Source organism: Ectopseudomonas khazarica (assembly GCF_004521985.1).
In the GTDB taxonomy this organism is placed as follows: Bacteria; Pseudomonadota; Gammaproteobacteria; order Pseudomonadales; family Pseudomonadaceae; genus Aquipseudomonas; species Aquipseudomonas khazarica.
In genome coordinates this window covers 168946-225328 of sequence record NZ_SBHZ01000007.1, presented here as the reverse complement: position 1 = coordinate 225328, position 56383 = coordinate 168946, and the positions used below count along the sequence as shown (strand labels likewise).

Genomic DNA, 56383 nt, shown 5'->3' with positions numbered 1-56383 from the left:
AGGCCGCCGACAAGGACGTCGAAGCCTTGCTGCTGGTCGGCCTCTACCAGTTGCTGCACAGCCGCATCCCGGAGCACGCCGCCATCAGCGAAACGGTCGGCTGCGCCGGCGCGCTGAAGAAGCCCTGGGCCAAGGGCCTGCTCAACGCCGTGCTGCGTCGTGCGCAGCGCGAGCACGAGGCGCTGCTCGCCGAGCTGGATCGCGACCCGGTGCTGCACACCGCTCATCCGCGCTGGCTGCAGAAATCGCTCAAGGCACACTGGCCCGAGCACTGGCAGGCCATCTGCGCCGCCAACAACGCCCACCCGCCGCTGATTCTGCGGGTCAACCGCCGCCATGGCAGCCGTGACGACTACCTCGTCGAACTGCGCGCCGCCGGCATCGAGGCCGCGCCCTGCGACTTCAGCCGCGATGGCGTGCGCCTGCTGCAGCCCTGCGACGTGACCAGCCTGCCCGGCTTCAGCGAAGGCCGCGTCAGCGTGCAGGACGAGGCCGCGCAGCTGGCCGCCGAGCTGCTCGAGCTGGCACCTGGTCAGCGCGTGCTCGATGCCTGCGCCGCACCGGGTGGCAAGACCTGTCACCTGCTCGAGGTCGAGCCGCGACTGGCCGAAGTGGTCGCCGTCGACCTGGAAGCCAAGCGCCTGGCCCGCGTGCGGGAAAACCTCGAACGCCTGCAGCTCGACGCCACGCTGATCGCCGCCGATGGCCGCGATACCGGCGCCTGGTGGGATGGCCAGGCGTTCCAGCGCATCCTGCTCGACGCGCCCTGCTCGGCCACCGGGGTGATCCGCCGTCACCCGGACATCAAGCTGACCCGCAAGGCCGAAGACATTCCCGCCCTGGCCACGCTGCAGGGCGAGCTGCTCGATGCCCTGTGGCCGACGCTGGCCCCGGGCGGCATCCTGCTCTACGCCACCTGTTCGGTGCTGCCGACGGAAAACAGCGACACCATCGCCGCCTTCCTCGCCCGCACGGCCGATGCGCAGGAGCTCGCCATCGCTGGTGAATTCGGCCTGCAGCCAGAACACGGCCGCCAGTTGTTGCCGCAGTTGGACGGCCATGACGGCTTCTACTATGCCAAGCTGATAAAGACTGCCGTGGCGACCCACGGCTAACGGAGCGATCAGTGAAAATCATCATTCTCGGCGCAGGTCAGGTCGGTGGCACCCTGGCCGAGCACCTCGCCAGCGAAGCCAACGACATCACCGTGGTGGACACCGACGGCGACCGCCTGCGCGACCTCGGCGACCGCCTGGACATCCGCACCGTGCAGGGCAAGGGCTCGTTCCCCACCGTGCTGCGCCAGGCCGGCGCCGATGACGCCGACATGCTGGTGGCCGTGACCAACAGCGACGAAGTCAACATGATCGCCTGCCAGGTCGCCTACACCCTGTTCCACACGCCGACCAAGATCGCCCGCGTGCGCGAGGCGGCGTACCTGACCCGCGAAGCACTGTTCGACAACGAGGCGATCCCGGTCGACGTGCTGATCAGCCCCGAGCAGGTAGTGACCAACTACATCAAGCGCCTGATCGAATACCCCGGCGCCCTGCAGGTCATCGACTTCGCCGAGGGCAAGGCCCAGCTGGTGGCGGTCAAGGCCTACTACGGCGGGCCGCTGGTAGGCCAGCAGCTGCGCCAGTTGCGCCAGCACATGCCCACGGTGGATACCCGCGTGGCCGCCATCTTCCGGCGCAACCGGCCGATCATGCCCAAGGGCGACACCGTCATCGAGGCCGATGACGAGGTGTTCTTCATCGCCGCCAAGGCCCACATCCGCGCGGTGATGAGCGAGATGCGTCGCCTCGAGGACAGCTACAAGCGCGTGGTCATCGCCGGCGGCGGCAACATCGGCGAGCGCCTGGCCGAGGCCATCGAGAGCCGCTACCAGGTGAAGATCATCGAGATGAGCCCGGCACGCTGCCGCTACCTCTCGGAGAACCTCGACAGCACCATCGTGCTGCAGGGCAGTGCTTCGGACCGCGACCTGCTGGTGGAAGAGAACATCAACGACGCCGACATCTTCCTCGCCCTGACCAACGACGACGAGGCCAACATCATGTCGTCGCTGCTGGCCAAGCGCCTCGGCGCGCGCAAGGTGATGACCATCATCAACAACCCGGCCTACGTCGACCTGGTGCAGGGCGGCGAGATCGACATCGCCATCAGCCCGCAGCTGGCCACCATCGGCACCCTGCTGACCCACGTGCGCCGTGGCGACATCGAGAGCGTGCACAGCCTGCGCCGGGGCGCAGCGGAAGCGCTGGAAGTGATCGCCCATGGCGATGCCAAGTCGAGCAAGGTCATCGGCCGTGCCATCGAGGACATCGCCCTGCCACCGAGCACCACCATCGGCGCCATCATCCGCGACGAGGAAGTGCTGATCGCCCACGACAACACGGTGATCGAGTCCGGCGACCACGTGATCCTGTTCCTGGTCGACAAGAAGTACATCCGCGACGTCGAGCGCCTGTTCCAGGCCGGCCTGACGTTCTTCTGAGCAGCAAGCTTCAAGCGGCACGTAAAGCGCTTGTGGCTTGCAGCTTGAGGCTTGTGGCTGGCCAACGAAGGAGGGCCGAATGAGTACCGAGGCACTGGAAAAGATGCTGGCCAAGGGCATGGACAACGCCCTGCTGCGCTTCGGCCTGGGCAAGGCCCACCTGGACGGCGGCGACGCCGTACAGGGCGCCGAACACCTGCAACGCTGCGTCGAGTTCGACCCGGGCTATTCGGCGGCGTGGAAGCTGCTGGGCAAGGCGCTGCTGGCCCAGGGCGAGCACGACGCCGCGCGCCAGGCCTGGCAACAGGGCATCGCCGCCGCCCAGGCCAAGGGCGACAAGCAGGCCGAGAAGGAAATGAGCGTGTTCCTGCGCAAGCTGGACAAGCCGCGCTGATCGACAACGCCGCCGCGAGCTATCGACGCACCAACGTAGCCCGGATGCAATCCGGGGACAGGCTCCAGGCGGTCGCGGCTGAAGCCCCTCCCACGCATGCCGTAGCGCGCTCTGCGCCAGGCACTTCGGCGACGCGCTCTTGACCTCGCCAACGGCACGGGCGCAGGGAGCATGCGGCTGAAGCGCACGCTCCTGCGCACTGCAGCGGCTCAGAGCACCTCGCTGGCCACCGCGTCCACCGCCGCCTTGGCGATACCCACCACCTCGTCCGCCTCGGCCTGGTTCAGCACCAGCGGCGGGGCGAAGCCGAGGATGTCGCCGTGCGGCATGGCGCGGGCGATCATGCCGCGCTCCAGGCACGCAGCGGAGACACGCGGGCCGACCTTGAGCGCGGCATCGAAGGGCGTACGCGCCTCGCGGTCGGCCATGAATTCCAGCGCGGCGAGCATGCCGACCCCACGGACTTCGCCCACCAGCGGGTGGCCTTCGAAGGTCTGGCGCAGTTGCTGGTTGAGGTAGGCACCGACATCGGCGGCGTTGGCGGCGATGTTTTCCTTCTCCAGGATATCCAGGTTGGCCAGCGCAGCGGCGGCGCAGATCGGGTGGCCGGAGTAGGTCCAGCCATGGCCCATGGCACCGTCGCGGCTGGAGGCCTCTTCGATCACGTTCCACACCTTCTCGCCGACGATCACCGCCGACAGCGGTGCATAGGCGCTGGTCAGGCCCTTGGCGGTGGTGATCAGGTCCGGCTGCATGCCGAACATCTGGCTGCCCATCGGCGTGCCCAGGCGGCCGAAGGCGCAGACCACTTCGTCGGCGATCAGCAGGATGTCATATTTCGCCAGCACCGCCTGGATCGCCTGCCAGTAACCCTTGGGCGGCACGATGATGCCGCCGGTGCCCATCACCGGCTCACCGATGAAGGCCGCCACGGTCTCCGGGCCCTCGGCCAGGATCAGGCGCTCCAGGTCCTCGGCGCAGTGCCGCACGAAGGCGGCTTCGTCCATGCCGGCCGGGGCCTTGTAGAAGTGCGGGCAGGCGGCGTGCTTGATATCGGCATGCGGCAGGTCGAAATGCTGGTGGAAGCTGGCCAGGCCGGTGAGGCTGCCGGTCATGATGCCCGAGCCGTGATAGCCGCGCTGGCGCGAGATGATCTTCTTCTTCGCCGGGCGCCCGAGCACGTTGTTGTAGTAACGCACCAGCTTGATCTGGGTCTCGTTGGCGTCCGAGCCGGACATGCCGTAGTAGACCTTCTTCATGCCCTGCGGCGCCCAGTCGATGATGCGCGCCGAGAGCTCGATGATGGCCTCGGTCGAGTGGCCGACGTAGGTGTGGTAGTAGGCCAGCTCCTTGGCCTGCTTGTAGATGGCCTCGGCCACCTCGGTGCGGCCATAGCCGATGTTCACGCAGTACAGACCGGCGAAGGCGTCGATCAGCTCGCGGCCCTCGTGGTCCTGGATGCGGATGCCCGAAGCGCCCTTGATGATGCGGCCCTTGAGCGCGCCGCTGGCATGATCGTGGGCGTGGGTGGACGGGTGCATGAAGTGGGCACGGTCCTGCTCGAACAGCTTCTGGTAGTCGGTCATGGCGGTCTCCATCTGACTCGCTGGGGTGGCGATAAAGGTCATTCACAGGTTTGTGGGAGGGGCTTGCAGCGCCTGCAAGGTCAGGCGCGGCTGAAGTCCCTCCCAGCGGCTCTCCGGGTGCATCAGGGGTAGCGCTGGCCCTGGTGATGAATGCAGAAGTACTTGGTTTCGACGAAGGGCTCGAAGCCCTCCGTAGCGCCTTCGCGGCCGAGGCCGGAGGCTTTCATGCCACCGAAGGGGATCGGGTGGCCGGTGAATTTGCTGCCGTTGACCGCGACCATGGCATGCTCGAGGCGGCGAATCAGCGGATGGACGACGTCCACCCGGTTGGAACAAATGTAGGCGGCCAGGCCGTACTCGGTGTCGTTGGCCATGGCCACGGCGTCGTCCAGGCTGTCGAAGGCGCGCACGCCGGCGATGGGCGCGAAGTTCTCCTCGCGGTAGATGCGCATGCCGCCTGTGACGTCGGCCAGCAGCGTCGGCTGCCAGAACCAGCCGCCCAGCGCATGGGGCTCGCCACCGACCAGCAGCCGCGCACCCTGCTCGATGGCATCGGCCACCCGTGCAGCCGTGCCGTCCAGCGCCGCCTGGTGCATCAGCGGGCCGATCTGGTTGCGTTCGTCATGCCCCGGTCCCACGCGCAGGTCGCGCACGGCCCTGGCGAAGCGTTGCAGGAATTGCTCGTAGACCGGGCGCTGCACCAGGATGCGGTTGGCCGCGCAGCAGTCCTGCCCGGAGGTCTGGAACTTGGCGTCCAGCGCCACCTGCACGGCGTGATCGAGGTCGGCATCGGCGCAGATGATCAGCGGCGCGTTGCCGCCCAGCTCCAGGACCACCTTCTTCACGTCATCGGCGGCAGCCTGCAGCACCAGCTTGCCGACGCGGGTCGAGCCGGTGAAGCTCACCGAACGCACCCGCGCATCCTTGACCAGGGTCTCCATGGCCATCTGCGGCTCACCCAGCACCACGTTGAACACACCGGCGGGGAAGCCCGCTTCCTCGGCCAGCTGGGCCAGGGCGAAGGCGGAGTAGGGCGTCTCGTGCGCCGGTTTGACCACCACGGTGCAGCCGGCGGCCAGGGCAGCAGCGGCCTTGCGAGTGATCATCGCGCTGGGGAAGTTCCAGGGCGTGAGCAGGGCGCAGACGCCCACCGGCTCCTTGAGCGTACCCAGCTGGGCGCCGGGGATATGACTGGGGATGGTCTGGCCGTAGAGCCGGCGCGCCTCCTCGGCGAACCAAGGGATGAAGCTGGCGGCGTAGCGGATCTCGCCACGCGCCTCGGCCAGCGGCTTGCCCTGCTCCAGGCTGAGGATGCGCGCCAGGTCCTCCTGATGCTGCAGGATCAGCTCGGCCCAGCGCCGCAGCAATGCCGCGCGGGCGTCCAGGCTCTGCTCGCGCCAGGCGATGAAGGCACGCTGGGAGGCATCCACGGCGCTGCCGATCTGCTGCGCGCTGAGCATCGGTACATGGCCGATCAGGCTCTGGTCGGCCGGGTTCTGCACCGCGACGCTGGCGCCGTCGTCACTGTGTACCCAGTGACCGTCGACATAGCAGAGCGACTTGAACAGCAGGGGGTGGTCGAGGGGCATGGCGATGTCTCCGGGCCGATGGGCATGGGAGACATGCTAGGGAAGGGCGGCCTGGTGTTTTTTCCAAGCCGCCACCGCGTTACCGCAGTTTTTTCTGAAGGAGCGCGGCGAACAGAAGATTTCTCAGGCCCCGCCGCACCTCGGCAGCGGCACTCAGACAATCGCGGCTAAAGTCCCTCACACACACTCGCCACCGGCCACCGTGGGAGGCGCTTTAGCGGCGAGCGTGCTTCACGTCGTGGCAATACGTTGCGGCAGGGCACGCACGATGGCGCTGAGCAACATGCCGTACAGCGGCACGAACAGCATCAAGCTGATGGCCAGCTTGATCACGTAGTCCACCGTGGCGATTTCCACCCAGTTGGCCGCCATGAACGGATCGTCGCTGTGCCAGAAGGCCACCGAGAAGAACAGGAAGGTGTCCAGCAGGTTGCCGAAGATGGTCGAGGCGGTGGGCGCCACCCACCACTGACGCATCCTGCGCAGGCGGTCGAAGACCTGGATGTCCAGCAACTGGCCGAAGGCATAGGCGAGGAAGCTGGCCACGGCGATGCGGAAGACGAACAGGTTGAACTCGCCCAGCGTTGCCAGGCCGCCGAAGGCCCCCTCGTGGAACAGCACCGAGACCGCATAGGAAGCGAGCAGCGCCGGCAGCATCACACGGGCGATGACCACGCGCGCAGCATGCTTGCCGATCAGGCGCACGGTGAGGTCGGTGGCGAGGAAGATGAACGGGAAGCTGAACGCACCCCAGGTGGTATGCCAGCCGAACAGGGTGATCGGCAGCTGCACCAGGTAGTTGCTGGCGATGATGATGAGGATGTGGAAGGCGATCAGGCCGGCCAGCACGGGCCGACTGACCGACGCGGGAATCAGGGTCATGTCGATGTCCTTTTTCGTGAAGTGGGGTGAGGGAACCCACTGCCGCAGCCGACATGGCCACGAGCGGCGCGCATTCTAGCGCGTTGTTGACTCACGGGATAGGTTTTGCCCGAACGCTCCCGCGCCGTTGGTCCGCTCGATTGTTCAGGCTTCCGGCACGACTCGCTTGGCCAGCTGGAAATGACGCTGCCAATAGGCGTTGCTGAGGTGATCGATGCGCACGTTGCTGCCACGTCGCGGGGCATGGATGAAGCGGCCGTCGCCCAGGTAGATGGCCACGTGGTCCACCGAGCGGCTACGGATACGGAAGAACAGCAGATCGCCCGGTTGCAGGTCACTGCGCTTCACCGAAGGCGCGTCCAGGCGTGACAGGGCGCGAGAGGTGCGTGGCAGGTCGAGGTCGCTCTGGGTCTTGAAGGCGTACTGCACCAGGCCGCTGCAATCGAAGCCCTGCCGGGGGCTGGTGCCGCCCCAGCGATAGGGTATGCCCAGGGCGCCCAGGGCGCGGTCGATCACCTCGCGGGCCGGGGCCGGCTCGGCCGCTGGCGCGGTGGCGGGAATGGTCTGGATACGGAAGGTGGCGGAGGCTTGGGTACAAATTCCCAGTAAAAGAGCGCCTCCCAGGCAAAGTGACGTGAAAAACTTGTTCAAACCCAGTGATCCTGGTGACTGGCCAGCGAACGGAACCCTCTCCGAATCAAGGCATTGCATAGAAAACGGGCTTCCCGCCCGTCCCGGAGACGGACCATCGAAAAGCCCACCTGGTTCACTGCCGGCCTCGTCAATCGACGAACGGTTCCCGGCCTGAAGCTGCACATTCGTGACCGATCACCGCCATTTGTGCCCCGACTGTTGAGCAGCACCCGCTCGACCGTTAAGGTCACCCGGCTGCCCACCACTGCAAAGGACTCGTGCATGAACCTGAGAACCACCCTGTTCGCCGCCTCGCTGCTGGCCGTCAGCCTTGGCGCCCAGGCACAGACCGACAGCGCCAGCTGCGGCGCAGTCACCCTCGCCGATCCGGGCTGGAGCGACATCGCCGTGACCAACGGCATCGCCAGCCTGCTGCTCGACGGCCTCGGCTACAAGGCACAGACCCGCACCCTGGCCGTACCGATCATCTTCGCCGGGCTGCAGAAGGGCCAGGTGGATGTGTTCCTCGGCAACTGGATGCCGGCAGGCCAGCACGACTATGCGCGCTACGTGGAGAGCGGCCAGGTGGACAAGGTGGTGGAGAACCTCGGCGGCACCGAGTACACCCTGGCCGTGCCCACCTACACCTACGCCGCAGGGGTGAAGGACTTCAGCGACCTGAAGCGCTTCGCCGAGCGCTTCGACCGGAAGATCTATGGCATCGGCTCCGGCTCGCCGGCCAACGACTACATCCGCCAGATGATCGAGGGCAACGAGTTCGGCCTCGGCGACTGGAAGCTGGTGGAGTCCAGCGAACAGGCGATGCTGGTGCAGGTCGGCCGCGCGGTGAAGCGCGACGAGTTCGTGGTGTTCCTCGGCTGGACGCCGCACCCGATGAACGTGCAGTTCGACATGCAGTACCTCAAGGGCGGCGAGAAATTCTTCGGCAGCACCGGCTCGGTCAACACCCTGGCGCGCAAGGGCTATGTCGCCGAGTGCCCGAACGTCGGCAGGCTGCTGAGCAACCTGACCTTCACCCAGGAAATGGAAAACACCATCATGGATGAGGTGCTCAACCGCAAGGTGGCCAACGCCACGGCGATCAGCACCTGGATCAAGGCCAACCCGCAGGTGCTGGAGCGCTGGCTGGACGGGGTGACCACCCGCGACGGCGCTGACGGCCTGGCCGCGGTGAAGGCCAGGCTCTGATGCCACGTCAGCCTGCAGATGCCCGACATCTCAGGCCTGGCGTAGGTCAGTCGTCCAGTTCGGCGGGCGCACCCGACGCGTCCGCCTTGATGGTCTTGGTGACGATGTAGGTGAAGTAGCGCTCGATGCCGAGGTCTTCCAGCAGCAGCTGGTCGATGAAACGCTGGTAGTGGTCGATGTCACGGGCGCGGATCATGGCGATGTAGTCGACGCCGCCGCCGGTGGCGTAGCAGAAGCCCACCTCCGGCGCCTCGCTCAGGCGCTGCTCGAAGCGGCGCATGTCCTGCGCGGTATGCCGGGCCAGGGTGATTTCCACCAGCACCTGCTGGCTGCGGAACAGCGCCGCCCAGTCGATCAGCGCGCGGTAACCCTTGATCAGCCCGGCGCTTTCCAGCTTGCGCACGCGCTCCCAGGCCGGGGTCACCGAGAGGTTGATCGCCTCGGCCAGGGCCGACTTGGTGATCCGCCCGTCCTCGGCGAGGATGCGCAGGATCTTCAGGTCATAGCGGTCGAGCTTGTGCATCGGTGCCTCGGTCGATTGAGCGTTCATGGGGTGTATGGCCCCCGGTCGCGGCTAACCCCCCACGATCTGTAAGTCTGTGGGAGGGGCTTTAGCCGCGACAGGCTAGCCCACCACCTCGGCGATGACTGCGAGGGTATCACCACACTGCACCAGCCCCGGGAAATGCCGGGCGGCGAGCAGGCCGCTGCGCCGGGCGCGGTACTCGCTGGCGGGCGCGCCGGTGCGCCGCAGGCTGTGCACGCGCGCGATCACCTCGCCCTTCTCCACCCTGTCGCCCAGATCGCGGCACATCTCCAGCAGGCCGTCGTCCTCGCTGGCGACGAAACAGTCGCCATCGGGCATGTCGAGCATCACCGACTCGCCGGCCTCGATCTCGCCCTGCAACAGGCCGAAATGGATCAGCAGATTGCGCACGCCGCGCTCGGCGATGGCCAGGCTCTTCGCCGTGCTGCTGCCGCCGCCACCCAGCTCGGTGGTGACGAACACCTTGCCCTGCTCCTCGGCGGCGGTGTCGTACATGCCCACCGCGTCCAGCTCCAGCATGCGCATGCAGTAGGGCGCGGCGAAGGCGCGCATGCCGGCGGCGCAGGCCGCGTCCTGGGCCTTGTCCGGGAGCACGTGGCAGGCGGCGAAGGGCAGGAAGTCCAGGGTCTTGCCACCGGAATGGATGTCCAGCACCACGTCGGCCATGGGCAGCAGCGTGCGCTGGAAGTAGTCGGCGATCTTCTGCGTCACCGTGCCATCCGGCTTGCCGGGGAAACTGCGGTTGAGGTTGCCCTTGTCGATCGGCGAGGTACGGCTGCCGGCCTGCACCGCCGGGGTGTTCATGAACGGCACGATGATCACCCGGCCGGTGACGTCCTCGGCGCGCAGGCGCTGGGCCAGCTTGCTCAGCGCCAGCGGGCCTTCGTACTCGTCGCCATGGTTACCGCCGGTGAGCAGCGCGGTGGGGCCGCTGCCGTTCTTCACCACGGTCACCGGGATCATCACCGCGCCCCAGGCCGAATCGTCACGGGAATAGGGCAGCTTGAGATAGCCGTGTTGCACGCCGTCACGTTCGAAGTCGAGCGTGGGGCTGATGGGGTTGTCGCGCAGTTGGGTCATGATGCAAAGCCCGGCATGAATGTATGTCTCTGTGGCGTCGCTTTTCGTAGGAGCTGGCTTGCCAGCGATAAGCTGTTGATGCGGATCGCCGGCAAGCCGGCTCCTGCGACCGAGGGCAATCAATCCTTCACGAACAGCTGCCGCGGCACGTCGCAGAGGGTTTCCACGCCACGGTCGGTGATCAGGATCGATTCGGTGATTTCCAGGCCCCAGTCGTCCAGCCACAGGCCGGGCATGAAGTGGAAAGTCATCCCCGGCTGCAGCACGCTCTCGTCGCTCGGACGCAGGCTCATGGTGCGCTCGCCCCAGTCCGGCGGATAGCTGATACCGATGGGGTAGCCGCAGCGGCTGTCCTTGTGGATGCCGAACTTCTCCAGCACCTTGAAGAAGGCACGGGCGATATCGCCGGTGGTGTTGCCCGGCCTGGCCGCCTCCAGGCCGGCGGCGATGCCCTCGACCACCGCCTTCTCGCCATCGACGAAATGCTGCGGCGGCTTGCCCAGGTAGATGGTGCGCGACAGCGGGCAGTGGTAGCGCTTGTAGCAGCCGGCGATCTCGAAGAAGGTGCCGGCGCCGCTGCGCATCGGCGAATCGTCCCAGGTCAGGTGCGGCGCGCTGGCGTCCGCCCCGGTGGGCAGCAGCGGCACGATGGCCGGGTAGTCGCCGCCATGGCCGTCGGCACCGAGGATGCCGGTGCGGTAGATCTCGGCGACCAGCTCGTTCTTGCGCAGGCCGGGCTCGATCTTGTCGAAGATCGCCGCATGCATCTTCTCGACGATCTTCGCCGCGATGCGCATGTAGCCGATCTCGGTCGGCGACTTGATCGCCCGCTGCCAGTTGACCAGCGCGGTGCAGTCGACGAAGCGTGCGTTGGGCAGATTGCGTTGCAGCGAAGCGTAGGCGGCGGCGCTGAAGTAGTAGTTGTCCAGCTCCACGCCGATGCTGAGCTTGTCCCAGCCACGTGCGGCGATGACCTCAAGGGACAGGTAGTCCATCGGGTGGCGCTCGGTGGACTGCACGTAGTGATCGGGGTAGCCGACGATATTGCCCTGTTCCATGAACACCGTGCGCTTGGCGCCATTGGCATCCTGGCCACGGCCATACCAGACCGGCTCGCCGTCGAGCGCCAGCAGCACGCACTGGTGCACGTAGAACGACCAGCCGTCATAGCCGGTGAGCCAGGCCATGTTGGACGGGTCGCTGACGATCAGCAGTTCGATGCCCCTGGCCTGCATGGCGCTGCGGGTCTTGGCCAGGCGCTGGGCATATTCCTCCCGGCTGAAGGGGAGGTTGACGACGATTTCGGACATGGATGAATCCCCGTGTTTTTGTGGGACTGTGAGAGGGGCCGGGCGACGTTCCGTTTGCGCCGCGACGAAGCTCCTCTCACAGAGTCATGAATCGAAGTTGAGGCCTTTGCCGGCCTGCCGCGCACGCTGATAGGCCAGGCTGGCGATGGCGGTGTCCTGGGCGCCGGTGCCGGTCAGGTCGCACAGGGTGATCTGCTCATCTGCGCTGCGCCCGGGGCGCTGGCCGGCGATCACCTGGCCCAGTTCGGCGAAGTCGGCATCGGCAGCCACCAGGCCTGCGGCGATGGCGTGGTTGAGCTCGCCGAGCACGCGGGTCTGGCTCAGGCGGTCGGCGACATAGGCGTCGACCTGCGCCAGCACGGCCGGGGCGATCTCGTTCTTGTGTTCGGCGTCCGAGCCCATGGCGGTGATGTGCAGGCCGGGGCGCAGGTGCCGGGGTTGGATCAGCGGTTCACGGCTGGGCGTGGTGCTGACGGCGATATCGGCGCCCTCCAGCGCGGCGTCGACGCTGTCCACGGCGCGGGCATCCTCCAGCTCGGCAGCCATGGCGCGGGCCTTGGCCGGGTCGCGTGCCCAGATACGCACCTCGCGTACTTCGCGCACCAGGCGCAGCGCCTGCAACTGCAAGCGCGCCTGCTCGCCGGCGCCGAGAATGGCGACCACCCCGGCGTCCTCGCGCGCCAGCCAGCGGGCCGCGACGGCGCCGGCAGCCGCGGTGCGCACGGCGGTGAGGTAGCCGTTGTCCAGCAGCAGGGCGTCGGCCAGGCCGGTCTGCGCGGAAAACAGCATCATCAGACCGTTGAGGCTGGGCAGGCCAAGCTTGGGGTTGTCGAAGAATCCGGGGCTGACCTTGATGGCGAAGTGCGCAACGCCCGGCAGGTAGGCGGTCTTCACGTCCACCTCGCCGTTGTGCTCGGGGACGTCCAGACGCAGGATCGGCGGCATGGCCACGGCAGCGGTGGCGAGCAGGCGGAAGGCGTTCTCCACCACCGCCAGGCTGGCGCTGTCGAGGCCGACGCAGGCGCGCAGGTCGGCCTGGTTGAGAATCAGGGTCTTGGCCATGGCCACTCCTCAGGCTTCCGCACCATTGATGATGCGCAGGTGCTGGTCGATATCGATGTTGCGCCCGCTGATCACCACCACCACCGGACCTCGCGGTTGAATCAGGCCGTCGAGCAGCGCGGCGATGCCCACTGCGGCCGCACCTTCGACCACCAGTCGCTCCTCGCGGTAGGCGTGGCGGATGCCGCGGGCGATGGACGCCTCGTCGAGCAGATGCACCTGGTCGCACAGGTCGCGGGTGATGGCGTAGGTGTAGCGGTTGTCCAGGCCGATGCCGCCGCCAAGGGAGTCGGCCAGGGTCGGCAGCTCCTCCACCTCGACCGGTGCGCCGGCCTCCAGGCTGGCGTGCATTGCCGCCCCCAGCCGCATGCTGATGCCGTGAGCGCGAATTGCCGGGCTGGCCGCCTTGATCGCCAGCGCCACGCCGGCAAACAGACCGCCGCCGGACAGCGGCACCAGCACCTCGCAGACGTCCGGGCATTGCTCGAGAATCTCCAGGCCCAGGCTGCCCTGGCCGGCGATCACATGGGGATGGTCGAAGGGCGGGATGAACGCCGCGCCCTGCTCGCGGGCGATGCGCAGCGCTTCGAGCTGGGCATCGTCCTGGCTGCGGCCGCTGATCACCACCTCGGCGCCCAGCTCGCGGATGGCGCGCACCTTGTTCTGCGGCACCAGCTCGGACAGGCAGACGATGGCCTTCACGCCCTGCTGCGCGGCGGCAAAGGCCAGCGCGCGACCGTGGTTACCGGTGGAGGCGGTGACCACGCCGCAGCGCTTGCGCCCGGCATCCAGCTGCGCCACCGCGTTGCTCGCGCCACGCAGCTTGAAGCTGCCGGTGGCCTGCTGCGACTCCAGCTTCAGCCACACCGGCACGCCGAGCAGGCGGCTCAGGCTGGGCGAGTGCTCCAGCGGCGTCTGGCGCACCAGGCCGGCGATACGCTGGCGGGCCTGGAGCAGGTCATCGAAGGCGATGGAGGGCATGGCGCACGTTCCGTGAAGGTGTGCGGCCGAGTGTATGAGCGGGAAATTGACTGACCGAATGTACTAGGACGATTTTTTCTTCGGCTTGCGGATAGGCATTGCCGCAAGGGTGTCGTCACACCGGCGAACGCAGGGTGGATCACGCTGTATCGATCCACCGTTGCGGTGGACGTAAAAGGCGACGTCCACCCTACGTTCCCGGATTTCATCCGGGCTACGGCAGGTGGTAGGAGCGGCTTCAGCCGCGAAACGTACGCCTCACGCCAGTGAACGCAGGGTGGATCACGCTTCACCGATCCACCGTTGCGGTGGACGTGAAAAGCGACGTCCACCCCACATTCCCGGATTTCATCCGGGCTACGGCAGGTGGTAGGAGCGGCTTCAGCCGCGAAACGTACACCTCACGCCAGTGAACGCAGGGTGGATCACGCTTCACCGATCCACCGTTGCGGTGGACGTGAAAAGCGACGTCCACCCTACGTTCCCGGATTTCATCCGCGCTACGGGGCGGGTCGTAGGAGCGGCTTCAGCCGCGAAACGCACCCCTCACGCCAGTGAACGCAGGGTGGATCACGCTTCACCGATCCACCATCACGGTGGACGTGAAAAGCGACGTCCACCCTACGGTTCTCAAAAATCATGCACCTTCGGGTACTGGCCGAACACGTCACGGACGATCTGCACGCCCTGGCGCATCTTCGCCTCGCTGCATTCGGCGCCGACGCACAGCCGTACCGCGCGTGGCCTGGGCATGCCGGGCGGGACGAAGGGGTCGGGCAGGGTCAGCGCCACGTTGCGTCGGCGCAGCTCGCGCAGCAGGCTGTCGGTCTCCCAGCCCTCCGGCACGCGCAGCCAGCTGTTGAGCGAGTAGGGGTGGTTGCCGATCAGGTGCTCGCCCAGCTCCTGCTCGACCAGCGCCTGGCGGTTGGCCAGGAGCTGACGCTGCAGCTGCACCAGGTCCTCGGCTTCGCCGGAGTCGATCCAGCGCGTCGCCACTTCGCCGAGCAGCGACGGCGCCATCCAGCTGTTGACCCGCAGGATGCTCTCGGTGCGCAGCGCCAGGCGCTTGGGCATCACCAGGTAGCCGATGCGCAGGCCGGTGAGCACCGACTTGGTCAGGCTGGTGCAGTAGAACGACAGCTCCGGCGCGTAATGGCTCAGCGGCCGCGAGGCCTGCTGACCGGCCAGCAGCGGGCCGTAGACGTCGTCCTCGATGATGTACACGCCATAGCGACGGGCGATCTCGGCGATCTCGCGGCGGCGCTCATCGGGCATCAGCGCGCTGGTCGGGTTGTTCAGGTTGGGCGTACAGACCAGCGCGGTGATGCGCTCGTTGCCGCACATGTCCTCGAAGTGCTCGGGATTCAACCCGTGGCGGTCCATCTCCAGTCCCTTGAGGGTAAAGCCGAGCACCTGCGAGCTGCCGATGGCGCCGTGGTCGGTCAGGCCTTCGCAGAGCACCACGTCATCCGGGCCGGCCAGCGTCGCCAGGGCGAGGAAGATGCCGTGGGCCGCGCCGCTGGTCAGCAACACGTCCTCTGTCCCCACATCCATGCCCAGACGTGCCAGCCAGCGTACCGCCGCCTCGCGCTGGTGCTGCATGCCGGCAATCGGGCGGAAGGCGTGAATCCAGGGCTGGTCAGGTTCCTGCGCCAGCTCCAGGCAGGTCTGCCGCCACAGGCGATCGTGGGCCTCGGTGTGGAGGATGCGCGCGTTGGAAAAGTCCATCAGCGCCTGCTCGCTGCGGTCGAGCATGCTGCTGGCCACCCGCTCGCTGGTGCGCCGCGAGACGAAGCTGCCACGGCCCACCTCGCAGCGCACGCGGCCCTGGCGCTCCAGCTCCTTGTAGGCGTTGGTCACGGTCTGCACGCTGATGCCCAGGGCATCGGAGACCTGCCGCTGCGGGGGCAACCGTTGACCGTCGATCAGGTTACCCTGTTCGATGTCGGCGGCGACCGCCTGGACCAGGAGCTTGTATTTCGACTCGCCCGGACGCGCGTTGGCCAGGGCCTTCTTCCAGTTCTGCATCGATGGCTTCCTCTGGCGACTGCAGGCAAGCATCCCGCGTGGGGCAGTGCGATTCAATTGTCCTAGTGCAATGCCGCAGCGAAAAAACCCTTTGTATGCTCGGGCCAAGGGTGGAGAACAGTGCCTCGGCACCCCAGAACAACACCACCCGGCCGGCGCAGGTCCCGATCTGCGCGCCAACGCTCTTGATTTACCTGCCTCCTAACACAGCACGCCGCCGCTGGCGGACTACAAGAAACAGGAGAACACCAAGATGAGTAGCGTTATCCCCTCCCGCTTCGGTCACCTCGCACTGACCTGCGCCTTGCTCGGCGGTTTCGTCGCCGGCGTCCAGGCCTCGACCCTGGACAAGGTCAAGGACAGCAGCAGCGTGCGCATCGGCTACGCCAACGAGACGCCCTTCGCCTACACCGCGCTGGACGGCAGCGTCACCGGCGAGTCGCCGGAGATCGTCAGGAAGATCTTCGAGCAGATGGGCGTCAAGACCATCAACCCGGTGCTCACCGAATGGGGTTCACTGATTCCCGGCCTGCGTGCCAGTCGTTTCGACCTGATCGCCGCCGGCATGTACATCACCCCCGAACGCTGCAAGCAGGTGCTGTTCACCGATCCGCACTACCAGTTGCCCGATACCCTGCTGACCAAGGCCGGCAACCCGAAGAACCTGCACAGCTATGCAGACATCGCCAAGAGCGGTGCCAAGGTGGCGATCATGGCCGGTACGGTGAACCTCGGATACGCCCGCAGCGCCGGTATCACCGACGAGCAGATTCTCCAGGTGCCGGACACCACCGCCCAGCTGCAGGCCGTGCGCGCCGGTCGCGCCGATGCGGCGGTCGGCACCCAGCTGACCATGAAGGGCCTGGCCGAGAAGGGTGGCGACGGCGTCGAGGCCATCGCCGAATTCAACGACGACCCGGCCCACACCGGCTATGGCGCCCTGGCCTTCCGCCCGGAAGACAAGGATCTGCGCGATGCGGTGAACGCCGCGCTGAAAAAATGGCTCGGCAGCGAGGATCACCTGGCCACGGTGAAGCCCTTCGGCTTCGACCAGTCCAACATCACCGACAAGACCGCTGCCGAACTCTGCGCTCAGTAACCTGCGGTGTCTGCCGCGCACGCCAGTGCGCGGCATGAATCCTTCGACCGGTAGACATTCATGACCGATCTTCTCCCCCTGCTGTTGCAAGGCGCCTGGGTCACCGTGCAAGTCACCTTCTGGGGCTCGCTGCTGGCGATTGCCAGCGCCGTGCTCGCCGCCCTCGGCCGGCTGTCGCCGATCGGCCCGCTGCGCTGGCTGGCGATCACCTACATCGAGATCTTCCGTGGCACCTCGCTGCTGGTGCAGCTGTTCTGGCTGTACTTCGTGCTGCCGATGCCGCCGTTCAACATCGAGATGAGCGCCTTCGCCGTGGCCGTGGTCGGCCTCGGCCTGCACATCGGCGCCTATGGCGCGGAAGTCATGCGCGGCGCCATCCGTTCGGTCGCCAAAGGCCAGTACGAAGCCTGCACCGCGCTGAACATGACGCCGTTGCGGCGCTTCACCCGCATCATCCTGCCACAGGCCCTGCTGGCGGCGATTCCACCCGGCACCAACCTGCTGATCGAGCTGCTGAAGAACACCTCGCTGGTGTCGCTGATCACCCTGTCGGACCTGGCCTTCCGTGCCCGCCAGCTGGACCAGGCGACCTTCATGACCCTGGAGATCTTCGCCCTGGCGCTGCTGCTGTATTTCCTCATGGCACAGGTGATCAACCTCGGCATGCGCCTGCTGGAACGACGCCTTGCCCGTGGCCGGATGCGCGGAGGCCTGCAATGAACTTCTTCGACTGGGACTTCGCCCTGAGCATCCTTCCGGACCTGCTCAAGGCCTCGCTCAATACCCTGCTGATCACCTTCGCCGGCTTCGCCATCGCCATCGTCGTCGGCCTGCTGCTGGCCATCGCCCGGCGGAGCAGGCACCTGTGGCTGTCCTGGCCGGTGGCCGGGCTGATCGAATTCATCCGCAGCACGCCGCTGCTGATCCAGGTGTACTTCCTGTTCTACGTGTTCCCCAACTACGGGCTGAACCTCACCGCGCTGCAGGCGGGGATCCTCGGCATCGCCCTGCATTACGCCTGCTACACCGCCGAGGTCTATCGCGCCGGCCTCGACGCCGTGCCGCGCGGCCAGTGGGAAGCGGTGACGGCGCTGAACATGGCGCAGCTGTCGGCGTACCGGCAGATCATCCTGCCGCAGGCGCTGCGGCCGATCCTCCCCGCGCTGGGCAACTACCTGGTGGCCATGCTCAAGGACACCCCGGTGCTGTCCGCGATCACCGTGGTGGAGATCATGCAGCAAGCCAAGAACATCGGCTCGGAGAGCTTCCGCTACCTCGAGCCCATCACCCTGGTCGGCCTGTTCTTCCTCGCCCTCAGCCTGGTCCTGGCCTGGTGCGTGCGGCGCATGGAAGATCGCCTGGAGGTCACTGCCCGATGACTGCTTTTATCAACTCGACCGCCGCTGCAGGGAGTTCCAGCATGCCCCAGCCCATCGTCCGCTTCACCGACGTGACCAAGCGTTACGGCAACCTCACCGTGCTCGACAAGCTCAACCTGGATGTCGCCCCCGGCGAGAAGGTGGCGATCATCGGCCCCAGTGGCTCGGGCAAGTCGACCCTGCTGCGCGCACTGATGACCCTGGAAAGCATCGACGAAGGCCTGATCGCCGTCGACGACGAGCCGCTGACCCACATGAGTACCCGCGACGGCCGTCTGGTGCCGGCCAGCGCCAGCTACCAGCGCAAGGTGCGCGGCAAGATCGGCATGGTGTTCCAGAGCTTCAACCTGTTCCCGCACATGTGCGCCTTGCAGAACGTCATCGAGGCGCCGATGCAGGTGCTCGGCCTGGGCCGGAAGGAAGCCAGCGAACGCGCCGAGGAGCTGCTGGCGATGGTCGGTCTGAGCGAGAAGCTGCGCCATTTCCCCTCGCAACTGTCCGGCGGCCAGCAACAGCGCGTGGCGATCGCCCGTGCGCTGGCGATGCGGCCCAAGGTGATGCTGTTCGACGAGGTCACCTCGGCGCTCGACCCGGAGCTGTGCGGCGAAGTGCTGGGGGTGATCCGCCGCCTCGGCAGCGAGCACAACCTGACCATGCTGATGGTCACCCACCAGATGGGCTTCGCCCGCGAGTTCGCCGACCGCGTGTGCTTCTTCCACCAGGGCCGCATCCACGAACAGGGCACCCCCGAGGAGCTGTTCGGCAACCCGCAGCAGGAGCGCACGCAGGCATTTCTCAGCGCGGTGAACGAGGCCCACTGAGGCCGTCGCAGGCCCTGTCGTAGGAGGGGCTTCAGCCGCGATTGTTCACGGATGAATCCGCTCCTACGGAATCACGCCAGTTCAGTGGCATGCGTCAACGAGACTAACGCTGCTGCCGCGCCCTGATCGCCGCCAGCATCTTCTGCGCCAGCGCCGCGTAGTCACCGTCGAAGTGGTGGCCACCGCTGATCTGCAGGCGCTCTCCGGGGGCTCCGGCTTCGGTGCAGCCGCTCTCGGCCGCTTCCTCGCTGCCGTAGATGCAATACACCTTGGCCGCCGGAACCTTGCGCAGCTCCGGTCCGGTGGCAGCCTCCGCGCCATCCTTGCCGAGCCAGCCGCTGACGGCGATCTCGAAGCTGCCGCTGCGGGCGAAGGCCAGCAGCAGCATGGCATCCACCTGCTGCTGGTCACTCGCCGGCAGACGGTTGTAGATCGCCGGCAGCACGTCGGCGCCGAAGGAATAGCCCGCCAGCACGAAGCGCCTGATGTGCCATTTCTCGCGGTACTCCTGCATCAGGCGCGACAGGTCGGCGGCACTGCGTTCCGGGCTCTTGCGCTGCCAGTAGTAGCGCAGGGTATCGATGCCCACCACCGGATAGCCGGCTGCGGCCAGGTACTCGGCCGAGGCCCGGTCGAGATCGCGCCAGCCGCCGTCACCGGAGTAGAACAGGGTCAGGGTATCGGCCGCCTGCGCCGAAGGGTGCTCGACCACCGGCAGCGGCGCGCCCTGGCCGGCAAGCAGCTGCTGCAACTGGTCGGCCAGCAGGGTCGGCAGCGGCGTCCCAAGGGTGCCGATGCGCGGCTCGCCATTGCCCTGCTCGCGCAGGAAGCGCGCGTTGGCATCGCCGGGGTTGTCGTTCCACAGGGCGATCCAGTGGCCGTGCGCGGCCTTCTTCGGCAGCGCCTCGGCGCAATCGGGCTGGCCCAGGTCGAAGCCCACCGACAGCGCCTGCGCCTGGTCATCGTCCTGCGTGGCCAGCCAGCGCCAGGCCGAAGCGGCGGCCGGCCCGACGCCGGCGACGAGGGTCGGCTTGCCGCCCAGCAGCCCGCTGGCCTGAACGATCAGGCGCCGCTGCGCGCCGCAGTCGTGCGCCACGAAGGGCATCTGCAGCACGCGCACGTCTCCTGCGTCAGCCAGCCGTCGCAGCAGCGCCTCGTCCAGCGCCTGCTCGGGCGGCGCGATCAGCAGCAGGCGCTGGCGCGCCTCGCCCTGGCTCAGCAGCTGCGCGCTCAGCCCCTGGATCTGCACCGTCTGCAGATGCGGCAGCGCACGCATCGACCACCACCAGGTCACCCCGCCCACCGCCAGGGCAGCCACCAGCAACAACCCGCCCAGTACCCCTGTCGCCTTGTTCATCTCAACGCCTCACCAGTCCACCCAGACCGCCGGCGATCAACGCGGCGGTGTCGGCCAATGCCACCCAGGGGTCGAGCCCGGCCGGCACGGCCAGATAGCGCGGTTCCCACTGCGGCAGGAACTTGTCCTTGAAGCGGCGCAGCCCCTGAAAGTTGTAGAAGCTCTCGCCGCGATCGAACACCAGCGCGCCCAGGCGCAACGGCAGCGGCGCCCCCTTGCGCGTCTGCAGGCCGGCCAACGGCACCATGCCGAGGCTGAAGCGCGCATAGCCCTCGCCCTGGAATTGCTGGATCAGCCCGAGCATGAGGAATTCCATGGTCGACTTCGGCGCATCCGGCAGCACGCGCATCAGGTCGAGGCTGGCGACCGCTCGCGTCTGGCACTCCAGCAGGTTGGCGAAGGCCACCGCGCGCCCCTCGAAGCGCACCACCGCAATCCGAAAGTGCGCCAGGTACTCGGGGCTGAAGCGGCCGAGGGAGAAGCCCTTCTCGCGTACCTGCTTGCCCGCCAGCCAGGCAGCGGATATGCCCTGCAAAGCGTCCAGGGGTGCCGCGCCGGGGGCATGCAACTCTAGACTCAGGCCATCGCGCTGGCCACGGTTCCAGGTGTAGCGCAGCGCCTTCATCTCCTTGCCGTTGCTGGCCAGGTCGAAGGTGTGCAGATCCACCAGCGCCTCCTCACCCAGTTTCAGTGCGGTCAGGCCGATGTCGATGTAGCCGGGCAGGTTCTCCGCCCGCACCTGGTAGAACACCGGCCGCGCATGGTGACGGTCGCACAGGTCGCGGAACTGCCAGATCAGCTCGGCGCGCGCCGCTGGCGGGCCGATGGGGTCGAACAACGCCACCAGGCTGCGGCCACGGCGGGCGTACATGAGAAACGCCTGGCCATCCGGGTGGAACAGCAGCGCCTTGTCGCCACTGAGCGCCAGGCCACCTTCCGGCTGCCGCGAGGCCTCGACTATGGCCCGTGCCCGCGCCAGCGCCTCGCCGTCAGGCAGGCGGATGCTCGGTGGCGTGGCACGCAGCAGCCAGGTCAGGCCGACCGCCAGCAGCACCAGGGCACTGCCCAGGGCGGCACGCAGGCCACGCGGGGCATTGCCGTCCAGTTCGAACTGCCACCACAGCTGGTGGCTGTAGGCGACATCCTGATAGACGAACAGCAGCAGCCAGACCGAGGCCGCGATCACGCCACTGGTAGCCGCCAGCGCCAGGCCCGAGGCCGGCATGTCGAGCAGCCGACTGGGTCGGTAGAACTCCCGGCGAAACAGCGCGAGCACCCCGGCGATAGCCGCCAGCACCAGCGCCTCCGGCCAGTCGAAGCCCTTGAGCAGCGACAGCACCACGCCCAGGCAGAGCAACACCAGGGTCAGCACCCAGGCGGCGGAAAGGCGCCGGCGCAGCCCCTGCGCCAGCAGCAGGCACAGCGTGCCGACCAGGCTCGCCGCCAGGTGCGAGGCGGCGATCAGCGGCGGCGGCATGAGAAAACCCAGGGCCTCGAGGTGCTCGTCCATGGTCGGCGTGACCCCGGAAAACAGCAGCACTGCGCCGGCGCAGAACACCAGCAGTGCCAGCAGCGGTACCGCCAGGTTGCTGGCCACCCTTGCCACGTGGCGCGGGAACCACAAGCGCCGCGCCTCCACCGCCAGCAGCAGAAGCCCGGCGACCAGCAACGGCAGCAGCACGTAGAGCAGACGGTAGAGCAGCATGGCCGCGACCAGCCCGGCCGGGTCGATGCGCGAGGAGAACGCCGCCAGCAGCACGGCCTCGAACACCCCGACACCACCCGGCACATGACTCAGCACACCGGCGGCCAGCGCCAGCATGTAGATCAGCACGAAGGACGAGAACGGCGGCGCCTCGGGCAGCAGGCAGTAGAGCACGCTGGCGGCGATCAGCACGTCGAGGCTGCTGATCAGCAGCTGCACCAGGCTCATGCGCACGCCGGGCAGGCGCAGGCTGAAGCGCCCCAGGTCCACTTGCCAGCAGCCGGGGGCAGGCCGCTCGGCCAGGCGTTTGCGCGCCAGCAGCAGGACCAGCGTCAGGGCGGCGAGCAGCACCGCCACGGCCAGCAGCGCCAGCAACGGCGCGGGCAGGCGCAGCGCCGCCGCGGCGTCCGCCAGGTCGAAGAGGGCGGCCAGGGCCGCGAGAATCGGCAGGCTGATGCCGAGCGACAGGCTGGCGAACAGGCTCATTCGCGCCACATCGCCCGCGCCGAGCCCATTGCGCGTGTACAGGCGATAGCGCACCGAGCCCCCGGACAGCGCCGACAACCCCACCGCGTTGCCGATGGCGAAGGCGCAGAAGCCCCCCAGCGCCAGGGTCGACGCGGGCAGGCGGACGTCGGCATAACGACTGGCCGACCACTCGTAGGCGAGCATCAGCAGAAAACCCAGCACGGTGGCCAGCATAGCCGTGAACAGCGCCCGTGGCGGCACCGCCGCCAGCGAGTCGCGCACCTGATCCGGGTTGATCTCGCGCACCAGATGCCAGCAGGCCAGCAGCGCCAGGCCGAACAGCAGCAACGACAGGCCGAGGCCGATCAGGTGACGCTGACGGTGCAGCCAGCCGGGTCGAGAAGGGGGAGGAAGTTCCGGCGCATCGGCGCCGTTAGCGGGGAGTTCGGATACCGCTCGACTCATGTCGAAACGCCTCTGATGGACGCCACCTCGGAGCGAGGTCTTGGTCAGAGTGCAGATGTAACGAAATGTTCCTCGGCTTTCCGCTTTTCGTCACGCGTACCGCAGCGTTTGCGCCGTCAGGCTTCGTCGAGGAAACGCAGACCCGCGCCCTCGGCATCCACCCGCATCACTTCCATCTGCAGGATGGGCGCGGGGAAGGGCAGATCCTGGACCTGCCCGGTGACGTGGGTGCCAACGGCCAGGCCGGCCATGTCCGGATGCTTCACATACACGCCGCTGTCGGACAGGTCGCGAGTCTGTGCCAGCAGCTCACCGAAACTCGGATGGCTGATCTTGATCCGGCACTTCATCGGGGTACGTACCTGCTGACGCTGGTTGGACATGACGGCTCCGAGGATTGGTCGAGCGATGTCGCCTTTAATAGCGCATTACCGCGCCGAGGCCCAGCAGGTGGCAGAAAAAAGGCGCCATCATGGCGCCTTCTTCGACAATCCTGCCCTGAAGCAGGACGTCAGTACCACTTGGCCTCGCCATCCGGGCGCTTCTTGAAGCGCTTCATGCTCCACATGTACTGGCTCGGATAGGTGCGCACGTAACGTGCGATCACTTCGCTCATCGCCGCCACGCCCTCTTCCACGTTTTCGCTGTACATGCCTTCCGGCGCGGCCTCGAGAATCACCTTGTAACCGCTGCCGTCATCCAGGCGCACGGCATGCAGGAACACCCCGACCGCCTTGCCGCCGGTGAGCATGCCAGGGACGAACTTGCTGGTCAGGGCCAGGGTACCGAGGAAGGGCACGAACACCCCCGCCGAACGGCTCGGCTCCGGGTCGGCGGGAATACCCACGGCGCCGCCCGAGCGCACTTCCTTGATGATGCGCAGGATGCCTTCCTTGGTTGACGGGGCCACACGGTTGCCCATCTGCACGCGTTGCTGCTGCAGCAACTCGTCGACCGCCTTGAGCTTCGGCGGGCGGTAGAAAACGATAGGTTTGCACTGGTTGCCGTAGAAGTGATTGAGCACTTCCCAGTTGCCCAGGTGACTGGTGATGCCGACCACCCCCTTGCCGGAGGCCAGCGCCTGCTGCAGCACTTCCAGGCCTTCCACTTCGCGGACCAGCTGGAGCGACTTCTGCGCCGGCCAGATCCAGGCGCAGGCGCTTTCGGTCAGGGTCTTGCCGATGTCCTTGAGGCTTTTCCCGACCAGGCGCTCGCGCTCGGCCTCGCTCAGCTCGGGAAAGCACTTGGCCAGGTTGATGCGCGCGACGTCACGCGAACCGTTCGGCAGCTTCCACATCAACCAGCCGATGGCATTGCCCACGGCCTGCACGGCACGCCAGGGCAGCAGTGCGAACAAGCGCAGGAACCCCACGACCAGGGCGCCCTTGAGTTTCTCCACGACAGACTCCAACCGCTCGGAAAGGCGTCAATTGTAGCGGCGCAGGAGCCGTGCAGTCAGTACAGGCTCGTCCGAACCCGTTGCTGCAGGTCGCGCTCGTAGGCCTCGACGTCGAACTCGTCGTCGAGGATGCAGCGGAAGATATCGCCGGCACGGGGCAGGCTGGCCCGCTCGACCTGACGCGCGGCATCCCACAACCCGGAGCGCAGCGCCGCCTTGGAACACTGGAAGTAGCAACTGTCGATGCGGATGCGCAGCACGCTGCGTGGCAACTTGCCCTGAGCGCGCCCCAGTTCGAGCAGTTCGGGGTCGAGAGAGATTTCCGCGCGACCATTGACCCGCAGGCTCTCGCCGACTCCGGGGATCAGGAACAGCAGCGCCACCTGAGGGTTCTGCACGATGTTGCGCAGGCTGTCGATGCGGTTGTTGCCGGGGCGGTCCGGCAGCAACAGGGTCTGGTCGTCGAGAATCTGCACGAACCCCGGCGCATCGCCTCGCGGCGAGCAGTCCATGCCGTCCGCGCCGGTGCTGGCCAGGACCACGAAGGGCGAGGCCTCGATCAGCGCACGGTAGGGTGCGATCAGCCGTGGCAGCTCCTTGCGCCGCGAACGTTCGTGGCTTTCGCCGTACAGTGCGAGCAGTTCATCCAGCGTGGTGATGGTGGTCATGAGCCCTTCAATTGCGCGTAACGGTCGCAGTCGGTGGTGTGGTCCATCACCATACCCGTGGCCTGCATGAAGGCATAGCAGATCGTCGGGCCGACGAAGGTGAAGCCGGCCTTCTTCAGCGCCTTGCTCATCGCCTCGGCCTCGGGGGTCACGGCCGGCATCTGGCTGCGGTCACTGAAGTGGTTGATCTTCGGCGCGCCGCCAACGAACGACCAGAGCAGCGTCATCGGGTCCTCCAGGCGCAACCAGGCCTGCGCGTTCTGGCGCACGGCCTTGAGCTTGAGGCGGTTGCGGATGATGCCGGGGTCCTGCATCAGCTGCTCGATCTCCTCGTCGCTCAACCGCGCCAGGCGCTCGGGGTCGAAGCCGTGCAGCACCTGGCGATAGCGCTCGCGCTTCTTCAGCACGGTGATCCACGACAGCCCGGCCTGCGCGCCTTCGAGTAGCAGCATCTCGAACAGATGGCGCGCATCGCGCTGCGGCACGCCCCATTCCTCGTCGTGGTAGGCCTGGTAGAGCGGATCGTCGGTACACCAGAAGCAACGGGGCATGGCGGTAGGCCTCGGTCAGGATGAGGGGGTGACTATAGCCGCAAAACAACTGGATATAAATACAGCACGCACAACCGCAGGATGATGCCGATGTGCCGTACCCTGCGGCTTGCGTCGAGTTTCGATATACTCCCCGGCTTTCCCTCGCAAGCCTCCACAGGTGATTTCTTCGTGAGCCAGAACAAGCCTGCCGCACGCACCTTCCAGGACCTGATCCTGGCCCTGCAGAACTACTGGGCCGAACAGGGCTGCGTCGTGCTGCAACCCTATGACATGGAAGTCGGCGCCGGCACCTTCCACACCGCCACTTTCCTGCGCGCCGTCGGCCCGGAAACCTGGAACGCCGCCTACGTGCAGCCCTCGCGCCGCCCGACCGACGGCCGTTACGGGGAAAACCCCAACCGCCTGCAGCACTACTACCAGTTCCAGGTGGTCCTCAAGCCCAACCCGGAGAACTTCCAGGAGCTGTACCTGGGTTCTCTCAAGGCCATCGGCCTCGATCCGGAAGTCCACGACATCCGCTTCGTCGAGGACAACTGGGAGTCGCCGACCCTCGGCGCCTGGGGCCTGGGCTGGGAAATCTGGCTCAACGGCATGGAAGTCACCCAGTTCACCTACTTCCAGCAGGTCGGTGGCATCGAGTGCTACCCGGTGACCGGCGAGATCACCTATGGCCTGGAGCGCCTGGCCATGTACCTGCAGGGCGTCGACTCGGTCTATGACCTGATCTGGACCGACGGTCCGTTCGGCACCGTGACCTATGGCGACGTGTTCCACCAGAACGAAGTGGAGCAGTCGACCTACAACTTCGAGCACGCCAACGTCGAGAAACTGTTCGAACTGTTCGACTTCTACGAGAGCGAAGCCAACCGCCTGATCGAGCTGCAATTGCCGCTTCCGACCTACGAGATGGTGCTCAAGGCCTCGCACACCTTCAACCTGCTCGACGCCCGCCGCGCCATCTCGGTGACCGCGCGTCAGCAGTACATCCTGCGTGTACGCACCCTGGCTCGCGCCGTGGCGCAGAGCTACCTGCAGGCACGTGCCCGACTCGGCTTCCCCATGGCCACCCCGGAATTGCGTGACGAAGTACTGGCCAAGCTGGAGGCGCAAGCATGAGTGCACAAGATTTCCTGGTCGAGCTGGGCACCGAAGAGCTGCCACCGAAGGCCCTGAAAACCCTGGGCGACGCCTTCCTCGCCGGTATCGAGAAGGGCCTCAAGGCCGCTGGCCTGAACTACGCCAGCGCCCGTGCCTATGCCGCGCCGCGCCGCCTGGCGGTGCTGGTCGAGCAGCTCGAGGAGCAGCAGGCCGACCGCAGCATGAACCTCGACGGCCCGCCCATCCAGGCCGCCTTCGACGCCGACGGCAATCCCACCCAGGCTGCCCTGGGCTTCGCCCGCAAGTGCGGCGTGGACATTGCCGAGATCGACCGCAGTGGGCCGAAACTGCGTTTCGCCCAGCACATCCCTGGCCAGCCGGCCGTGAACCTGCTGCCGACCATCGTCGCCGACTCGCTCAACGACCTGCCGATTCCCAAGCGCATGCGCTGGGCCGCTCGCCGCGACGAATTCGTGCGCCCGACCCAGTGGCTGGTGATGCTCTTCGGCGACAGCGTGGTCGACTGCGAGATCCTCACCCAGAAGGCTGGCCGCGTGTCCCGTGGCCATCGCTTCCACGCCAACCGTGACGTGCGCATCAGCAGCCCGGCGAACTACGCCGAGGACCTGCGCAGCGCCTATGTGCTGGCCGACTTCGCCGAGCGCCGTACGCTGATCAGCCAGCGCGTCGACCAGCTGGCCGCCGCGGAGCAGGGCACGGCCATCGTGCCGCCGGCGCTGCTGGACGAAGTCACCGCCCTGGTCGAATGGCCGGTGCCGCTGGTCTGCTCCTTCGAGGAACGCTTCCTCGAGGTGCCGCAGGAGGCGCTGATCAGCACCATGCAGGACAACCAGAAGTACTTCTGCCTGCTGGACGCGAACGGCAAGCTGCTGCCGCGCTTCATCACCGTGGCCAACGTCGAGTCCAAGGACCCGGCGCAGATCGTTTCCGGCAACGAGAAGGTCGTGCGCCCGCGCCTGACCGACGCCGAGTTCTTCTTCAAGCAGGACAAGAAGCAGAAGCTCGAAGGCTTCAACCAGCGCCTGGCCAATGTGGTGTTCCAGGCCCAGCTCGGTTCGGTGTTCGACAAGGCCGAGCGCGTCTCGGCGCTGGCCGGCTTCATCGCCCGCGAAGTCGGTGGCGATGCCCAGCGTGCCGCCCGTGCCGGCCTGCTGAGCAAATGCGACCTGGCCACCGAGATGGTCGGCGAGTTCCCGGAAATGCAGGGCATCGCCGGCTACTACTACGCGCTCAACGACGGTGAGCCGGAAGACGTCGCCCTGGCCCTGAACGAGCAGTACATGCCGCGCGGTGCCGGTGCCGAGCTGCCGAGCACCCTGACCGGTGCCGCGGTGGCCGTGGCCGACAAGCTCGACACCCTGGTCGGCATCTTCGGCATCGGCATGCTGCCCACCGGCTCCAAGGACCCCTACGCCCTGCGCCGCGCTGCCCTCGGCGTGCTGCGCATCCTCATCGAGAAGGGTCTGGACCTGGACCTGGCTGCCGCCGTCGATTTCGCCGTCGCCCAGTACGCCGGCAAGGTCAAGCACGATGGCCTGGCGGCCCAGGTGCTGGAATTCATCTTCGACCGCCTGCGTGCGCGCTACGAAGACGAAGGCATCGACGTCGCCGTGTACCAGTCCGTGCGGGCGGTCAACCCGACCTCGCCGCTGGACTTCGACCAGCGCGTGCAGGCCGTGCAGGCCTTCCGCAAACTGCCACAGGCCGAGGCCCTGGCCGCCGCCAACAAGCGCGTGTCGAACCTGCTGAGCAAGGCCGAAGGTGGCGTCGCCGCCCAGGTCGAAGCGCACTACTTCGACAACCCCAGCGAGTTCGCCCTGCACGCGGCGATCCAGCAGGCCGACCAGGCCGTACAGCCGCTGGCCGCTGGCCGCCAGTACGACGAGGCCCTGGCCAAGCTGGCCAGCCTGCGCGAGCCGGTGGACGCCTTCTTCGAGGCGGTGCTGGTCAACGCCGAGGATGCACGCGTACGTGCCAACCGCTATGCCCTGCTGGCCCGTCTGCGTGGCCTGTTCCTCGGCGTCGCGGATATCTCCCTGCTCGGCTGACACACGGCAGCGGCAAGCTACAGGCAGCATGGCGGCAAGCAGGCCGTCGCTGACTTGTAGCTTGCGGCTCGGAGCTTGCTGCTATGAAGTTACTGATCCTCGACCGCGACGGTGTCATCAACGAAGACTCCGACGCCTATATCAAGAGCCTCGACGAGTGGCTGCCGATTCCCTCGTCGATTGCCGCCATCGCGCGCCTGTCGCGTGCCGGCTGGACGGTGGCCGTGGCCACCAACCAGTCCGGAATCGCCCGAGGCTACTACGACCTGGCGACCCTGGAGTCGATGCATGCGCGCCTGCGCGAGCTGGTGGCGGAGCAGGGCGGCGAAGTCGGTCTGATCGTCTACTGTCCACACGGGCCGGACGATGGCTGCGACTGCCGCAAGCCAAAGCCGGGTATGCTCAGGCAGATCGCTGCGCACTACGGCACGGAATTGGCAGGTATCTGGTTCGTCGGTGACAGCAGCGGTGACCTGCAGGCGGCGCTGACCGTCGACTGTCAACCTGTGCTGGTGAAGACCGGCAAGGGCGAACGAACCCTGGCCAAGGCATTGCCGCCAGGAACCCTGGTATTCGACGATCTGGCGGCTGTCGCCGATCGACTGCTCTCATAAGGTGCGAAGTTCAATGGCGATCGTGCAGGCCCTCAGAATCACGCTTTTCTACCTGCTCCTGTCGTCCAGCTCCTTCTTCTGGTGCCTGATCAGCCTGCTGGTCGCGCCCTTGCTGCCCTTCCGCCAGCGCTATCGCTTCGTGGTCCAGGCCTGGTGCAACTGCGCGGTCTGGCTGGCCAAGGTGATCGTCGGCATCCGCTACGAGGTGCGTGGCCTGGAGCACATCCCCGAGCGCCCGTGCGTGATCCTCGCCAATCACCAGAGCACCTGGGAAACCTTCTTCCTCTCCGGCTTCTTCGAGCCGCTGTCGCAAGTGGTCAAGCGCGAGCTGCTGCGCGTGCCGTTCTTCGGCTGGGGCATGGCCCTGCTCAAGCCCATCGCCATCGACCGCAGCAACCCCAAGGCGGCGCTCAAGCAGATGGCCAAGCAGGGCGACGAGCGCCTCAAGCAGGGCGCCTGGGTCCTGGTGTTCCCCGAAGGCACGCGCATTCAGCCAGGGCAGATCGGCAAGTTCTCTCGCGGCGGTGCGGCGCTCGCGGTCAACGCCGGTCTGCCGGTACTGCCCATCGCCCACAACGCTGGTGAGTTCTGGCCCAAGGAAGGCTGGGGCAAGCGCTCCGGCACCATCCAGGTGATCATCGGCGCGCCCATGCATGCCGAGGGCGAGGGCCCGCGTGCCATCGCCGAGCTCAACGAGCGTGCCTTCCAGTGGGTCTGCCAGCAACAGGCCGCGATGCGCGGTGAAGAACCGGTACTGAGCCGCCTGGGCGAATCGCTCTAGCTGTGGATAAGCTGTGCGTCAAATACCAGCAATGCGCCATCACAGGATTCAAGCACATGATTTTCCTGGAGATTGGGCAGCACTAGGAAAATCGGCCTGTAGGGTATAACTTGCCTGAATGCCAATGCATGCCTCACAAGGCTCGACGGGCGCACAGTCTCGCCCCTGCAGATGGCCGATGATCCGATCGGGAAAAGGAATTCGCTGCCATGCCATCGATCTACCAGCTCAAGCCTGCCTTCCAGAACCTGTTGCGCCCGGGCGTCGAACGCCTCCATGCGCGTGGCGTCACCGCCAACCAGGTGACCCTGGCGGCCGCGATCGTTTCCCTGCTGCTCGGTGCCCTGCTTGCGGCCTACAGCCAGCTGGCCTGGTTGTTCGCCCTGATCCCGCTGTGGATGCTGCTGCGCATGGCGCTGAATGCCGTCGACGGCATGCTGGCCCGTGAATTCGGCCAGCAATCGAAACTCGGCGCCTACCTCAACGAACTCTGCGACGTTATCGCCGACAGCGCCCTGTACCTGCCCTTCGCCCTGCTGCCGGGCGTCTCACCGCTGCTGGTGGTGGTCGTGGTCCTGCTGGCAGTGATCAGCGAATACGCCGGCGTGCTCGGCCCCATGGTCGGCGCGTCACGCCGCTACGACGGCCCGATGGGCAAGAGCGACCGCGCCTTCTGCTTCGGCGTGCTCGGTGCCGGCGTCGCCACCGGGCTGCTCTCGGCCTGGTGGATCAACGCCCTGCTGGCACTGGTCCTGGCCCTGCTGCTCTATACCCTCTACAACCGCGTTCGCCACGGGCTGGCCGAAACGGCCTGAGCCATCCTCGGAATAAGGAGATTCCATGCGCCCCATCCAACTGCACACCTTCACCACCCACGACGGCGTCGAACTGAGCTATCGCCACTGGCCCGCCACCGCCCCCGAAGAGGGCCCGCGACAGGCGGTCCTGCTGTTCCATCGCGGCCATGAACACGGCGGGCGCATGGCTCACCTGGTGGATGAGCTGGACCTGCCACACTGCGACTTCTTCGCCTGGGACGCCCGTGGCCACGGCCTTTCGCCCGGCGCGCGGGGCGACAGCCCGAGCTTCGCCACCAGCGTGCGTGACGTGCAGACCTTCGTCGAGCACATCGGCAGCCAGCACGGCATCGTCGAGCAGGACCTGGCCGTGGTCGCACAGAGCGTCGGGGCGGTGATCATCGCCACCTGGGCCCACGACTATGCCCCCAAGGTGCGCTGCCTGGTGCTCGCCTCGCCGGCCTTCAAGGTCAAGCTCTACGTGCCGTTCGCCCGCCCCGGCTTGAAGTTGCTGCATGCCTGGCGCGGCAATTTCTTCGTCAACAGCTACGTCAAGGCCAGGTTCCTGACCCACGACCCGGAGCGCATCGCCTCGTTCGACAACGATTCGCTGATCGCCCGCCCTATCTCGGTCACCATGCTCCTGGGCCTGTACGAGGCGGCCGATCGCATCGTCGCCGATGCCCAGGCGATTCAGGTGCCGACCCAGCTGCTGATCTCCGCTGCGGACTTCGTCGTGCACCGCAAGCCGCAGGAAGCCTTCTTCGAGCGCCTCGGCAGCGTACGCAAGGAGAAGCACCTGCTGCCCGGCTTCTTCCACGACACCCTCGGCGAGCGTGACCGGGCCCATGCACTGAGCCGCGCCCGCCGCTTCATCCTGCGCAACTTCGAGCAACCCATGGCACGGCCGTCGCTGCTCGACGCCGACCGCCTGGGCGTCACCTGCGCCGAAGCCGAGGAGCTGGCTGCGCCCTTGCCGCAGAACTCGCTGCGCGACCTGTACTGGCGCGCCACCCGCGCCGGCATGCGCCTCGGCAGCGGCCTGTCGGACGGGGTCAAGCTGGGTTTCGACACCGGCTTCGACTCCGGCAGCACGCTGGACTACGTCTACCGCAACCAGCCCAGCGGCAAGGGCGCGCTGGGCCGGCTGATCGACCGGAACTACCTGGACTCCATCGGCTGGCGTGGCATCCGCCAGCGCAAGCTGCATGCCGAGGAGCTGCTGCGCCTGGCCATGCTCAGGCTGCGTGAGGCAGGCAAGGCCGTGCGCATCGTCGACATCGCCGCCGGCCATGGCCGTTACATCCTCGAATCGCTGGAGGGCCAGGAACAGCGTCCGGACTCGATCCTCCTGCGCGACTACAGCGACATCAACGTTCGCGACGGCAATGCGCTGATCCAGCAGAAGGATCTCGGCGACATCGCCCGTTTCGTCAAGGGCGATGCCTTCGACCGCGAAGGCCTCGCGGCGCTCGATCCCAAACCGACCCTGGCGGTGGTCTCCGGCCTGTACGAACTGTTCGGCAGCAACCAGATGGTCGGCGACTCACTGGCGGGCCTAGCGGCAGCGGTCGAGGAGGGCGGCTACCTGGTCTACACGGGGCAACCCTGGCACCCGCAGCTGGAGCTGATCGCCCGCGCCCTGACCAGCCACCGTGACGGCCAGGCCTGGGTCATGCGCCGGCGCAGCCAGGCGGAGATGGACCAGCTGGTCGAGGCAGCAGGCTTCCGCAAGGTGGCCCAGCGTATCGATCAGTGGGGCATCTTCAGCGTGTCCCTGGCGCAACGGGTGAAGTGATGCAGAGCACCCGCGAGCAGGGATTGTGGAAGCGGGGCGTTCTCTGGCTGCTGTTGCTCGGCCCGCTGTTCTTCGCCAGCTACGGCTTCGCCAACTGGTTCACCGGCCAGCGTGACGATGTCGGCAACCTGGTCTTCGCCTGGGAGACGCAGGTGCCGCTCTGGCCCTGGACCATCGTGCCCTACTGGTCGATCGACCTGCTCTACGGCCTGTCGTTCCTGCTGCCCGCGTGCCGCCGTGAGATGGACCGCCATGCACTGCGCCTGCTCGCCGCGCAGGTGATCTGCGTGGCCTGCTTCCTCCTCTGGCCGCTGCGCTTCACCTTCGAGCGCCCCCCTCTGGAGGGCACGTTCGGCATGCTCTTCGACCTGTTGATGGGTTTCGACAAACCCTTCAACCAGGCGCCCTCCCTGCACATCACGCTGCTGGTGATCATCTGGGCGATGTTCGCCAACCACACCCGCGGCCCGTTCTGGCGCGGACTGCTGCACCTGTGGATGGGGCTGATCGGCCTGTCCGTGCTGACCACCTGGCAACACCACTTCATCGACGTGCCCACCGGGCTGCTCGCCGGCTTCTTCTGCCTCTGGCTGCTGCCGCTGCAGGGCAGCACGCCGTTGCAGCACATGCGCCTGGCCACTGATCCTCGTCACTGGCGCCTGGCACTGCGCTACAGCCTCGGCGCGCTGCTGTGCTCGGCACTGGCGGTCAACCTAGGCGGTGCCTGGCTGTGGCTGTTGTGGCCGAGCGTTTCCCTGGCCATGGTCGCACTCAACTACCTGCTGTTCGGCGCGGCCGGCTTCCAGAAACAGGCCAATGGGCGTCTCAGTCCGGCGTCTACGGCACTGCTCGGCCCTTACCTGCTCGCCGCCTGGATCAATTCGCGGCTATGGACGTACCGCCAGCCCGCGCCCAGCCTGGTGGTCGACGGTATTCACCTCGGCCGCCTGCCCGCGGCGGGCGATCTCGACGGCTACGCCGCGCTGGTCGACCTGTGCGCCGAACTGCCGGCAGCGCCGGGCACGCTGGCCTATTGCAGCCTGCCGACACTGGACCTGGTCGCACCGGATGCCGCGACATGCCGACACGCCGCCGAAGCCATCGAGCGCCTGCGCCATCAGGGCCCACTGCTGGTCTGTTGCGCCCTGGGCTACTCACGCAGCGCCACCGCCGTCGCGGCCTGGCTGCTGCACAGCGGGCGCTGCAGCGATGTGCACAGCGCGGTCGAGCTGATCCGCCAGGCCCGCCCACAGGTGGTGCTCGGCCCACAGCATCTGGCAGCGCTGCAGCGCCTGCTTGAGGCCCCACCACAGGTGGAGGTCGCCCATGCAGGCTGACCTGCAACTGGTCGCCGCGCTGCTGCGACGTGGACGCAGCCTCGATCACTTTTCCACTGCGCTGAGCCTGGTCGCTGTCGTGCTCGGGCTGTCGCCCCTGCTGGGTGCGCCGGGCAGCCTCGGCCTGGGGCTGTTCTGCGCGGCATTGCTGCTGGTCGGGCTCGCCGAGAAGTACTGGGCGCTGCGCGTCGCCCTGGACGCCGAACTGTTCCAGCAACTGGCGTGCGCCGGTGAGCAGCTGGACGCGCACACCCAGGCGCTGGATCAGGCGCTGCAGCGCCTCGGCCTGCAACCTGCCGAACAGGCCGGGCGCAGCTGGAGCCTGCGCTGCCAGGGTGCACTCGGCCTGCTGCGTAGGCAGGTACTGTGCTTGCTGTTCCAGGCCGTGCTCGTGCTGTCGGGCATCGTCTTCATTCACGCATTTCCCCCACCCGGTTAAGGAGTCGCCATGCTCGCTGCATTGACCGCTTTCGCCATCACCTCGGCGGCCCGCCTGCTCACGGGGGCCCGCGCCCTCTGGCTGGGCAGCACCGCCCAGCCCACCCAGCGTCTGTACTACGCCAACCACAGCAGCCACGGCGATTTCGTCCTGCTGTGGGCATCACTGCCGCCGGAGCTGCGCAAGACCACGCGCCCGGTAGCCGGTGCCGATTACTGGCAGAAGCCGGGCATGCGCAGCTTCCTGATCAATCGCGTGTTCAACGGCGTGCTGGTCGATCGCGAGCGCAAGGAAGAGGGCGCCAATCCGCTGCAGGCGATGCTCAATGCGCTGGACGGTGGCGATTCGCTGATCATCTTCCCCGAAGGCACGCGCAACCTCAGCGACGAGCCGCTGCTGCCGTTCAAGAGCGGGCTCTTCCACCTGGCTCAGCAACGCCCGCAGGTCGAGCTGGTGCCGGTATGGATCGCCAACCTCAACCGGGTGATGCCCAAGGGCCGTGCATTGCCTCTGCCTTTGCTGTGCACCCTGAGTTTCGGTGCAGCCGTGGAGCCCATCGAGGGGGAGGGCAAGGAAGCCTTCCTGGAACGCGCGCGCAACGCCCTGCTGGCACTGGCACCCGAGGAGGCCTGACATGGATCGCAATACCCTGCTGCTGTTCGCCGGTATCGGTGCCCTGCTGCTGCTGGCCAGCCTGGTCGGCTTCTTCCTGAAGAAGCGCAGTGGTGATCGCCCCAACCCGGTCATCGACAACCTCAACGCGCGAATCAACGCCTGGTGGGTGATGGTGCTGGTCATCGGCATCGCCTTCCTGTTCGGCAACAACGGCGTCGTCCTGCTGTTCTACTTCGTGTCCTTCTACGCCCTGCGCGAGTTCATGACGCTGACGCCCACCCGCCGCAGCGACTATCCCGCACTGGTCGCGGCCTTCTACTTCGCCCTGCCGATGCAGTACCTGCTGATCGCCCTGGGCTGGTACGGCCTGTTCGCCATCTTCATCCCGGTCTACCTGTTCCTGCTGCTGCCGATTCTCGCCTCGCTGGGCGGCGACACCACGCGCTACCTGGAACGTGCAGCCAAGGTGCAGTGGGGCCTGATGATCGCGGTGTACTGCATCTCCTCGGTGCCCGCCTTGCTGACCCTGGACATTCCCGGCTACGAAGGGCGCAACCTGCTGCTGATCGCCTGGCTGATCATCGTCGTGCAGCTCTCGGACGTCCTGCAGTACGTCTGCGGCAAGCTGTTCGGCAAGCACAAGATCGCGCCCAACCTGTCGCCCTCGAAAACCGTGGAAGGCTTCGTCGGCGGCGTGGCACTGGCCACGCTGATCGGCGCCTCGCTGTGCTGGATCACCCCGTTCGCCTTCTGGCAGGCGGCGCTCTTCGCCTTGCTGGTATGCATGCTCGGCTTCGCTGGCGGCCTGGTGATGTCGGCGATCAAGCGCGATCGCGGCGTGAAGGATTGGGGCCACATGATCGAAGGCCACGGCGGCATGCTCGATCGACTGGACTCGGTGTGCTTCGCCGCCCCGGTGTTCTTCCACATGGTGCGCTACTGGTGGGCCTGACGGCCCGCCTTTTCTGCAGGCAATAAAAAACCCGCCGAGGCGGGTTTTTCATGACCTTCCGACTTCCTGTCGTTTGCCATCCTGGCGCGGTCTGTCATCCGTGACCCGGGACATCCAGTTCCCAGTAGGTGTGTGTAGATTAGCCAAGACCCGCAGGCGAGGGGAGACGCCCATGGCGCTTCTCCTTGTAAGCCTTTTGCCATAGCGACAGCCATAAAAAACCCCGGCACACAGGCCGGGGTTTCTGTTTCCGATACCAGAGGTTGGTGATCAGAAGTCCAGGTTCGACACCGCCAGGGCGTTGGACTCGATGAAGTCGCGGCGCGGCTCCACGGCATCGCCCATCAGGGTGTTGAAGATCTGGTCGGCCGCGATGGCATCCTCGATGGTCACCTTGAGCATGCGCCGCACTTCCGGGTCCATGGTGGTTTCCCACAGCTGATCCGGGTTCATCTCGCCGAGACCTTTGTATCGCTGCACGCTGTGACGCTTGGTGCTTTCGGTCATCAGCCAGTCCAGGGCTTCCTTGAACGTGCTCACCGGCTTCTTGCGCTCGCCACGCTGCACGTAGGCACCGTCTTCCAGCAGACTGTTCAGCTGATCGCCCAGCGCCGTGACGCTCTTGTAGTCGTTGCTGGCGAAGAAGTCGCGGTTGAAGGTGGTGTAGCTGGACAGACCGTGTGCCTTGACCTCGACCTCAGGCAGCCAGACGTGGCGCTCACGGTCTTCACGCAGGCTGGCAGTGTAGGTCTGCCCGGACTTCTCCATCGACTTCAGACGCGCGCTGAAGCTGTCCAGCCAGGCCTGCATGCCGGCATGGTCGGCCAGCTGCTCGAGGCCGATGCGCGGCAGGTAGACGAGGTTCTCGGTGATGTCCTTGGGGTAGACGCGCGACAGGCGATCCAGGGTCTTCATCACGCCGCGATAGTCGCCGACCAGCTTCTCCAGCGCACCACCGGACAGACCCGGGGCATTCTCGTTGACGTGCAGGCTGGCGTCTTCCAGGGCCGACTGGGTCATGTACTCGTCCATGGCCTCGTCGTCCTTGATGTACTGCTCCTGCTTGCCGCGCTTGACCTTGTACAGCGGGGGCTGGGCGATGTAGACATAGCCACGCTCGATCAGCTCGGGCAGCTGACGGAAGAAGAAGGTCAGCAGCAGGGTGCGGATGTGCGAACCGTCGACGTCAGCATCGGTCATGATGATGATGTTGTGGTAACGCAGCTTGTCGATGTTGTACTCCTCACGCCCGATACCACAGCCCAGCGCGGTGATCAGGGTGCCGACTTCGGCGGAGGAGAGCATCTTGTCGAAGCGCGCCTTCTCGACGTTGAGGATCTTGCCCTTGAGCGGCAGGATCGCCTGGGTCTTGCGGTTACGGCCCTGCTTGGCAGAACCGCCCGCGGAGTCACCCTCCACGATGTAGAGTTCGGACAGCGCCGGGTCTTTCTCCTGGCAGTCCGCCAGTTTGCCGGGCAGGCCGGCGATATCCAGTGCACCCTTGCGGCGGGTCATCTCGCGCGCCTTGCGCGCCGCTTCACGGGCGCGGGCAGCGTCGATCATCTTGCCGACCACGGCCTTGGCTTCGTTCGGGTTTTCCAGCAGGAAGTCGGCGAAGTACTTGCCCATTTCCTGCTCGACCGCGGTCTTCACTTCGCTGGAGACCAGCTTGTCCTTGGTCTGCGAGCTGAATTTCGGGTCCGGAACCTTGACCGAGATGATCGCGGTCAGGCCTTCACGGGCATCGTCACCGGTGGTGCTGACCTTGAACTTCTTGGCCAGGCCTTCCTGCTCGATGTAGTTGTTCAGGTGACGGGTAAGGGCAGAGCGGAAGCCTGCCAGGTGGGTACCACCGTCACGCTGGGGAATGTTGTTGGTGAAGCAGAGGATGTTCTCGTTGAAGCTGTCGTTCCACTGCAGGGCGACTTCCACACCTACGCCATCTTCTTCGCGCTGGATGTTGAAGTGGAACACCTGGTTGACCACGGTCTTGTTGGTGTTGAGGAACTCGACGAAGGCCTTCAGGCCGCCTTCGTACTTGAACAGCTCTTCCTTGCCGGTGCGCTCGTCACGCAGCAGGATACCCACGCCGGAGTTGAGGAAAGACAGCTCGCGCAGACGCTTGGCCAGGATATCCCAGCTGAAGTGAATGTTGGCGAAGGTCTCTTCGGACGGTTTGAAGTGGATCTGCGTGCCCGTGCCATCGGTATCGCCGACAGCGGTCAGGGGCGCCTGAGGCACGCCATGCACATAGGTCTGCTCCCAGATCTTGCCGCTACGGCGAATGGTCAGCACCAGCTCCTTGGAGAGGGCATTGACCACCGAGACACCCACGCCGTGCAGACCACCGGAGACCTTGTAGCTGTTGTCGTCGAACTTACCGCCCGCGTGCAGCACGGTCATGATGACCTCTGCGGCGGAAACACCTTCCTCCTTGTGCGTGTCGACCGGGATGCCACGGCCGTTGTCACGCACGCTGATCGACTCATCAGGGTGGATGGTGATGGTGATTTCGCTGCAATAACCGGCCAGCGCCTCGTCGATCGAGTTGTCGACCACCTCGAACACCATGTGGTGCAGACCACTACCATCGTCCGTGTCACCGATGTACATCCCGGGACGTTTGCGTACGGCGTCCAGTCCTTTCAGCACCTTGATGCTGGAGGAGTCGTACGTTTGGTTCTCGCTCATGCCTTCACTCCCGATGGTCTTGGGTCTGGGTGATACGGCCATGTTCCACGTGGAACATGGCAACCGGCGTATCCGTCTGCCAGCCTTCCCTCAACAATTCATGATCTACACAGGTGATGAACACCTGGCAGCGCAAATCTTCCAGCAACCGGCATAACGCCTGACGGTGCTGTTCATCCAGTTCCGACGGTAGGTCGTCCACCAGATAGATACACTGGCCTCGCTTGGCTTCGTTGACCAAGTGGCCCTGGGCGATGCGTAATGCACACACCACCAGTTTCTGTTGCCCCCGCGACAGGATCTCTGCCGCGTTATGCCCCGCCAGGCGCAGACGCAAATCGGCGCGCTGTGGTCCGGCCTGGGTGTGCCCGAGTTGCTGGTCACGCTGGAGGGATGAGGCGAGCACGTCGCTCAGCTCACGATCCTTGTCCCAGCCGCGGTAGTAACTCAGGGTCAGTCCTTCCAGCTGCAGCAGCTCGGCGAGCGTACGTTCGAACACCGGCTTCAGCGCCTGGATATAGGCCCTTCGGTAGGTGTCTATGTCCTGGCTGGCACTGCACAATTCGCGGTCCCATGCGGCCTGCGAAGCACCGTCAAGTGTACCATGCCGCAGCCACGAGTTCCGCTGCCGCAGGGCTTTCTGCAGCCGCTGCCAGGCACCGAGAAAGCGATGTTCCACGTGGAACACACCCCAATCGAGGAACTGCCGACGGATCTTCGGCGCGCCCTCCAGCAGGCGAAAACTGTCCGGGTTGATCAGCTGCAGCGGCAGCAGGTCGGCGAGCTGAGCAGCACTGCGTGCATTCTGACCATCGATGCGAATCTGCAATTCACCCTGACGATCACGGGAAATACCCAGATTGCTGGTGCCACCTTCCGCCAGTTGCACCTGGCCGAAAATGGTACAGGCCGGTTGCTCGTAGTGAATGACGGGTTGCAGGCGCGTGCTGCGAAAGGAGCGAGCGAGGCCGAGCAGATGGATGGCCTCCAGCACACTGGTCTTGCCGCTGCCGTTGGCGCCGTGAAGGATGTTGATGCGGGGGGAGGGGGAGAGGGTCACCGGGTGCAGATTGCGCACCGCGGTGACCATGATGCGGCTGAGGGACATTAAAGGCTTAGAGCCTCATCGGCATGACGACGTAGGCAGAATCGTCGTTGTCGGCTTCCTGCAGCAGGGCACTGCTGTTGGAATCGGAGAGAATCAGGCGAACCTGTTCGGTGCCCATCACACCCAGCACGTCCAGCAGGTAGCTGACGTTGAAACCGATCTCCAGGCCGCTGCCGTTGTAGTCGACAACGATCTCTTCCTCGGCCTCTTCCTGCTCCGGGTTGTTGGCCTGGATCTTCAGCAGACCGGCCGCCAGGGTCAGGCGAATACCGCGGTACTTCTCGTTGGAGAGAATCGCCGTACGGCTGAACGCTTCACGCAGCCCCTGACGATCCGCCAGCACCAGCTTGTCACCACCGCGTGGCAGCACGCGCTCGTAATCCGGGAACTTGCCGTCGACCAGCTTGGAGGTGAAGGTGAACTCGCCGGTGTTGGCACGGATGTGGTGTTGACCCAGGACGATGGCCACTTCTGCGTCCTGTTCGGTGAGCAGGCGCGCCAGCTCGAGAATACCTTTGCGCGGCACGATCACCTGGTGCTTGCCGTCCTGCTGGATGCTGGCTTCCATCGAGCACATGGCCAGACGGTGACCGTCGGTGGCCACGGCGCGCAGCATGCCGCTCTGTACTTCCAGCAGCATACCGTTGAGGTAGTAGCGCACGTCCTGCTGAGCCATGGCGAAACTGGTGCGCTCGATCAGGCGACGCAGCTTGGCCTGCGGCAGGTTGAAGGTCAGCGAACCCGGACCTTCCTCGACGGTGGGGAAGTCATTGGCCGGCAGGGTCGACAAGGTGAAGCGGCTGCGACCGGCCTTGACCAGCAACTTCTGGTCGTCGACGCGGATATCGATCAGCGCGTCGCTCGGCAGGCTCTTGCAGATGTCCATCAGCTTGCGTGCCGGCACGGTGATTTCGCCCGGCTCGGCGGCATCTTCCAGCGTGACGCGGCCAACCAGTTCGACTTCCAGGTCGGTACCGGTCAGCGACAGCTGCTGGCCTTCGACCACCAGCAGGACGTTGGACAGAACCGGCAGCGTCTGGCGTCGTTCCACGACACCGGCGACCAGTTGCAGGGGTTTCAACAGGGCTTCGCGTTGAATGGTGAAATGCATGGTCTAGTCCCTTGCCTCGTGGAGCTGCGAATCAGGTAGTCAGGGTACGCAGCAGGTTCTTGTAGTCCTCGCGGATGTCCGCGTCGGATTCCCTAAGTTCAGCAATCTTACGGCATGCGTGCAATACCGTGGTGTGATCACGACCGCCGAAGGCCACACCGATTTCCGGCAGGCTGTGGTTGGTCAGTTCCTTCGACAGAGCCATCGCCACCTGACGCGGCCGTGCGATGGAACGCGAGCGTCGTTTGGACAGCAGGTCGGAGATCTTGATCTTGTAGTACTCGGCCGTGGTGCGCTGGATATTGTCGATGCTGACCAGCTTGTCCTGCAGGGCCAGCAGATCCTTGAGCGACTCACGGATCAGCTCGATGGTGATGTCACGTCCCATGAAGTGCGAGTGAGCGATCACCCGTTTCAACGCACCTTCCAGCTCGCGCACGTTGGAGCGAATGCGCTGGGCAATGAAGAAGGCCGCATCGTGCGGCAGATCCACCTTGGCCTGGTCGGCCTTCTTCATCAGGATCGCGACACGGGTCTCCAGCTCAGGCGGCTCGACCGCAACGGTCAGGCCCCAGCCGAAGCGCGACTTCAGGCGCTCCTCCAGCCCCTCGATCTCCTTCGGGTAGCGGTCACTGGTGAGAATGACCTGCTGACCACCTTCGAGCAGCGCGTTGAAGGTATGGAAGAACTCCTCCTGGGAGCGCTCCTTCTTGGCGAAGAACTGGATGTCATCGATCAGCAGCGCGTCCACCGAACGGTAGAAACGCTTGAACTCGTTGATGGCGTTGAGCTGCAGCGCCTTGACCATGTCGGCGACGAAACGCTCGGAGTGCAGATAGACCACCTTGGCATTGGGGTTCTTCGCCAGCAGGTGATTGCCCACCGCGTGCATCAGGTGCGTCTTGCCCAGGCCGACACCGCCATAGAGGAACAGCGGGTTGTAGCCGTGCTTGGGATTATCGGCCACCTGCCAGGCAGCGGCACGCGCCAACTGGTTGGACTTGCCCTCGACGAAGTTGTCGAAGGTGAAGGTGCGATTGAGGTAACTGGTGTGCTTGAGCCCACCTTCGACCTGCACCGTACGTTCTGTACGCGGCGCAACGGCCGGTGTCGGCGGTTGCGGAGCAGCGCCGGCCATGGAGTCGAAACTGGCGCGCGAAGGCTCTTCCTGCACGGGTGGCGGAACGGGCTTGCTGGTCGCGGCGACTTTCTGCTGCTGCGCGGCACGAGCGGCAGCCGGTGGCGGCGCGGTCGGTGCAACACGAGCGGTTGCCGCGCGCTTGCTACCTATTAATAAGGAAAGCGCAGGCACCAGGCCACCGGCGCGCTCACCGAGCAGCTCCAGCAGACGACTCAGGTACTTTTCATTGACCCAATCGAGCACGAAGCGGTTGGGCGCGTAGACACGCAGCTCGTCGCCTTCGGCTTCGACCTGCAGAGGACGTATCCAGGTGTTGAATTGCTGGGCCGGCAATTCATCGCGCAGGAGCTCGACGCACTGCTGCCATAGTTCCACTGACACTGACTATCCCCTATCCAGGCGGCGTGCAAAAACAGCTGCCATTGTAGCGAGCCACGACCGAGTTATCCACATAGCAAGATGAAGATGGCCAAGTAAAATCAAAGCCTTAGTTACATTCATCAGGCTTATCTTGGGCGCGCCAAACCTTGTGGATAAGCGCCCCTGAACATTCTGCAAAAGCCTGGGGATGAGTGCAGGGATAAACGACCTGTGGGTAAACCAGCATTCTGTCCTCAGGCTGTACCCAGCGGGCACACACCTCACGCACCCGTTTCAGACAGGCTTATGATTCCGCGCACGCCACAGGCAGCCGGCGCTGCAGCGGGTTTTCCACAACGGGGCACGGCGCTAATCATCATAAAAAGAGAAAAGGTTCTTTAAACCCTTTCCTTCTTTCTATTCTTATCTGGCGAATAAGGTTGGTTGGAAATTGACCTACCGTGCGGCTTTCTCTAGAATTGCCGGTCTCTTTAAACCGGGGTCATTCCGACCCTAGTCGATCACCCAGGTAACGCACCATGAAACGCACTTTCCAACCCAGCACCATCAAGCGCGCTCGCACCCACGGTTTCCGTGCTCGTATGGCCACCAAGAACGGCCGTCAAGTCCTGTCGCGTCGTCGCGCCAAGGGCCGCAAGCGTCTGACTGTCTAATTCATCCAGACAGGTGGTGAGTCGAGGCTTCGGCCGGGAAAAGCGACTGCTGACTCCCCGGCAATTCAAGGCAGTCTTCGACTCCCCAAGCGGTAAGGCTCCGGGCAAAAGTGTCCTGTTGCTAGCGCGCGACAACCAGCTTGATCATTCCCGTCTAGGTCTGGTGATCGGCAAGAAGAGCGTCAAGCTCGCCGTCGAGCGCAACCGCATCAAGCGTCAAATCCGCGAGTCGTTCCGGCTCAATCAGCACAACCTGATTGGCTGGGACATCGTGGTGGTCGCCCGGAAAGGGCTAGGCGATCTGGAAAATGCCGAACTCGCTCAGCAGTTCGGCAAACTCTGGAAACGCCTGGCCCGTAACCGGCCCAGTCACGACGCAGAACCATCCCCCGGGACAAGCGACACGCCCCATGCGTAAAGTGGCCCTAGCCTGCATCCAGGTTTATCGCTACGCCATCAGCCCCCTGATGGCCAGTCACTGCCGCTTCTACCCAAGCTGTTCCTGCTATGCCTACGAAGCCATCGATCAACATGGCTTCCTGCGTGGTGGCTGGCTGACAGCCCGCCGGCTAGGTCGCTGCCATCCCTGGAATCCAGGTGGCTACGACCCGGTGCCCCCCGCGAAAACATCCCGATCCCCTTCGATGGCCGAATAATCATGGATATCCAACGCTCGATCCTGATCGTCGCCCTGGCAGTCGTGTCCTACCTCATGGTCCTGCAATGGAACCAGGACTATGGCCAGGCTGCCCTGCCGGCCGAGGTAAGCACCTCGAACGTCGCGACGCCCAACCTGCCTGACACGCCAGCGGCATCCGCCAGCACCAGCGGCGATGACATCCCCACTGCCGTGGCCGAGCCCAGCGCTGCTGCCGTGGCGCCGACCGCTGCCACCAGCGACGAGCTGATTCGGGTCAAGACCGACGTGCTCGAGCTGGCCATCGATCCTCGCGGTGGCGACGTCGTGCAACTGCGTCTGCCTCAGTACCCTCGCCGTCAGGACCGCCCGGACGTGCCCTTCCAGCTGTTCGACAATGGCAGCGAGCGCACCTATCTGGCCCAGAGCGGCCTGATCGGCCAGAACGCTCCGGACAAATCCAGCGGCCGTGCCCTGTGGAGCAGCGAGAAGCAGAGCTATGCGCTGGCCGAAGGCCAGGACAGCCTGGTGGTCGACCTGACCTACAGCGAAAACGGCGTCAGCTACATCAAGCGCTACAGCTTCAAGCGTGGCCTCAACCCAGAGTGCTCGGCCCGTGAGCAGCAGCTGAAGAAGCCTGGCTGCATCGATCCGTCCGCCTACCAGGTCGACGTTCGTTACCTGATCGACAACCAGAGCGATCAGGCCTGGAGCGGCAACCTGTTCGCCCAGCTCAAGCGTGACAGCAGCGGCGATCCGTCCTCGACCACCGCGACCGGAACCGCCACCTACCTGGGCGCCGCCGTCTGGACCCCTGACGAGCCCTACAAGAAGCTGTCGATGAAAGACATCGACAAGCACGCCTTCAAGGAAACCGTCCAGGGTGGCTGGGTGGCCTGGCTGCAGCATTACTTCGTCACCGCCTGGGTGCCGAGCAAGGATGCCAGCAACCTGATCCAGACCCGCAAGGACAGCCAGGGCAACTACATCGTCGGCTTCACCGGCCCGGCCGTACAGGTCGCTGCCGGCGCCAAGGGCGAAACCGGTGCCGTCCTCTATGCCGGTCCCAAGCTGCAGGAACACCTGGGTACCCTGTCCCCGGGCCTGGAGCTGACCGTCGACTACGGCTTCCTGTGGTTCCTCGCCCAGCCGATCTTCTGGCTGCTGCAAGTCATCCACAGCCTGCTGGGCAACTGGGGCTGGTCGATCATCTTCCTGACCATCATCATCAAGCTGATCTTCTTCCCGCTGTCGGCCGCCAGCTACCGCTCGATGGCGCGCATGCGTGCCGTATCGCCGAAGCTGCAGGCCCTGAAAGAGCAGCACGGTGACGATCGCCAGAAGATGTCCCAGGCGATGATGGAGCTGTACAAGAAAGAGAAGATCAATCCGCTGGGCGGCTGCCTGCCGATCCTGGTGCAGATGCCGGTGTTCCTCGCCCTGTACTGGGTACTGCTGGAATCCGTGGAGATGCGTCAGGCACCGTGGATGTTCTGGATCACCGACCTGTCGATCAAGGATCCGTTCTTCATCCTGCCGATCATCATGGGCGCGACCATGTTCATCCAGCAGCAGCTCAACCCGACGCCGCCGGACCCCATGCAGGCGCGCGTGATGAAGCTGATGCCGATCATCTTCACCTTCTTCTTCCTGTGGTTCCCGGCTGGTCTGGTGCTGTACTGGGTGGTCAACAACTGCCTGTCCATCGCCCAGCAGTGGTACATTACGCGCAGGATCGAAGCCGCATCGAAACCGGCCAACGCCTGATTCGACAAGGCTTCCAAGCATCAAGCAAACGCCCCATGATTGGGGCGTTTTGCTATCCATCGTCCCCGTAGCGACCCTGGCCCTGCCTACAACCGAGTGAATGCCATGACCCATGCCCGAGACACCATCGCAGCCGTAGCCACCGCCCAGGGACGCGGCGGCGTCGGCATCGTGCGGGTCTCGGGGCCACTGGCCGGGCGGTTGGCGCAGACGATCTGCCGGCGCGAGCTGAAACCCCGCTTCGCTCATCACGGCGCCTTTCACGGCGAGGCCGAGCAGGTACTGGACGAAGGCCTGGCGATCTACTTTCCCGGCCCGAACTCCTTCACCGGCGAGGACGTGCTCGAACTGCAGGGCCACGGTGGCCCGGTGGTGCTCGACCTGCTGCTGCGCCGTTGCCTGGAGCTGGGCGCACGCCTGGCCCGACCCGGTGAGTTCAGCGAACGTGCATTTCTCAACGACAAGCTCGACCTGGCCCAGGCCGAAGCCATCGCCGACCTGATCGAGGCCAGCTCCGAACAGGCCGCACGCAACGCCCTGCGCTCGTTGCAGGGCGAGTTTTCCAGGCGCGTGCACGCGCTGACCGAAGCGCTGATCCAGCTGCGCATCTATGTCGAGGCGGCCATCGACTTCCCCGAGGAAGAAATCGATTTTCTCGCCGACGGCCATGTGCTGAAGCAACTCGACGGCGTTCGCGCAGACTTATCCACAGTGTTGCGTGAAGCTGGCCAGGGCGCCTTGCTGCGCGACGGCATGACCGTGGTCATCGCTGGCCGTCCCAACGCCGGCAAGTCCAGCCTGCTCAATGCCCTGGCCGGGCGCGAGGCGGCCATCGTCACGGATATCGCCGGCACCACCCGCGACGTCCTGCGCGAACATATCCACATCGACGGCATGCCCCTGCACGTGGTCGACACCGCCGGCCTGCGCGCTACCGATGACCAGGTGGAGCGCATCGGCGTGGAGCGCGCGCTGAAGGCCATAGGCGAGGCCGACCGGGTGCTGCTGGTGGTCGACTCCACCGCACCGGAGGCAGCCGATCCCTTCGCCCTGTGGCCGGAGTTTCTCGAGCAGCGCCCGGATCCCGTGCGCGTCACCCTGATCCGCAACAAGGCCGACCTGTCAGGCGAGACCGTCACGCTGGCAACCAGCGCCGATGGCCATGTCACCCTCAGTCTGTCGGCCAAGTCTGCCGAAGGCCTGGAACTGCTGCGCGAGCATCTGAAAGCCTGCATGGGTTATCAACAGACCGCCGAAAGCGGTTTCAGCGCCCGTCGCCGCCACCTCGAAGCCCTGCACCAGGCCGAACAGTACCTCGATCACGGCCGCAACCAGCTGACCCTGATGGGCGCAGGCGAACTCCTCGCCGAAGACCTGCGCATGGCCCAGCAGGCCCTGGGTGAGATCACCGGCGCTTTCAGCAGCGACGACCTGCTGGGGCGCATCTTCTCCAGCTTCTGCATCGGCAAGTGACACCGGCAGGCAGAGACAGGCCGCCGCGTCGCTCTCTTCCCGTTGTACGAAGCGCGCTCCTCCAGCCTTCTCCCAGCGCCGACTCAGCCTTCCTTGCCACTTCCTGGCTCGCATCCGGGCTGATGCCCGCTGCCTGCAGCTTTCCTTCGCCTCACATATCCAGCGTGCGCCGCCTCGCCAGCGAGTTATTCAGGCCCGGATAAACCCTGTGGAAAACAGCCCCTGAACCCTGCCCATAAGCCTATGACAAAGCTGGGCGTAACCGCCCCTGTTGATAACCATCCATTCCATCCACAGTGGTTCAGCAGCTTTCCCAGCGCAAACGAGCAGGATCGACACAGGCTTATCATTCTCTGTACACCTTGATGTACATGGCCTGTAGCTTGTTATCCACAGAAATGGCCTGCTCTATACATAAACATAAAGAACAAGCTTTATAAAAATTCTCTCTTTCTATTCTTTATAAGCCAGTACCCGCTTTGACAGGTCAGGAAGGTGATCAGGTCGGGCGCACAGGCGCAGAGAACGGCGGTAACCGGTTGGCTATTTTTTGTGCAGAAGGCTTCATTCAGGAGAGCGAAGTCCCTATACTTGCCGCCTTTCTTTCAGACCCCTTTCTCAACAGGCACGAGGTGCGTGGTGGATTTCCCTTCCCGTTTTGACGTGATCGTGATCGGCGGCGGTCATGCCGGTACCGAGGCAGCCCTGGCTGCAGCGCGCATGGGCGTGAAGACCCTGCTGCTCACCCATAATGTCGAGACCCTTGGCCAGATGAGCTGCAACCCGGCCATCGGCGGGATCGGCAAGAGCCACCTGGTCAAGGAAATCGATGCCCTCGGCGGTGCCATGGCGACTGCCACCGACAAGGGCGGCATCCAGTTCCGTATCCTCAACAGCCGCAAGGGTCCGGCCGTTCGAGCGACCCGTGCCCAGGCCGACCGCGTGCTGTACAAAGCGGCGGTACGCGAGATTCTGGAAAACCAGCCCAATCTGTGGATTTTTCAACAGGCCGCCGATGACCTGATTGTGGAAAACGCCGAGGTCAAGGGCGTGGTTACCCAGATGGGCCTCAGGTTCCATGCGGATTCCGTGGTGTTGACCACAGGCACCTTCCTCGGTGGACTTATCCACATCGGCCTGCAGAACTACTCCGGCGGCCGCGCCGGCGACCCGCCTTCCATCGCCCTGGCCCAGCGCCTGCGCGAACTGCCGCTGCGTGTCGGTCGCCTGAAAACCGGCACTCCGCCGCGCATCGACGGACGCTCCGTGGACTTCTCGGTGATGACCGAGCAGCCGGGGGACACACCGACGCCGCTGATGTCCTTCCTCGGCAAGCGCGAGCATCAGCCGCAGCAGATCAGTTGCTGGATCACCCACACCAACGCCCGTACCCACGAGATCATCGCGGCGAACCTCGACCGTTCGCCGATGTATTCCGGTGTCATCGAGGGCGTGGGGCCGCGCTACTGCCCGTCGATCGAAGACAAGATCCACCGCTTCGCCGACAAGGACAGCCACCAGGTGTTCATCGAGCCGGAAGGCCTGACCACCCATGAGCTGTATCCCAACGGTATTTCCACCTCGCTGCCGTTCGATGTGCAGTTGCAGATCGTGCGCAGCATCCGCGGCATGGAGAACGCCCATATCGTGCGTCCGGGCTATGCCATCGAGTACGACTACTTCGATCCGCGCGACCTGAAGTACAGCCTGGAGACCAAGGTCATCGGCGGCCTGTTCTTCGCCGGGCAGATCAATGGCACCACCGGCTACGAAGAAGCCGGCGCCCAGGGCCTGCTGGCGGGCTGCAACGCCGCCTTGCGTGCCCAGGGTAAGGAAGCCTGGTGCCCGCGCCGTGACGAGGCCTACATCGGTGTGCTGGTCGACGACCTGATCACCCTAGGCACCCAGGAGCCGTACCGCATGTTCACCTCGCGGGCCGAGTACCGGCTGATTCTGCGCGAGGACAACGCCGACCTGCGCCTGACCGAGAAGGGCCGCGAGCTGGGCCTGGTCGATGACGAGCGCTGGGCGGCGTTCGAAGCCAAGCGTGAGGGCATCATCCAGGAAGAACAGCGCCTGAAGAGCACCTGGGTACGCCCGGGCACCCCGCAGGGCGATGCCATCGCCGCGCGTTTCGGGACCCCGCTGGCCCACGAATACCACCTGCTCAATCTGCTGGCCCGTCCGGAGATCGATTACGCCACCCTTGCCGAAGTGACCGAGTCACCGGCTGTGGATAACCAGGTGGCCGAGCAGGTCGAGATCAAGACCAAGTACGCCGGCTACATCGACCGCCAGCAGGAAGAGATCGCCAAGCTGCGGGCCAGCGAGGACACCAAGCTGCCGGAGGACCTGGACTACAGCGCCATCTCCGGTCTGTCCAAGGAAATCCAGTTCAAGCTGGGCAACACCCGTCCGGCCACCCTCGGCCAGGCCGGGCGCATTCCCGGTGTCACGCCGGCGGCGATCTCCCTGCTGCTGATTCACCTGAAGAAACGCAGTGCGGGTCAGAAACTGGAGCAGAGCGCCTGATGTCGGTCACCCAGCGTCACGCCGAAGAACTGATCCAGGGCGCTCGCGAGCTTGGCGTCGAGCTCAGCGAGCCACAACAGCAGCAACTGCTCGCCTACCTGGGCCTGCTGATCAAGTGGAACAAGGCCTACAACCTCACCGCCGTGCGCGATCCCGACGAGATGGTGTCGCGTCACCTGCTCGACAGCCTGTCGGTGGTGCCCTTCGTGGCCGAGCGTGGGGATAACTGGCTGGACGTCGGCAGCGGCGGCGGCATGCCCGGCATTCCGCTGGCGATCATGTTCCCCGAACGGCGTTTCACCCTGCTCGACTCCAATGGCAAGAAGACCCGTTTTCTGGTCCAGGTGAAGCTCGAGCTGAAACTCGACAACCTCGAGGTTGTCCACAGCCGGGTCGAAGCGTATCGACCCGAGCGGCCCTTCGACGGCATCAGCTCGCGGGCGTTCAGCAGCCTGCAGGATTTCAGCGACTGGACGCGCCACCTTGGCAATGCCGACACCCAGTGGCTGGCGATGAAAGGGGTCCACCCGGACGATGAGCTGCAGGCGTTGCCGGCGGACTTCCGCCTCAGTGCCACGCACGTGTTGCGGGTTCCCGGTTGCCAAGGCCAACGCCATCTGTTGATACTGCGTCGCTCGGTCTAAGGGGGAAGGAAGATGGCCAAGGTATTCGCGATCGCCAATCAGAAAGGCGGCGTGGGCAAAACCACGACGTGCATCAACCTGGCTGCTTCTCTGGTGGCGACCAAGCGCCGCGTGCTGCTCATCGACCTCGACCCGCAGGGCAACGCGACCATGGGCAGTGGCATCGACAAGCATGCCCTCGAGCACTCGATCTACGACGTGCTGATCGGCGAATGCGATCTCAGCGAGGCGATGCAGTTTTCCGAGCATGGCGGCTACCAGCTGTTGCCGGCCAACCGCGACCTGACGGCCGCCGAAGTCGCGCTGCTGGAAATGAAGATGAAGGAAAGTCGCCTGCGCTATGCCCTGGCGCCGATCCGCGAGAACTACGACTACATCCTCATCGACTGCCCGCCGTCGCTGAACATGCTGACCATCAACGCCCTGGTCGCCGCCGACGGTGTGATCATCCCCATGCAGTGCGAGTACTACGCGCTGGAAGGGCTCTCCGATCTGGTCAACAGCATCCAGCGCATCGGCCAGCTGCTCAATCCCAAGCTGCAGATCGAAGGTCTGCTGCGTACCATGTACGACCCGCGCATCAGCCTGACCAACGATGTCAGCGCTCAGCTCAAGGAGCATTTCGGCGACAAGCTGTACGACGCCGTGATCCCGCGTAACGTGCGCCTGGCCGAGGCTCCGAGCTTCGGCATGCCGGCGCTGGTGTATGACAAACAATCCCGTGGTGCCATCGCCTACCTGGCATTGGCCGGCGAGCTGGTGCGCCGTCAGCGCGCCGCCGCGAAAACCGCTACCGCTTAAGGAACATCCGCATGGCTGCGAAGAAACGAGGTCTGGGTCGAGGTCTGGACGCCCTGCTCGGTGGCAACACCGTCAGTGCACTGCAGGAAGAGGCCGCCCAGGTCGATACGCGTGAGCTGCAATACGTGCCGCTGGAACTGATCCAGCGGGGCAAGTACCAGCCGCGTCGCGACATGGACCAGACCGCTCTGGAAGAACTCGCCGCCTCCATCCGCGCCCAGGGCGTGATGCAACCCATCGTGCTGCGGCCGATCGGCGATGGTCGTTTCGAGATCGTCGCCGGTGAGCGTCGCTGGCGAGCCAGCCAGCTGGCCGGCCAGGACAAGATCCCGGCCATGGTTCGCGAGCTGGCGGACGAAGCCGCCATCGCCATGGCGCTGATCGAGAACATCCAGCGCGAGGACCTCAACCCGATCGAGGAAGCCGTCGCCCTGCAGCGCCTGCAGCAGGAATTCGAGCTGACCCAGCAGCAGGTCGCCGATGCCGTCGGCAAATCGCGCGTCACCATCACCAACCTGCTGCGTCTGATCGCCCTGCCGGACGAGATCAAGACACTGCTGTCCCATGGCGACCTGGAGATGGGTCATGCCCGTGCATTGCTCGGTCTGCCCCTCGAACAGCAGGTCGAAGCTGCGCGACACGTTGTCGCACGCGGTCTCACCGTACGCCAGACCGAAGCGCTGGTTCGCCAGTGGCTGAGTGCCAAACCGGCGCCGGCAAAAGCCAAGCCCGACCCGGACATCAGTCGCCTCGAGCAGCGTCTGGCAGAGCGTCTGGGCTCGCCAGTGCAGATAAAACACGGCGCCAAGGGCAAGGGCCAGTTGGTCATCCGCTACAACTCCCTCGACGAATTGCAGGGCGTGCTCGCTCACATCCGCTGAAACAATTCGCCACACCTGACCATGTAGCGCATGGTCGGAAATCACTACCGGACAGTTGAATGGGGGGAATACGCCCCCTATACTCTGCGCGCAATTTTGTTGGCACTTTTTATGCCAATTCATTGAGTTAAAGCGGTCGATAGTCGAGGGACATCAGTTGATGGAACGCCGCATGCCGAAGCGCCTGCCCTTCCATCGCCTACCGGTCTTCCCGGTGCTGATGGCACAACTCGTCGTATTGCTGCTCGCTGCTACGCTGACCTGGCAATGGCGAGGCAACGTGGCGGGTTATTCGGCACTGTTGGGGGGCATGATCGCCTGGTTGCCGAATCTGTATTTCGCCCACAAGGCGTTCCGCTACAGCGGCGCGCGGGCGGCTAGGGAAATCGTCCGTTCTTTTTATGCGGGCGAAGCGGGAAAACTGATTCTGACGTTCGTGCTCTTTGCACTGACGTTTGCGGGCGTGAAACCCCTGGAGGCACCGATGTTGTTCGGTGTCTACCTGCTGACCCTGATGGTCAGCTGGTTCGCCCCGCTGCTGATAACGAAATTTTCAAGACCTTAAAGCGTTCGAGGCAAATAATGGCAGCAGAAACCGCTTCGGGTTACATCCAGCACCACCTCACCAACCTGACCTATGGTCAGCACCCGGTGAACGGCTGGAGTTTCGCCCACACCGCACAGGAAGCCAAAGAAATGGGCTTCTGGGCCTTCCACGTAGACACCCTGGCGGTGTCGGTGGTTCTCGGCCTGATCTTCATCGTCCTGTTCCGCCTGGCGGCGCGCAAGGCCACCTCGGATCAGCCGGGCGGCCTGCAGAACTTCGTCGAGGTTCTGGTCGAGTTCGTCGATGGCAGCGTCAAGGACACCTTCCACGGTCGCAATCCGCTGATTGCCCCGCTGGCCCTGACCATCTTCGTCTGGGTCTTCCTGATGAACTTCATGGACCTCATCCCGGTTGACTGGCTGCCGAAACTGGCTGCCACCCTGGTTGGCGATCCGCACCTGTACTTCCGTGTCGTGCCGACCACCGACCCGAACGCGACCCTGGGCCTGGCCCTGTCGGTGTTCGCCCTGATCCTGTTCTACAGCGTCAAGGTCAAGGGCATCGGCGGCTTCCTCGGCGAGCTGACCATGCACCCGTTCAGCTCCAACAACATTGCCATGAAGATCCTGCTGGTCCCGGTGAACTTCCTGCTGGAATTCGTCACCCTGATCGCCAAGCCGGTCTCCCTGGCACTGCGACTGTTCGGCAACCTGTATGCCGGCGAGCTGATCTTCATCCTGATCGCCATCATGTTCAGCGGCGGCATGCTGCTGGGCTCGCTGGGTGGTGTGCTGCAGCTGGCCTGGGCCATCTTCCACATCCTGATCATCGTGCTGCAGGCGTTCATCTTCATGATGCTGACCATCGTCTACCTGTCGATGGCGCATGAAGACAACCACTAAGGCGCGCTAAGGTTCCGCGGCGCCGCTCAGGCGGCGCCTGCCAGGACAAACCCTCACTGCCCGCGGGCATGAGGGCTGCTGTAAACAAACGATTTCGCTTTACCGCTTCAACAAAAACCTTAACCAATACGACTGTAAGTCGGGAGGAAAAATGGAAACTGTAGTTGGTTTGACCGCTATCGCCGTTGCACTGCTGATCGGCCTGGGTGCCCTGGGTACCGCCATCGGTTTCGGTCTGCTGGGTGGCAAGTTCCTGGAAGGCGCTGCGCGTCAGCCGGAAATGGTCCCGATGCTGCAAGTTAAAATGTTCATCGTCGCCGGTCTGCTCGACGCCGTGACCATGATCGGTGTTGGTATCGCACTGTTCTTCACCTTCGCGAACCCCTTCGTTGGTCAAATCGCAGGCTAATTCACTCGTCTTCGAGTGAATTGGTGTGACGGACAACGAACGAGCGAGGTGTTGGCGTGAACATTAATGCAACCCTGATAGGCCAGTCCGTTGCCTTCTTCATCTTCGTGCTGTTCTGCATGAAGTTCGTATGGCCTCCGGTCATTGCGGCTTTGCAGGAACGTCAGAAGAAGATCGCAGACGGCTTGGACGCTGCCAACCGCGCGGCTCGTGATCTGGAGCTGGCCCACGAGAAAGTGGCCCAGCAACTGCGCGAAGCCAAAGGTCAGGCCGCCGAAATCATCGAGCAAGCCAATAAGCGTGCTGCTCAGATCGTCGACGAAGCCCGTGATCAGGCCCGTGTCGAAGCTGACCGCGTGAAGGCTCAGGCTCAGGCCGAGATCGAACAGGAAATCAACGGCATCAAAGACGCCCTGCGCGCCCAAGTGGGTGGCCTGGCAGTCAGCGGTGCGGAGAAGATCCTGGGCGCATCCATCGACCAAAACGCGCATGCGGAGCTGGTTAACAAACTGGCAGCCGAAATTTAAGCGAGGGCGCGATCATGGCAGAACTGACCACGCTGGCCCGACCTTACGCTAAGGCTGCCTTCGAGCACGCCCAGGCCCACCAGCAACTGGCCAATTGGTCAGCCATGCTCGGCCTGGCTGCAGCGGTGTCGCTCGACGACACCATGCAGCGCGTGCTCAAGGCCCCGCGTCTGACGAGTACAGAAAAGGCCACCACCTTTGTCGAGGTGTGTGGTGACAAGTTCGACGCCCAGGCACAGAACTTCATCCGCGTTATCGCCGAGAACGATCGTCTGGCCTTGTTGCCGGATGTCTTCGCCCTGTTCGAGCTGTACAAGGCCGAGCAAGAGAAGTCGATCGACGTGGATGTCACCAGTGCCTTCGCATTGAGCGATGAACAGCAAGACAAACTCGCCAAGGTTCTCAGTGCACGGCTCGGCCGAGAAGTGCGTCTGCACGCCGCGGAAGATGCCACCCTGATCGGTGGTGTACTGATCCGCGCCGGCGACCTGGTAATCGATGGCTCGGTTCGCGGCAAGCTCGCGAAACTGGCCGAAGCATTGAAATCTTGAGTTTGAAGGGGCAGCAGAGCTATGCAGCAACTCAATCCTTCCGAAATTAGTGAAATCATCAAGGGGCGCATCGAGAAACTCGACGTCGCCTCCCAAGCCCGCAACGAAGGCACCATTGTCTCCGTTTCCGACGGTATCGTGCGTATCTACGGTCTGGCCGACGTCATGTACGGCGAAATGATCGAGTTCCCGGGCGGTGTCTACGGTATGGCACTGAACCTGGAGCAGGACTCCGTCGGTGCCGTTGTGCTGGGTGCTTACACCAGCCTGGCCGAAGGCATGAGCGCCAAGTGCACCGGTCGCATCCTGGAAGTCCCGGTTGGTCCGGAACTGCTGGGCCGCGTCGTCGACGCACTGGGTAACCCGATCGACGGCAAAGGCCCGATCAACGCTCAGGCAACTGACGCGGTTGAGAAGGTTGCACCGGGCGTGATCTGGCGTAAGTCCGTCGACCAGCCGGTACAGACCGGTTACAAGTCGGTCGATGCCATGATCCCGGTCGGCCGTGGCCAGCGCGAGCTGATCATCGGTGACCGTCAGATCGGTAAGACCGCTCTGGCCGTCGACGCCATCATCAACCAGAAAGACAGCGGTATCCGCTGCGTGTACGTGGCTATCGGTCAGAAGCAATCGACCATCGCCAACGTCGTGCGCAAGCTGGAAGAAACCGGTGCGCTGGCCAACACCATCGTGGTGGCCGCTTCCGCTTCCGAATCCGCCGCACTGCAGTTCCTGGCGCCGTACTCCGGCTGCACCATGGGCGAATACTTCCGCGACCGCGGTGAAGACGCCCTGATCGTGTACGACGACCTGTCCAAGCAGGCCGTTGCCTACCGCCAGATCTCCCTGCTGCTGCGCCGTCCGCCAGGCCGTGAAGCCTACCCGGGCGACGTGTTCTATCTCCACAGCCGCCTGCTGGAGCGCGCTTCCCGCGTTTCCGAGGAATACGTCGAGAAGTTCACCAATGGCGCCGTGACTGGCAAGACTGGTTCCCTGACCGCTCTGCCGATCATCGAAACCCAGGCGGGTGACGTTTCCGCGTTCGTTCCGACCAACGTGATCTCGATCACCGACGGTCAGATCTTCCTGGAATCGGCCATGTTCAACTCGGGTATCCGTCCGGCCGTCAACGCCGGTATCTCGGTATCCCGTGTGGGTGGTGCCGCTCAGACCAAGATCATCAAGAAGCTCTCCGGTGGTATCCGTACCGCTCTGGCTCAGTACCGTGAACTGGCGGCCTTCGCCCAGTTCGCCTCTGACCTGGACGAAGCCACCCGCAAGCAGCTCGAGCACGGTCAGCGCGTTACCGAGCTGATGAAGCAGAAGCAGTACGCACCCATGTCGATCGCCGACATGTCCGTGTCTCTGTACGCTGCCGAGCGTGGCTTCCTGACCGACGTGGAAGTGAACA

General features: G+C 65.0%; 53 protein-coding genes (2 of these 53 running past the window's edge). 33 read left to right on the top strand and 20 right to left on the bottom strand.

Going from position 1 to position 56383, the window contains the following annotated elements; genetic code table 11:
- The 3 genes from rsmB to EPK82_RS11475 form a co-directional block, all read left to right on the top strand.
- Positions 1-1115: the 3' portion of a 16S rRNA (cytosine(967)-C(5))-methyltransferase RsmB gene (gene rsmB, locus EPK82_RS11485; RefSeq protein WP_037052262.1), read on the top strand. 199 nt of this gene lie to the left of the window's left edge; the window shows 1115 of its 1314 coding nt (coding positions 200-1314); the start codon falls outside the window, past its left edge; it ends in the stop codon at positions 1113-1115.
- Between the two features lie 11 nt (positions 1116-1126).
- On the top strand, positions 1127-2500 hold the full coding sequence (gene trkA, locus EPK82_RS11480) for a Trk system potassium transporter TrkA (RefSeq protein ID WP_037052265.1): 1374 nt from the start codon (positions 1127-1129) through the stop codon (positions 2498-2500).
- 79 nt (positions 2501-2579) lie between these two features.
- On the top strand, positions 2580-2894 hold the full coding sequence (locus EPK82_RS11475; protein WP_134676642.1) for a tetratricopeptide repeat protein: 315 nt from the start codon (positions 2580-2582) through the stop codon (positions 2892-2894).
- Between the two features lie 209 nt (positions 2895-3103).
- Here the strand turns inward: EPK82_RS11475 and EPK82_RS11470 are convergent, their stop codons facing one another.
- The 4 genes from EPK82_RS11470 to EPK82_RS11455 all read right to left on the bottom strand — a co-directional run bounded on the left by EPK82_RS11470 (position 3104) and on the right by EPK82_RS11455 (position 7662).
- Positions 3104-4480 (bottom strand): aspartate aminotransferase family protein, encoded by a 1377-nt coding sequence (locus EPK82_RS11470; protein ID WP_134676641.1) that lies wholly within the window; start codon positions 4478-4480, stop codon positions 3104-3106.
- Positions 4481-4602: 122 nt separating this feature from the next.
- On the bottom strand, positions 4603-6069 hold the full coding sequence (locus EPK82_RS11465) for an NAD-dependent succinate-semialdehyde dehydrogenase (protein ID WP_134676640.1): 1467 nt from the start codon (positions 6067-6069) through the stop codon (positions 4603-4605).
- A gap of 231 nt (positions 6070-6300) precedes the next feature.
- The gene (locus EPK82_RS11460) at positions 6301-6951 is read right to left on the bottom strand and encodes a 7-cyano-7-deazaguanine/7-aminomethyl-7-deazaguanine transporter (protein WP_134676639.1); all 651 of its coding nucleotides are present in this window, start codon (positions 6949-6951) and stop codon (positions 6301-6303) included.
- Positions 6952-7095: 144 nt separating this feature from the next.
- On the bottom strand, positions 7096-7662 hold the full coding sequence (locus EPK82_RS11455; protein WP_134676638.1) for a C40 family peptidase: 567 nt from the start codon (positions 7660-7662) through the stop codon (positions 7096-7098).
- Between the two features lie 204 nt (positions 7663-7866).
- Here EPK82_RS11455 and choX point away from each other — a divergent pair, with 204 nt between their 5' ends.
- Entirely contained in the window at positions 7867-8793 is a 927-nt protein-coding gene (choX, locus tag EPK82_RS11450) for a choline ABC transporter substrate-binding protein (protein WP_134676637.1), read from the top strand.
- A gap of 46 nt (positions 8794-8839) precedes the next feature.
- Here choX and EPK82_RS11445 read toward each other — a convergent pair whose 3' ends face one another.
- The 6 genes from EPK82_RS11445 to ehuR form a co-directional block, all read right to left on the bottom strand.
- On the bottom strand, positions 8840-9316 hold the full coding sequence (locus EPK82_RS11445; protein WP_037052284.1) for an Lrp/AsnC family transcriptional regulator: 477 nt from the start codon (positions 9314-9316) through the stop codon (positions 8840-8842).
- A gap of 102 nt (positions 9317-9418) precedes the next feature.
- Positions 9419-10420 carry a N(2)-acetyl-L-2,4-diaminobutanoate deacetylase DoeB gene (gene doeB, locus EPK82_RS11440; RefSeq protein WP_134676636.1) on the bottom strand — a complete coding sequence of 334 codons (1002 nt, stop codon included), beginning with the start codon at positions 10418-10420 and terminating at the stop codon, positions 9419-9421.
- Positions 10421-10539: 119 nt separating this feature from the next.
- The gene (gene doeA / locus EPK82_RS11435; RefSeq protein WP_134676635.1) at positions 10540-11730 is read right to left on the bottom strand and encodes an ectoine hydrolase DoeA; all 1191 of its coding nucleotides are present in this window, start codon (positions 11728-11730) and stop codon (positions 10540-10542) included.
- A gap of 84 nt (positions 11731-11814) precedes the next feature.
- A complete protein-coding gene (eutC, locus tag EPK82_RS11430) occupies positions 11815-12792 on the bottom strand; it encodes an ectoine utilization protein EutC (RefSeq protein WP_037052291.1) in 978 nt (325 codons plus the stop codon).
- 9 nt (positions 12793-12801) lie between these two features.
- Positions 12802-13773: a hydroxyectoine utilization dehydratase EutB gene (eutB, locus tag EPK82_RS11425; protein ID WP_037052294.1), complete on the bottom strand. Its 972-nt coding sequence runs from the start codon at positions 13771-13773 to the stop codon at positions 12802-12804.
- Positions 13774-14403: 630 nt separating this feature from the next.
- Positions 14404-15801, bottom strand: a complete 1398-nt coding sequence (ehuR, locus tag EPK82_RS11420) for a MocR-like ectoine utilization transcription factor EhuR (RefSeq protein ID WP_047590717.1) — start codon at positions 15799-15801, stop codon at positions 14404-14406.
- Between the two features lie 253 nt (positions 15802-16054).
- Here ehuR and ehuB point away from each other — a divergent pair, with 253 nt between their 5' ends.
- Genes ehuB through ehuA form a run of 4 tightly spaced genes read left to right on the top strand, consistent with a single transcriptional unit; the run spans position 16055 to position 19100 of the window.
- On the top strand, positions 16055-16900 hold the full coding sequence (gene ehuB, locus EPK82_RS11415; protein ID WP_134676634.1) for an ectoine/hydroxyectoine ABC transporter substrate-binding protein EhuB: 846 nt from the start codon (positions 16055-16057) through the stop codon (positions 16898-16900).
- A gap of 60 nt (positions 16901-16960) precedes the next feature.
- The gene (gene ehuC, locus EPK82_RS11410) at positions 16961-17620 is read left to right on the top strand and encodes an ectoine/hydroxyectoine ABC transporter permease subunit EhuC (protein ID WP_037052301.1); all 660 of its coding nucleotides are present in this window, start codon (positions 16961-16963) and stop codon (positions 17618-17620) included.
- Positions 17617-18279: an ectoine/hydroxyectoine ABC transporter permease subunit EhuD gene (gene ehuD / locus EPK82_RS11405; RefSeq protein ID WP_134676633.1), complete on the top strand. Its 663-nt coding sequence runs from the start codon at positions 17617-17619 to the stop codon at positions 18277-18279. Before ehuC ends, ehuD begins: the two co-directional genes overlap by 4 nt.
- Before the next feature lie 41 nt (positions 18280-18320).
- Positions 18321-19100: an ectoine/hydroxyectoine ABC transporter ATP-binding protein EhuA gene (gene ehuA / locus EPK82_RS11400; protein WP_037052305.1), complete on the top strand. Its 780-nt coding sequence runs from the start codon at positions 18321-18323 to the stop codon at positions 19098-19100.
- A 103-nt stretch (positions 19101-19203) separates the two neighbouring features.
- On the opposite strand, the gene EPK82_RS11395 is transcribed toward ehuA, so the two are convergent.
- The 6 genes from EPK82_RS11395 to EPK82_RS11370 form a co-directional block, all read right to left on the bottom strand.
- Complete coding sequence (locus tag EPK82_RS11395; protein WP_394346199.1) at positions 19204-20457, bottom strand: virulence factor family protein; 1254 nt, start codon at positions 20455-20457, stop codon at positions 19204-19206.
- Between the two features lies 1 nt (position 20458).
- Entirely contained in the window at positions 20459-23095 is a 2637-nt protein-coding gene (mprF, locus tag EPK82_RS11390) for a bifunctional lysylphosphatidylglycerol flippase/synthetase MprF (RefSeq protein WP_134676632.1), read from the bottom strand.
- Positions 23096-23211: 116 nt separating this feature from the next.
- Complete coding sequence (locus EPK82_RS11385) at positions 23212-23478, bottom strand: PilZ domain-containing protein (RefSeq protein WP_037052309.1); 267 nt, start codon at positions 23476-23478, stop codon at positions 23212-23214.
- Between the two features lie 128 nt (positions 23479-23606).
- Positions 23607-24494, bottom strand: coding sequence for a lysophospholipid acyltransferase (locus EPK82_RS11380; protein WP_037052311.1), 888 nt, complete (start codon positions 24492-24494; stop codon positions 23607-23609).
- A gap of 56 nt (positions 24495-24550) precedes the next feature.
- Entirely contained in the window at positions 24551-25162 is a 612-nt protein-coding gene (locus EPK82_RS11375; RefSeq protein ID WP_134676631.1) for a pyridoxamine 5'-phosphate oxidase family protein, read from the bottom strand.
- Complete coding sequence (locus EPK82_RS11370; protein WP_134676630.1) at positions 25159-25713, bottom strand: DNA-3-methyladenine glycosylase I; 555 nt, start codon at positions 25711-25713, stop codon at positions 25159-25161. The genes EPK82_RS11375 and EPK82_RS11370 overlap by 4 nt, the downstream gene beginning before the upstream one ends.
- Positions 25714-25884: 171 nt before the next feature.
- On the opposite strand from EPK82_RS11370, the gene glyQ reads away from it, so the two are divergent.
- The 10 genes from glyQ to EPK82_RS11320 all read left to right on the top strand — a co-directional run bounded on the left by glyQ (position 25885) and on the right by EPK82_RS11320 (position 36216).
- A complete protein-coding gene (gene glyQ / locus EPK82_RS11365) occupies positions 25885-26832 on the top strand; it encodes a glycine--tRNA ligase subunit alpha (RefSeq protein WP_037052319.1) in 948 nt (315 codons plus the stop codon).
- Positions 26829-28883 carry a glycine--tRNA ligase subunit beta gene (gene glyS, locus EPK82_RS11360; protein WP_037052321.1) on the top strand — a complete coding sequence of 685 codons (2055 nt, stop codon included), beginning with the start codon at positions 26829-26831 and terminating at the stop codon, positions 28881-28883. Before glyQ ends, glyS begins: the two co-directional genes overlap by 4 nt.
- An 83-nt stretch (positions 28884-28966) precedes the next feature.
- Positions 28967-29497 carry a D-glycero-beta-D-manno-heptose 1,7-bisphosphate 7-phosphatase gene (gene gmhB, locus EPK82_RS11355; protein ID WP_047592359.1) on the top strand — a complete coding sequence of 177 codons (531 nt, stop codon included), beginning with the start codon at positions 28967-28969 and terminating at the stop codon, positions 29495-29497.
- Between the two features lie 13 nt (positions 29498-29510).
- Positions 29511-30278 carry a lysophospholipid acyltransferase family protein gene (locus EPK82_RS11350; protein ID WP_134676629.1) on the top strand — a complete coding sequence of 256 codons (768 nt, stop codon included), beginning with the start codon at positions 29511-29513 and terminating at the stop codon, positions 30276-30278.
- Positions 30279-30487: 209 nt separating this feature from the next.
- On the top strand, positions 30488-31093 hold the full coding sequence (locus tag EPK82_RS11345; protein WP_134676628.1) for a CDP-alcohol phosphatidyltransferase family protein: 606 nt from the start codon (positions 30488-30490) through the stop codon (positions 31091-31093).
- A 25-nt stretch (positions 31094-31118) separates the two neighbouring features.
- Entirely contained in the window at positions 31119-32873 is a 1755-nt protein-coding gene (locus EPK82_RS11340; RefSeq protein ID WP_134676627.1) for a bifunctional alpha/beta hydrolase/class I SAM-dependent methyltransferase, read from the top strand.
- On the top strand, positions 32873-34210 hold the full coding sequence (locus tag EPK82_RS11335; protein WP_208651123.1) for a phosphatase PAP2/dual specificity phosphatase family protein: 1338 nt from the start codon (positions 32873-32875) through the stop codon (positions 34208-34210). The genes EPK82_RS11340 and EPK82_RS11335 overlap by 1 nt, the downstream gene beginning before the upstream one ends.
- Positions 34200-34649 carry a hypothetical protein gene (locus tag EPK82_RS11330; protein ID WP_134676626.1) on the top strand — a complete coding sequence of 150 codons (450 nt, stop codon included), beginning with the start codon at positions 34200-34202 and terminating at the stop codon, positions 34647-34649. Before EPK82_RS11335 ends, EPK82_RS11330 begins: the two co-directional genes overlap by 11 nt.
- 9 nt (positions 34650-34658) lie before the next feature.
- Positions 34659-35282 (top strand): lysophospholipid acyltransferase family protein, encoded by a 624-nt coding sequence (locus tag EPK82_RS11325; RefSeq protein ID WP_134676625.1) that lies wholly within the window; start codon positions 34659-34661, stop codon positions 35280-35282.
- A 1-nt stretch (position 35283) separates the two neighbouring features.
- Positions 35284-36216 (top strand): phosphatidate cytidylyltransferase, encoded by a 933-nt coding sequence (locus EPK82_RS11320; protein WP_037052335.1) that lies wholly within the window; start codon positions 35284-35286, stop codon positions 36214-36216.
- 270 nt (positions 36217-36486) lie between these two features.
- Here the strand turns inward: EPK82_RS11320 and gyrB are convergent, their stop codons facing one another.
- From gyrB to dnaA, 4 genes are read right to left on the bottom strand one after another with little or no spacing between them, the layout of a single operon-like run.
- Entirely contained in the window at positions 36487-38907 is a 2421-nt protein-coding gene (gene gyrB, locus EPK82_RS11315) for a DNA topoisomerase (ATP-hydrolyzing) subunit B (RefSeq protein WP_037054798.1), read from the bottom strand.
- 4 nt (positions 38908-38911) lie between these two features.
- Positions 38912-40015, bottom strand: coding sequence for a DNA replication/repair protein RecF (gene recF / locus EPK82_RS11310; RefSeq protein WP_047592343.1), 1104 nt, complete (start codon positions 40013-40015; stop codon positions 38912-38914).
- A gap of 7 nt (positions 40016-40022) precedes the next feature.
- Entirely contained in the window at positions 40023-41126 is a 1104-nt protein-coding gene (gene dnaN, locus EPK82_RS11305; protein WP_037054793.1) for a DNA polymerase III subunit beta, read from the bottom strand.
- Positions 41127-41157: 31 nt separating this feature from the next.
- Positions 41158-42648 (bottom strand): chromosomal replication initiator protein DnaA, encoded by a 1491-nt coding sequence (gene dnaA / locus EPK82_RS11300; RefSeq protein WP_037054792.1) that lies wholly within the window; start codon positions 42646-42648, stop codon positions 41158-41160.
- A 518-nt stretch (positions 42649-43166) separates the two neighbouring features.
- Here dnaA and rpmH point away from each other — a divergent pair.
- The 15 genes from rpmH to atpA form a co-directional block, all read left to right on the top strand.
- A complete protein-coding gene (gene rpmH / locus EPK82_RS11295; protein WP_003290924.1) occupies positions 43167-43301 on the top strand; it encodes a 50S ribosomal protein L34 in 135 nt (44 codons plus the stop codon).
- A gap of 16 nt (positions 43302-43317) precedes the next feature.
- Positions 43318-43719, top strand: coding sequence for a ribonuclease P protein component (gene rnpA / locus EPK82_RS11290; RefSeq protein WP_134676624.1), 402 nt, complete (start codon positions 43318-43320; stop codon positions 43717-43719).
- The gene (yidD, locus tag EPK82_RS11285; RefSeq protein ID WP_080757053.1) at positions 43712-43957 is read left to right on the top strand and encodes a membrane protein insertion efficiency factor YidD; all 246 of its coding nucleotides are present in this window, start codon (positions 43712-43714) and stop codon (positions 43955-43957) included. Before rnpA ends, yidD begins: the two co-directional genes overlap by 8 nt.
- Before the next feature lie 2 nt (positions 43958-43959).
- A complete protein-coding gene (gene yidC, locus EPK82_RS11280; protein WP_037054788.1) occupies positions 43960-45705 on the top strand; it encodes a membrane protein insertase YidC in 1746 nt (581 codons plus the stop codon).
- 105 nt (positions 45706-45810) lie between these two features.
- Positions 45811-47178: a tRNA uridine-5-carboxymethylaminomethyl(34) synthesis GTPase MnmE gene (gene mnmE, locus EPK82_RS11275; protein ID WP_134676623.1), complete on the top strand. Its 1368-nt coding sequence runs from the start codon at positions 45811-45813 to the stop codon at positions 47176-47178.
- 639 nt (positions 47179-47817) lie between these two features.
- A complete protein-coding gene (gene mnmG, locus EPK82_RS11270; RefSeq protein WP_134676622.1) occupies positions 47818-49710 on the top strand; it encodes a tRNA uridine-5-carboxymethylaminomethyl(34) synthesis enzyme MnmG in 1893 nt (630 codons plus the stop codon).
- Positions 49707-50354, top strand: coding sequence for a 16S rRNA (guanine(527)-N(7))-methyltransferase RsmG (gene rsmG, locus EPK82_RS11265; RefSeq protein WP_167494341.1), 648 nt, complete (start codon positions 49707-49709; stop codon positions 50352-50354). The genes mnmG and rsmG overlap by 4 nt, the downstream gene beginning before the upstream one ends.
- A gap of 12 nt (positions 50355-50366) precedes the next feature.
- Positions 50367-51155 carry a ParA family protein gene (locus EPK82_RS11260; RefSeq protein ID WP_037054778.1) on the top strand — a complete coding sequence of 263 codons (789 nt, stop codon included), beginning with the start codon at positions 50367-50369 and terminating at the stop codon, positions 51153-51155.
- An 11-nt stretch (positions 51156-51166) separates the two neighbouring features.
- Complete coding sequence (locus EPK82_RS11255; protein ID WP_037054776.1) at positions 51167-52036, top strand: ParB/RepB/Spo0J family partition protein; 870 nt, start codon at positions 51167-51169, stop codon at positions 52034-52036.
- Between the two features lie 160 nt (positions 52037-52196).
- Positions 52197-52601: a F0F1 ATP synthase subunit I gene (locus tag EPK82_RS11250; protein ID WP_037054774.1), complete on the top strand. Its 405-nt coding sequence runs from the start codon at positions 52197-52199 to the stop codon at positions 52599-52601.
- 17 nt (positions 52602-52618) lie between these two features.
- Entirely contained in the window at positions 52619-53485 is an 867-nt protein-coding gene (gene atpB, locus EPK82_RS11245) for a F0F1 ATP synthase subunit A (RefSeq protein ID WP_037054772.1), read from the top strand.
- Positions 53486-53636: 151 nt separating this feature from the next.
- Positions 53637-53894 (top strand): F0F1 ATP synthase subunit C, encoded by a 258-nt coding sequence (gene atpE / locus EPK82_RS11240; RefSeq protein WP_003097235.1) that lies wholly within the window; start codon positions 53637-53639, stop codon positions 53892-53894.
- 56 nt (positions 53895-53950) lie between these two features.
- A complete protein-coding gene (locus EPK82_RS11235) occupies positions 53951-54421 on the top strand; it encodes a F0F1 ATP synthase subunit B (RefSeq protein WP_037054770.1) in 471 nt (156 codons plus the stop codon).
- A gap of 14 nt (positions 54422-54435) precedes the next feature.
- Positions 54436-54972: a F0F1 ATP synthase subunit delta gene (locus tag EPK82_RS11230; protein ID WP_037054769.1), complete on the top strand. Its 537-nt coding sequence runs from the start codon at positions 54436-54438 to the stop codon at positions 54970-54972.
- A 21-nt stretch (positions 54973-54993) separates the two neighbouring features.
- Positions 54994-56383: the 5' portion of a F0F1 ATP synthase subunit alpha gene (atpA, locus tag EPK82_RS11225; RefSeq protein WP_037054768.1), read on the top strand. The gene runs 155 nt beyond the window's last position; the window shows 1390 of its 1545 coding nt (coding positions 1-1390); it begins with the start codon at positions 54994-54996; the stop codon falls past the right edge of the window.

Excerpts from the sequence above, each read along its gene's own strand:
- EPK82_RS11445 (WP_037052284.1), bottom strand. The coding sequence starts at position 9,316 with ATGCACAAGCTCGACCGCTATGACCTGAAGATCCTGCGCATCCTCGCC.
- EPK82_RS11385 (WP_037052309.1), bottom strand. The coding sequence starts at position 23,478 with ATGTCCAACCAGCGTCAGCAGGTACGTACCCCGATGAAGTGCCGGATC.
- ehuC (WP_037052301.1), top strand. The coding sequence starts at position 16,961 with ATGACCGATCTTCTCCCCCTGCTGTTGCAAGGCGCCTGGGTCACCGTG.
- EPK82_RS11255 (WP_037054776.1), top strand. The coding sequence starts at position 51,167 with ATGGCTGCGAAGAAACGAGGTCTGGGTCGAGGTCTGGACGCCCTGCTC.
- EPK82_RS11395 (WP_394346199.1), bottom strand. The coding sequence starts at position 20,457 with ATGAACAAGGCGACAGGGGTACTGGGCGGGTTGTTGCTGGTGGCTGCC.
- ehuB (WP_134676634.1), top strand. The coding sequence starts at position 16,055 with ATGAGTAGCGTTATCCCCTCCCGCTTCGGTCACCTCGCACTGACCTGC.
- recF (WP_047592343.1), bottom strand. The coding sequence starts at position 40,015 with ATGTCCCTCAGCCGCATCATGGTCACCGCGGTGCGCAATCTGCACCCG.
- EPK82_RS11475 (WP_134676642.1), top strand. The coding sequence starts at position 2,580 with ATGAGTACCGAGGCACTGGAAAAGATGCTGGCCAAGGGCATGGACAAC.
- EPK82_RS11375 (WP_134676631.1), bottom strand. The coding sequence starts at position 25,162 with ATGACCACCATCACCACGCTGGATGAACTGCTCGCACTGTACGGCGAA.
- EPK82_RS11470 (WP_134676641.1), bottom strand. The coding sequence starts at position 4,480 with ATGACCGACTACCAGAAGCTGTTCGAGCAGGACCGTGCCCACTTCATG.
- EPK82_RS11330 (WP_134676626.1), top strand. The coding sequence starts at position 34,200 with ATGCAGGCTGACCTGCAACTGGTCGCCGCGCTGCTGCGACGTGGACGC.
- EPK82_RS11465 (WP_134676640.1), bottom strand. The coding sequence starts at position 6,069 with ATGCCCCTCGACCACCCCCTGCTGTTCAAGTCGCTCTGCTATGTCGAC.
- EPK82_RS11335 (WP_208651123.1), top strand. The coding sequence starts at position 32,873 with ATGCAGAGCACCCGCGAGCAGGGATTGTGGAAGCGGGGCGTTCTCTGG.
- EPK82_RS11455 (WP_134676638.1), bottom strand. The coding sequence starts at position 7,662 with ATGCAATGCCTTGATTCGGAGAGGGTTCCGTTCGCTGGCCAGTCACCA.
- EPK82_RS11345 (WP_134676628.1), top strand. The coding sequence starts at position 30,488 with ATGCCATCGATCTACCAGCTCAAGCCTGCCTTCCAGAACCTGTTGCGC.
- eutC (WP_037052291.1), bottom strand. The coding sequence starts at position 12,792 with ATGGCCAAGACCCTGATTCTCAACCAGGCCGACCTGCGCGCCTGCGTC.
- doeB (WP_134676636.1), bottom strand. The coding sequence starts at position 10,420 with ATGACCCAACTGCGCGACAACCCCATCAGCCCCACGCTCGACTTCGAA.
- ehuA (WP_037052305.1), top strand. The coding sequence starts at position 18,321 with ATGCCCCAGCCCATCGTCCGCTTCACCGACGTGACCAAGCGTTACGGC.
- dnaN (WP_037054793.1), bottom strand. The coding sequence starts at position 41,126 with ATGCATTTCACCATTCAACGCGAAGCCCTGTTGAAACCCCTGCAACTG.
- EPK82_RS11230 (WP_037054769.1), top strand. The coding sequence starts at position 54,436 with ATGGCAGAACTGACCACGCTGGCCCGACCTTACGCTAAGGCTGCCTTC.
- rpmH (WP_003290924.1), top strand. The coding sequence starts at position 43,167 with ATGAAACGCACTTTCCAACCCAGCACCATCAAGCGCGCTCGCACCCAC.
- gyrB (WP_037054798.1), bottom strand. The coding sequence starts at position 38,907 with ATGAGCGAGAACCAAACGTACGACTCCTCCAGCATCAAGGTGCTGAAA.
- EPK82_RS11460 (WP_134676639.1), bottom strand. The coding sequence starts at position 6,951 with ATGACCCTGATTCCCGCGTCGGTCAGTCGGCCCGTGCTGGCCGGCCTG.
- yidD (WP_080757053.1), top strand. The coding sequence starts at position 43,712 with ATGCGTAAAGTGGCCCTAGCCTGCATCCAGGTTTATCGCTACGCCATC.
- eutB (WP_037052294.1), bottom strand. The coding sequence starts at position 13,773 with ATGCCCTCCATCGCCTTCGATGACCTGCTCCAGGCCCGCCAGCGTATC.
- glyS (WP_037052321.1), top strand. The coding sequence starts at position 26,829 with ATGAGTGCACAAGATTTCCTGGTCGAGCTGGGCACCGAAGAGCTGCCA.
- gmhB (WP_047592359.1), top strand. The coding sequence starts at position 28,967 with ATGAAGTTACTGATCCTCGACCGCGACGGTGTCATCAACGAAGACTCC.
- EPK82_RS11320 (WP_037052335.1), top strand. The coding sequence starts at position 35,284 with ATGGATCGCAATACCCTGCTGCTGTTCGCCGGTATCGGTGCCCTGCTG.
- EPK82_RS11340 (WP_134676627.1), top strand. The coding sequence starts at position 31,119 with ATGCGCCCCATCCAACTGCACACCTTCACCACCCACGACGGCGTCGAA.
- mprF (WP_134676632.1), bottom strand. The coding sequence starts at position 23,095 with ATGAGTCGAGCGGTATCCGAACTCCCCGCTAACGGCGCCGATGCGCCG.
- yidC (WP_037054788.1), top strand. The coding sequence starts at position 43,960 with ATGGATATCCAACGCTCGATCCTGATCGTCGCCCTGGCAGTCGTGTCC.
- mnmE (WP_134676623.1), top strand. The coding sequence starts at position 45,811 with ATGACCCATGCCCGAGACACCATCGCAGCCGTAGCCACCGCCCAGGGA.
- EPK82_RS11350 (WP_134676629.1), top strand. The coding sequence starts at position 29,511 with ATGGCGATCGTGCAGGCCCTCAGAATCACGCTTTTCTACCTGCTCCTG.
- EPK82_RS11370 (WP_134676630.1), bottom strand. The coding sequence starts at position 25,713 with ATGCCCCGTTGCTTCTGGTGTACCGACGATCCGCTCTACCAGGCCTAC.
- atpB (WP_037054772.1), top strand. The coding sequence starts at position 52,619 with ATGGCAGCAGAAACCGCTTCGGGTTACATCCAGCACCACCTCACCAAC.
- EPK82_RS11250 (WP_037054774.1), top strand. The coding sequence starts at position 52,197 with ATGGAACGCCGCATGCCGAAGCGCCTGCCCTTCCATCGCCTACCGGTC.
- ehuD (WP_134676633.1), top strand. The coding sequence starts at position 17,617 with ATGAACTTCTTCGACTGGGACTTCGCCCTGAGCATCCTTCCGGACCTG.
- ehuR (WP_047590717.1), bottom strand. The coding sequence starts at position 15,801 with ATGCAGAACTGGAAGAAGGCCCTGGCCAACGCGCGTCCGGGCGAGTCG.
- atpE (WP_003097235.1), top strand. The coding sequence starts at position 53,637 with ATGGAAACTGTAGTTGGTTTGACCGCTATCGCCGTTGCACTGCTGATC.
- EPK82_RS11325 (WP_134676625.1), top strand. The coding sequence starts at position 34,659 with ATGCTCGCTGCATTGACCGCTTTCGCCATCACCTCGGCGGCCCGCCTG.
- EPK82_RS11260 (WP_037054778.1), top strand. The coding sequence starts at position 50,367 with ATGGCCAAGGTATTCGCGATCGCCAATCAGAAAGGCGGCGTGGGCAAA.
- doeA (WP_134676635.1), bottom strand. The coding sequence starts at position 11,730 with ATGTCCGAAATCGTCGTCAACCTCCCCTTCAGCCGGGAGGAATATGCC.
- choX (WP_134676637.1), top strand. The coding sequence starts at position 7,867 with ATGAACCTGAGAACCACCCTGTTCGCCGCCTCGCTGCTGGCCGTCAGC.